51 protein-coding genes (1 of these 51 running past the window's edge) are annotated in these 57,671 nt (G+C 51.2%); 16 read left to right on the forward strand and 35 right to left on the reverse strand.

The genetic code is table 11. From position 1 onward, the window contains the following. Positions 1-364 precede the first annotated feature (364 nt). Positions 365-850: a hypothetical protein gene (locus tag ACO0LI_RS27785; protein WP_423036795.1), complete on the forward strand. Its 486-nt coding sequence runs from the start codon at positions 365-367 to the stop codon at positions 848-850. A 73-nt stretch (positions 851-923) separates the two neighbouring features. Here ACO0LI_RS27785 and ACO0LI_RS27790 read toward each other — a convergent pair whose 3' ends face one another. From ACO0LI_RS27790 to ACO0LI_RS27820, 7 genes are all read right to left on the reverse strand, one after another. Next, a complete protein-coding gene (locus ACO0LI_RS27790) occupies positions 924-1,163 on the reverse strand; it encodes a VF530 family DNA-binding protein (RefSeq protein ID WP_423036797.1) in 240 nt (79 codons plus the stop codon). A gap of 86 nt (positions 1,164-1,249) precedes the next feature. Continuing rightward, positions 1,250-2,008 (reverse strand): DUF2182 domain-containing protein, encoded by a 759-nt coding sequence (locus ACO0LI_RS27795; protein ID WP_423036799.1) that lies wholly within the window; start codon positions 2,006-2,008, stop codon positions 1,250-1,252. A gap of 2 nt (positions 2,009-2,010) precedes the next feature. Beyond that, positions 2,011-3,567, reverse strand: a complete 1,557-nt coding sequence (locus ACO0LI_RS27800) for a tyrosinase family protein (protein ID WP_423036801.1) — start codon at positions 3,565-3,567, stop codon at positions 2,011-2,013. A gap of 275 nt (positions 3,568-3,842) precedes the next feature. Next, positions 3,843-4,889 (reverse strand): XdhC family protein, encoded by a 1,047-nt coding sequence (locus tag ACO0LI_RS27805; protein WP_423036803.1) that lies wholly within the window; start codon positions 4,887-4,889, stop codon positions 3,843-3,845. 33 nt (positions 4,890-4,922) lie between these two features. Next, positions 4,923-7,169, reverse strand: coding sequence for a molybdopterin cofactor-binding domain-containing protein (locus tag ACO0LI_RS27810; protein WP_423036805.1), 2,247 nt, complete (start codon positions 7,167-7,169; stop codon positions 4,923-4,925). Positions 7,170-7,183: 14 nt separating this feature from the next. After that, positions 7,184-7,642 carry a (2Fe-2S)-binding protein gene (locus ACO0LI_RS27815; RefSeq protein ID WP_423036807.1) on the reverse strand — a complete coding sequence of 153 codons (459 nt, stop codon included), beginning with the start codon at positions 7,640-7,642 and terminating at the stop codon, positions 7,184-7,186. Positions 7,643-7,679: 37 nt separating this feature from the next. Then, positions 7,680-8,270, reverse strand: coding sequence for an NAD(P)H-dependent oxidoreductase (locus ACO0LI_RS27820; RefSeq protein WP_423036809.1), 591 nt, complete (start codon positions 8,268-8,270; stop codon positions 7,680-7,682). Between the two features lie 172 nt (positions 8,271-8,442). Between ACO0LI_RS27820 and ACO0LI_RS27825 the strand changes: the two genes are divergently transcribed. Next, the gene (locus ACO0LI_RS27825; RefSeq protein WP_423036811.1) at positions 8,443-9,366 is read left to right on the forward strand and encodes an AraC family transcriptional regulator N-terminal domain-containing protein; all 924 of its coding nucleotides are present in this window, start codon (positions 8,443-8,445) and stop codon (positions 9,364-9,366) included. A gap of 57 nt (positions 9,367-9,423) precedes the next feature. Here ACO0LI_RS27825 and ACO0LI_RS27830 read toward each other — a convergent pair whose 3' ends face one another. Then, positions 9,424-10,980 carry a tetratricopeptide repeat protein gene (locus ACO0LI_RS27830; protein WP_423036813.1) on the reverse strand — a complete coding sequence of 519 codons (1,557 nt, stop codon included), beginning with the start codon at positions 10,978-10,980 and terminating at the stop codon, positions 9,424-9,426. Positions 10,981-11,392: 412 nt separating this feature from the next. Between ACO0LI_RS27830 and ACO0LI_RS27835 the strand changes: the two genes are divergently transcribed. Continuing rightward, on the forward strand, positions 11,393-11,902 hold the full coding sequence (locus ACO0LI_RS27835; RefSeq protein WP_423036815.1) for a Crp/Fnr family transcriptional regulator: 510 nt from the start codon (positions 11,393-11,395) through the stop codon (positions 11,900-11,902). Positions 11,903-12,410: 508 nt separating this feature from the next. On the opposite strand, the gene ACO0LI_RS27840 is transcribed toward ACO0LI_RS27835, so the two are convergent. The 3 genes from ACO0LI_RS27840 to ACO0LI_RS27850 form a co-directional block, all read right to left on the reverse strand. Further along, complete coding sequence (locus tag ACO0LI_RS27840; RefSeq protein ID WP_423036817.1) at positions 12,411-12,785, reverse strand: hypothetical protein; 375 nt, start codon at positions 12,783-12,785, stop codon at positions 12,411-12,413. 140 nt (positions 12,786-12,925) lie between these two features. Continuing rightward, the gene (locus ACO0LI_RS27845) at positions 12,926-13,162 is read right to left on the reverse strand and encodes a hypothetical protein (RefSeq protein WP_423036819.1); all 237 of its coding nucleotides are present in this window, start codon (positions 13,160-13,162) and stop codon (positions 12,926-12,928) included. Positions 13,163-13,237: 75 nt separating this feature from the next. Then, on the reverse strand, positions 13,238-14,323 hold the full coding sequence (locus tag ACO0LI_RS27850; RefSeq protein ID WP_423036821.1) for an alginate lyase family protein: 1,086 nt from the start codon (positions 14,321-14,323) through the stop codon (positions 13,238-13,240). Positions 14,324-14,863: 540 nt separating this feature from the next. Here ACO0LI_RS27850 and ACO0LI_RS27855 point away from each other — a divergent pair. Next, the gene (locus ACO0LI_RS27855) at positions 14,864-16,600 is read left to right on the forward strand and encodes a PHB depolymerase family esterase (protein ID WP_423036823.1); all 1,737 of its coding nucleotides are present in this window, start codon (positions 14,864-14,866) and stop codon (positions 16,598-16,600) included. A gap of 182 nt (positions 16,601-16,782) precedes the next feature. Here ACO0LI_RS27855 and ACO0LI_RS27860 read toward each other — a convergent pair whose 3' ends face one another. From ACO0LI_RS27860 to ACO0LI_RS27870, 3 genes are all read right to left on the reverse strand, one after another. Then, entirely contained in the window at positions 16,783-17,286 is a 504-nt protein-coding gene (locus tag ACO0LI_RS27860; protein ID WP_422952855.1) for a hypothetical protein, read from the reverse strand. A gap of 93 nt (positions 17,287-17,379) precedes the next feature. Further along, positions 17,380-18,681 carry a hypothetical protein gene (locus ACO0LI_RS27865; protein WP_423036825.1) on the reverse strand — a complete coding sequence of 434 codons (1,302 nt, stop codon included), beginning with the start codon at positions 18,679-18,681 and terminating at the stop codon, positions 17,380-17,382. Between the two features lie 127 nt (positions 18,682-18,808). Further along, positions 18,809-19,822 (reverse strand): MBL fold metallo-hydrolase, encoded by a 1,014-nt coding sequence (locus ACO0LI_RS27870; RefSeq protein ID WP_423036827.1) that lies wholly within the window; start codon positions 19,820-19,822, stop codon positions 18,809-18,811. A 118-nt stretch (positions 19,823-19,940) separates the two neighbouring features. On the opposite strand from ACO0LI_RS27870, the gene ACO0LI_RS27875 reads away from it, so the two are divergent. The 3 genes from ACO0LI_RS27875 (at position 19,941) to ACO0LI_RS27885 (ending at position 22,436) form a co-directional block, all read left to right on the forward strand. Then, the gene (locus tag ACO0LI_RS27875; RefSeq protein WP_423036829.1) at positions 19,941-20,840 is read left to right on the forward strand and encodes a LysR substrate-binding domain-containing protein; all 900 of its coding nucleotides are present in this window, start codon (positions 19,941-19,943) and stop codon (positions 20,838-20,840) included. A gap of 226 nt (positions 20,841-21,066) precedes the next feature. After that, a complete protein-coding gene (locus tag ACO0LI_RS27880) occupies positions 21,067-21,903 on the forward strand; it encodes a hypothetical protein (protein WP_423036831.1) in 837 nt (278 codons plus the stop codon). A gap of 152 nt (positions 21,904-22,055) precedes the next feature. Further along, positions 22,056-22,436 (forward strand): hypothetical protein, encoded by a 381-nt coding sequence (locus ACO0LI_RS27885; protein WP_423036833.1) that lies wholly within the window; start codon positions 22,056-22,058, stop codon positions 22,434-22,436. A 289-nt stretch (positions 22,437-22,725) separates the two neighbouring features. Here ACO0LI_RS27885 and ACO0LI_RS27890 read toward each other — a convergent pair whose 3' ends face one another. From ACO0LI_RS27890 to ACO0LI_RS27940, 11 genes are all read right to left on the reverse strand, one after another. After that, entirely contained in the window at positions 22,726-24,672 is a 1,947-nt protein-coding gene (locus ACO0LI_RS27890; protein WP_423036835.1) for a PDZ domain-containing protein, read from the reverse strand. A gap of 242 nt (positions 24,673-24,914) precedes the next feature. Next, positions 24,915-25,190, reverse strand: a complete 276-nt coding sequence (locus tag ACO0LI_RS27895) for a hypothetical protein (RefSeq protein ID WP_423036837.1) — start codon at positions 25,188-25,190, stop codon at positions 24,915-24,917. 259 nt (positions 25,191-25,449) lie between these two features. Next, a complete protein-coding gene (locus tag ACO0LI_RS27900; RefSeq protein WP_422952864.1) occupies positions 25,450-25,860 on the reverse strand; it encodes a hypothetical protein in 411 nt (136 codons plus the stop codon). A 26-nt stretch (positions 25,861-25,886) separates the two neighbouring features. Then, positions 25,887-26,741, reverse strand: a complete 855-nt coding sequence (locus ACO0LI_RS27905) for a hypothetical protein (protein WP_422952865.1) — start codon at positions 26,739-26,741, stop codon at positions 25,887-25,889. A gap of 36 nt (positions 26,742-26,777) precedes the next feature. Next, entirely contained in the window at positions 26,778-27,188 is a 411-nt protein-coding gene (locus tag ACO0LI_RS27910; RefSeq protein ID WP_422952866.1) for a hypothetical protein, read from the reverse strand. Positions 27,189-27,245: 57 nt separating this feature from the next. Next, positions 27,246-27,644: a hypothetical protein gene (locus tag ACO0LI_RS27915; protein ID WP_423036839.1), complete on the reverse strand. Its 399-nt coding sequence runs from the start codon at positions 27,642-27,644 to the stop codon at positions 27,246-27,248. Positions 27,645-27,989: 345 nt separating this feature from the next. Next, the gene (locus tag ACO0LI_RS27920; protein ID WP_423036841.1) at positions 27,990-28,697 is read right to left on the reverse strand and encodes a DUF4304 domain-containing protein; all 708 of its coding nucleotides are present in this window, start codon (positions 28,695-28,697) and stop codon (positions 27,990-27,992) included. After that, positions 28,694-29,155: an SMI1/KNR4 family protein gene (locus tag ACO0LI_RS27925; protein ID WP_423036843.1), complete on the reverse strand. Its 462-nt coding sequence runs from the start codon at positions 29,153-29,155 to the stop codon at positions 28,694-28,696. The genes ACO0LI_RS27920 and ACO0LI_RS27925 overlap by 4 nt, the downstream gene beginning before the upstream one ends. 130 nt (positions 29,156-29,285) lie before the next feature. After that, on the reverse strand, positions 29,286-29,786 hold the full coding sequence (locus tag ACO0LI_RS27930) for a hypothetical protein (RefSeq protein WP_422952870.1): 501 nt from the start codon (positions 29,784-29,786) through the stop codon (positions 29,286-29,288). A 32-nt stretch (positions 29,787-29,818) separates the two neighbouring features. After that, a complete protein-coding gene (locus ACO0LI_RS27935; RefSeq protein ID WP_423036845.1) occupies positions 29,819-31,186 on the reverse strand; it encodes a tetratricopeptide repeat protein in 1,368 nt (455 codons plus the stop codon). A gap of 129 nt (positions 31,187-31,315) precedes the next feature. Further along, positions 31,316-33,007: an ABC transporter substrate-binding protein gene (locus ACO0LI_RS27940; RefSeq protein WP_423036847.1), complete on the reverse strand. Its 1,692-nt coding sequence runs from the start codon at positions 33,005-33,007 to the stop codon at positions 31,316-31,318. 108 nt (positions 33,008-33,115) lie between these two features. Between ACO0LI_RS27940 and ACO0LI_RS27945 the strand changes: the two genes are divergently transcribed. Next, positions 33,116-34,306 carry an MFS transporter gene (locus ACO0LI_RS27945; RefSeq protein ID WP_422952873.1) on the forward strand — a complete coding sequence of 397 codons (1,191 nt, stop codon included), beginning with the start codon at positions 33,116-33,118 and terminating at the stop codon, positions 34,304-34,306. A 379-nt stretch (positions 34,307-34,685) separates the two neighbouring features. Here the strand turns inward: ACO0LI_RS27945 and ACO0LI_RS27950 are convergent, their stop codons facing one another. Both ACO0LI_RS27950 and ACO0LI_RS27955 read right to left on the reverse strand, forming a co-directional pair. Continuing rightward, positions 34,686-35,366, reverse strand: a complete 681-nt coding sequence (locus ACO0LI_RS27950; RefSeq protein WP_422952874.1) for a hypothetical protein — start codon at positions 35,364-35,366, stop codon at positions 34,686-34,688. 144 nt (positions 35,367-35,510) lie between these two features. Next, positions 35,511-35,948, reverse strand: coding sequence for an ankyrin repeat domain-containing protein (locus tag ACO0LI_RS27955; protein ID WP_422952875.1), 438 nt, complete (start codon positions 35,946-35,948; stop codon positions 35,511-35,513). A gap of 650 nt (positions 35,949-36,598) precedes the next feature. On the opposite strand from ACO0LI_RS27955, the gene fusA reads away from it, so the two are divergent. After that, the gene (gene fusA / locus ACO0LI_RS27960; protein WP_423036849.1) at positions 36,599-38,692 is read left to right on the forward strand and encodes an elongation factor G; all 2,094 of its coding nucleotides are present in this window, start codon (positions 36,599-36,601) and stop codon (positions 38,690-38,692) included. Between the two features lie 170 nt (positions 38,693-38,862). Here the strand turns inward: fusA and ACO0LI_RS27965 are convergent, their stop codons facing one another. Both ACO0LI_RS27965 and ACO0LI_RS27970 read right to left on the reverse strand, forming a co-directional pair. Further along, positions 38,863-39,549 (reverse strand): hypothetical protein, encoded by a 687-nt coding sequence (locus ACO0LI_RS27965; protein WP_423036851.1) that lies wholly within the window; start codon positions 39,547-39,549, stop codon positions 38,863-38,865. Further along, on the reverse strand, positions 39,546-40,055 hold the full coding sequence (locus tag ACO0LI_RS27970) for a hypothetical protein (RefSeq protein WP_423036853.1): 510 nt from the start codon (positions 40,053-40,055) through the stop codon (positions 39,546-39,548). The genes ACO0LI_RS27965 and ACO0LI_RS27970 overlap by 4 nt, the downstream gene beginning before the upstream one ends. A 254-nt stretch (positions 40,056-40,309) precedes the next feature. Between ACO0LI_RS27970 and ACO0LI_RS27975 the strand changes: the two genes are divergently transcribed. Then, entirely contained in the window at positions 40,310-41,056 is a 747-nt protein-coding gene (locus ACO0LI_RS27975) for a hypothetical protein (RefSeq protein WP_423036855.1), read from the forward strand. Positions 41,057-41,300: 244 nt separating this feature from the next. Here ACO0LI_RS27975 and ACO0LI_RS27980 read toward each other — a convergent pair whose 3' ends face one another. Beyond that, on the reverse strand, positions 41,301-42,812 hold the full coding sequence (locus ACO0LI_RS27980; RefSeq protein WP_423036857.1) for a hypothetical protein: 1,512 nt from the start codon (positions 42,810-42,812) through the stop codon (positions 41,301-41,303). 312 nt (positions 42,813-43,124) lie between these two features. Here ACO0LI_RS27980 and ACO0LI_RS27985 point away from each other — a divergent pair, with 312 nt between their 5' ends. From ACO0LI_RS27985 to ACO0LI_RS28000, 4 genes are all read left to right on the forward strand, one after another. Beyond that, positions 43,125-45,455 carry a putative bifunctional diguanylate cyclase/phosphodiesterase gene (locus ACO0LI_RS27985; protein WP_423036859.1) on the forward strand — a complete coding sequence of 777 codons (2,331 nt, stop codon included), beginning with the start codon at positions 43,125-43,127 and terminating at the stop codon, positions 45,453-45,455. Positions 45,456-45,791: 336 nt separating this feature from the next. Continuing rightward, positions 45,792-46,646, forward strand: coding sequence for an alpha/beta hydrolase family protein (locus ACO0LI_RS27990; protein WP_423036861.1), 855 nt, complete (start codon positions 45,792-45,794; stop codon positions 46,644-46,646). A gap of 77 nt (positions 46,647-46,723) precedes the next feature. Then, complete coding sequence (locus ACO0LI_RS27995) at positions 46,724-47,170, forward strand: hypothetical protein (protein ID WP_423036863.1); 447 nt, start codon at positions 46,724-46,726, stop codon at positions 47,168-47,170. A gap of 74 nt (positions 47,171-47,244) precedes the next feature. After that, positions 47,245-48,000: a hypothetical protein gene (locus tag ACO0LI_RS28000; protein ID WP_423036865.1), complete on the forward strand. Its 756-nt coding sequence runs from the start codon at positions 47,245-47,247 to the stop codon at positions 47,998-48,000. A 386-nt stretch (positions 48,001-48,386) separates the two neighbouring features. Here ACO0LI_RS28000 and ACO0LI_RS28005 read toward each other — a convergent pair whose 3' ends face one another. From ACO0LI_RS28005 to ACO0LI_RS28020, 4 genes are all read right to left on the reverse strand, one after another. Continuing rightward, positions 48,387-50,165, reverse strand: a complete 1,779-nt coding sequence (locus tag ACO0LI_RS28005) for a HEAT repeat domain-containing protein (protein ID WP_423036867.1) — start codon at positions 50,163-50,165, stop codon at positions 48,387-48,389. Between the two features lie 162 nt (positions 50,166-50,327). Then, positions 50,328-50,681, reverse strand: a complete 354-nt coding sequence (locus tag ACO0LI_RS28010; protein ID WP_423036869.1) for a hypothetical protein — start codon at positions 50,679-50,681, stop codon at positions 50,328-50,330. Positions 50,682-50,838: 157 nt separating this feature from the next. After that, positions 50,839-51,540 carry an alpha/beta fold hydrolase gene (locus ACO0LI_RS28015; RefSeq protein ID WP_423036871.1) on the reverse strand — a complete coding sequence of 234 codons (702 nt, stop codon included), beginning with the start codon at positions 51,538-51,540 and terminating at the stop codon, positions 50,839-50,841. A gap of 59 nt (positions 51,541-51,599) precedes the next feature. Beyond that, entirely contained in the window at positions 51,600-52,232 is a 633-nt protein-coding gene (locus tag ACO0LI_RS28020; RefSeq protein ID WP_423036873.1) for a hypothetical protein, read from the reverse strand. A 275-nt stretch (positions 52,233-52,507) separates the two neighbouring features. On the opposite strand from ACO0LI_RS28020, the gene ACO0LI_RS28025 reads away from it, so the two are divergent. Together ACO0LI_RS28025 and ACO0LI_RS28030 are read left to right on the forward strand one after the other, a co-directional pair. Continuing rightward, positions 52,508-54,124: a M64 family metallopeptidase gene (locus tag ACO0LI_RS28025; RefSeq protein WP_422952887.1), complete on the forward strand. Its 1,617-nt coding sequence runs from the start codon at positions 52,508-52,510 to the stop codon at positions 54,122-54,124. 421 nt (positions 54,125-54,545) lie between these two features. Further along, positions 54,546-56,495: an AAA family ATPase gene (locus ACO0LI_RS28030; protein ID WP_422952888.1), complete on the forward strand. Its 1,950-nt coding sequence runs from the start codon at positions 54,546-54,548 to the stop codon at positions 56,493-56,495. Positions 56,496-56,714: 219 nt separating this feature from the next. On the opposite strand, the gene ACO0LI_RS28035 is transcribed toward ACO0LI_RS28030, so the two are convergent. Continuing rightward, on the reverse strand, positions 56,715-57,671 hold the 3' portion of the coding sequence (locus ACO0LI_RS28035; RefSeq protein WP_422952889.1) for a PAS domain-containing sensor histidine kinase. Its footprint extends 519 nt past the window's final position; only the last 957 of its 1,476 coding nucleotides appear in the window; the start codon falls outside the window, past its right edge; it ends in the stop codon at positions 56,715-56,717.

Raw genomic sequence — 57,671 nt, forward strand, 5'->3', positions numbered from 1 at the left:
CGCAGGTTTCAAACCTAAGGTACGATCCGGCATCCAGTCACTCGATCTTGATATGCCTACCAAGAACTTGTTGGTAGCTATATTAACGAATAACTACCGAAGGCGTCATAATACAAGGTACGATTAGTGCAACGTAATCGTACGCATGGTCAGCAGTAATTCTCTATGCGGCTTGATTGTCATTCCTGATTTATGATGCCGGATAAAGCTTTAATCATACTCACGTTGAAATAGATAAGTAGTGACCGTGTGGCTTGCTCGTAAGCTTTCGTTGTATACGGCATGACATGCGTACGATTACGTTGCACTAATCGTACCTACGCGCTAAATTCTCTGTATCAGCTAAAACCAATTGAAGGAAAAAATGAAAAGGTCCGCTTTACTCGAAAAGAAATTGGCGGAATTGCATGCGAAATTGAATGCGAAATTCCATAGTGAAGAAAATGAGACTGCTATCGCGTACCTCCTTGGCACTAATATAGATAGTAATTCTTGGAGCCTGAACAACAATATCAGAGGATTGGAGTCAAAGATATTATCCTCAAAAAATATTCTTCTTGAAATTACTATTTATAACGACGCTAATGCAAATAAAGGTGCAATAGAAAGAATTATTCAAGTCTTGAATCTACCAGATTCTGAGCAAATCTCGGTTTCTGTTTATCTTCCAAACGGTGATTACCCTGACTGGTTTTTCATGAATATGAAGCAGTTTACTGGTTTCATTTTCAGATTTTTGAATTGGAGAAAAGCATTTAGTCTTGTGCTCAAGACTAACACTAGTGCTTATGTTTTTCTTCTTCCTGAAGAACGCTTAATGCTTTTCCAGCAGGTAACTGAAGGAACTTGAACTCCAATAAAAACCAGTACTGGAACTGATATTTACAATATCTGGAAAAATAAGGCATCACGACACCAGATCCTCACCCCGGCATCCCCAAATACAATTCCTCCACCCTTGCCCTTGCCCAAGGCGTCTTGCGCAAAAACTTCAAACTGGATTTGATGCTGGGGTCGCTCTTGAAGCAGTTGATGTCTATCATCTGTCCCATTTGCTCCCAGCCATAATAAGCGACGAGTTGTTCGAGGATTTTTTCGAGGGTGATGCCGTTGAGGCTGCGGGGGGCTGGTGTGTTCATGCTGGTGCTCTCGTTGGTGCTCATGTTGGTGCTCATGTCGGTGATCCTGTTCAGATACACGTTGGTTCTTCGGTGATACGGATGATATCACCGGGGCTGAGTGGGTGGTATCAGGCGGGGCGGTACCAGCGCAGGCTGTAGGGCAATTGCCAGGCAGGCAGGCGGCCAGGGGCCTGGCGGTCTATCAGGAGCCAGGCTGAGGTGATCAGCATGAAGGGGAAGTGGGCGGGGCCGGCGGCGGTGGCGGCCAGCATCCAGGCCCAGCAGGTGCCGCCGCACCAGAAGGCGGCTTGCAGGCCGTAGCGCAAGCTGTCGCGGTCGGCCTGCCAGCCAAAGGCGGCGAGGCGGGGGCGGCTGTGGCAGCGGTTCAGGCAGTATTGTTTGGCGGGGCTGATTTGCCATAGCAGGGCAAGTGACAGCAACATGGCAAAGCACCAGCGCATGTCGCCGATGACGAGGCGCAGCAGCAGTGAGGCCAGCATGATGAACGCACCTGCCAGGCTCCATATCAGTAAATAGGCGATGGCAAACAGCAGCAAGGCGCGCAAGCGGCGGCGTGCCAGGCTGCGTTGCCACAGATAAGTCATTTCTTGCGCGAGCAGGGGGGACATCATGGCCAGCAGCATCAGCAGCCAGTTGGCCATCATGGTGGGCCTTGAATTGGTGTGCCAGACAAAGACCAGGCGATCGCCAATATTCGCGAGATAAGCCAGGTCTATGTTGGCGAGGCTGCCGCAGTACTCTGGCACACGCACGCCAAATTGCAGCGCAGCCAAACCCAGCCAGCCCGCCAGGCTGATCAGCAGCAGCGGGCGGGGGCAGCTCAGCAGGGCCGCGCGCAAGATGGCAAACAGCTTGGCAAACAGCATGACTACAGGCTTTCGCGAAACACGCTGACGCGTTCTACCGTGATGTCGTGCTCAGGCTTGACGGTATTGCGTGCCACGAATTGCACTTGCAGGGCATCGCTAAGCTGGCTTTGATCAAGCTGCAGGTTATCGACCAGGCTGGTGATTTCAAACACCTGGGTGATGCCTGCACCACCGTGCGGGCTGTCGGTCTTGCTGGCGTCCGACACACCAAATAATGACAGCACACCGACCTTGTTCTCTGGATGATCGAGCGGGCTTTCACCATTGGGTACATTCACATACACATAGAAGATGGCAGCATCATTTTTGCCGCGTATGTTTTCCAGGTTTAAAAAGACGCGGTCTGGTTCTTTGGGTTTGGCGCTGAACAGTTTAACGCTCTCAAAGCTGTTATTTACCTTGTCTGTGCTGGCTTTATCGAGCGTCACGCTGGTGTGCGAAACGCCGCCTGCCAGTTTGATGCGATTGGGATTGGCCCCCAATAATTCTGTCGCCACCTGGCCTCCTGCAGATTTGATATCCAGAAAATTCACCATAGGCGCATCGCTCAAGAGACGCAAGCCTGTCAGCCTGATTTTTTTGCGCGTGCTGCCACCCAGCGGGTCACTGATGTCCTGGTAGGTGTAGTTTAGCGGCGCTGCCCTGGTGTCGAGCATCTGTGATGCAGTGAAGGTTATACCTTCGCCCACCGGGTCAGGCACGATGAATTTCCGGTCAGCCGGGCCTTTGAGCCAGCTATCCTGATCAGGATCAAGATTTTGCGGATCGCGCTTGCGCCAGACTTCCCACAGGCGGTCTATATTCGCATGGTGCAGCCAGAAGATGGGGTCGAGCGCGGCGGTGGCGGGGATGGACATCAACCCATAGGTCGTGCTGTCTTCTTCATGCGCAGGGTCAGCCAGGCCGCCAACCAGGCCATGCACGGTATTGTGCGGGTCAGATTCGAGATGGCCGTTAACACCCTTGCCATGATTGAATTTGGTGTCTGGCCCGCCAAAGCCGGTATTGCCACCGGTGTTACCACCGATGAAGGCATGGTCTTTCAGGGCATTTAGCGAGACGTCGCCAGGCAGCACGATGAAGTTGCCCTCGCCATCGCCATAGCGGGCTTCGACATACAGATGATTGGGTGAGCCGTCAGGCATGGTTTTTTGCAGAAAGGCCGGTGGCACAGAGCGTGAATCAGGGTCAAAATAATTCCAGTAAGGCAGCGCCCAGTCTGCCGGGCCACCAAGCTCAACCACGGCACTGCGCACGATGGCTTCAAACGATGCGAGGTAGCCACGGTGCCACGGCAAAAAATACCAGCTCTGATGCTGGCACTGGTCCCAGAACCTGGCTTTGTCACTGTCCGAGGGCAAGGCCTCGCCGCTGCTGTAATAGCCATGAGCCGACCAGAGTACTTCATTAAAGCCATGCATGGCCGCCAGAAACCGCCAGCTGGTGCGCGATGCCAGCGGCCTTTCCTGCAGCTTGCCCACTGCTTTTGCATACCAGACCAGCGTATCGTTCCAGTCAGAACCCAGTTTTGATACGTCCTTGCGTTCAAATGTCATACATCCTCCTTGAGATGATCAGGTATGCAAAAATATTGCCACAAAATCTTGCAATATTATTCACTTTTTGTCAATTGTTATCGTCCAATTGTTAATTTGTGACATGAGATTGCCGCAGGGTATGGATGGGCTGGAGAGAAGTCGCAGTGGAGGGGGATCAGGTGGTAGTCAGGACGAATGCAGGCCAGGCAACATCACGCCGCAGCAAGAGTTAGAGCAAGAGTCAGAGCAAGAGTTAGAGCAAGAGTTAGAGCAAGAGATGAGCAGCTACAAACTCAGATGGCGCAGATGGCGCCGTTCATCTCTTGCTGCAGCTGGCTTTCATAGATCGCCTTGCCAAGCACAACAGGCGTGCTGGCTGGCTGTGGTATGCCATTCTTGATCGCGACAATTTCTGCCATGATGGACAGCGCGATTTCTGCCGGGGTCTTGCTGCCTATGTACAGGCCCGCTGGTCCGTGCAGGGTTTGCAGGGTGATTTGCGGGATATCAAAATGGATGTGCAGGCGTTCGCGTCTTTGCTGGCTGTTGCGGCGTGAGCCGATAGCGCCAACGTAGAAAGCATTTGATTGCAGGGCATCGATGAGGGCCAGGTCATCGAGCTTGGGGTCATGGGTGAGGGCGATGACGGCGGTGCGCTTGTCGGGTTGCAGGCGCAGTATCAGGTCGTCCGGCATTTCATGGCTGACGACTACACCCGGCAATTGCCAGCTGGCGCGGTATTCTTCACGCGGGTCGCAGACGATGACGGCAAATCCCAGGCTTAGAGCGAACTGGCACAGGTAACGCGACAGGTCACTGGCACCGATGACGATGATACGAGCCTGTGGGCCGAGGTAAGTGATGAGCCTGTGATCATCCAGCCTTGGCAAGCCATCGTACTGACCAGCTTGTAGGTTAGCATGGCCGGTCTGCAAATCCAGTGTGCGCTCAACGCTGCGGCGCTGCTCGCAAGCGAGCAATAAATCATCAAGGCGGCTATGGGCAGAAACTGGCTCCAGCACCAGCTCTACCGTACCACCGCAGGGCAAGCCAAATCGATGCGCCTGGTCTGCCGAGATGCCATAGCGCAGCACCAGCGGCAGGTTGCCTGCGCAAACGGCCTGCACGCCTTCTTCCCTGATGCGATGGATAAGATCATCTTCTATGCAACCACCCGATACCGAGCCCACGGTTTCACCGCGCCCATTGATCGCCATCAGCGACCCCGGCGGGCGTGGTGAAGAACCCCAGGTGCGTGCCACCGTGACGAGGATAACTGGCAAGCCTTGCGCATGCCAGTTCAGCGCCGTGCGCAAGACCAGGGTATCGAGATTTTCCATGCTTTGACCTTAACTGGGTTGAGCTTAGCTTGTCTATACTTGTTTATAAGGCAGCTCACGCCAGCGCTTGCCACCCGCTCTGGCAACGGCATTGGCAAATGCCGGGGCCAAGGCGGGCAGGCCTGGCTCACCCATGCCGGTAGGTGCATCGGCACTAGGCACGATGTGCACGGCAACCAGCGGCATGTCGGTAATGCGTGGCACGACAAAGTCACCGAAATTGCTTTGCTCGACCACACCATCCTTGAGCGTAATCGCTGCACCTGGCAGACACATCGACAAGCCCATCAGTGCTGCACCCTGTACCTGTGCTTCCACCGTTTTGGGGTTGACCGCCAGATTGCAATGCACGCCAGCCGTGACCTTGTGCAATTTGGGCTGACCATTTTTGATGGACGCTTCAACGACGTAAGCAACAATGGACGAGAAGGATTCATGCACGGCCACCCCATAGGCGCGGCCTGCCGATAATTTCTTTTTGCCATAACCTGATTTTTCAACCGCCAGTTCCAGCGCAGCTTTATGACGTGGATGTTTGTCACCCATCAGTTTCAATCTATAGGCCACCGGGTCTTGTTTGGTGGTCTGTGCAATTTCATCGAGCAGGGTTTCCATCACGAAGGCGGTATGGGTAGAGCCTACACTGCGCCACCACAGGACCGGCACATTGATCTTGGGGTGATGAACAGACAGGCGCATAGGCATCTCATACGGCTCTTTCATACCTTCCACCGCAGTCGCATCGACACCATTCTTGACCATCATGTCTTCAAATGGCGAGCCGCTGAGGATGGACTGGCCGACGATGACATGGTCCCAACCGAGGATATTGCCCTGCGCATCAAAACCGATATCTGCCCTGTGTACATGCATGGGGCGGTAGTAACCACCCTTGACGTCATCTTCACGGCTCCACAGTGTACGCACTGGCGCATCCAGGCCAGCGGCGACTGCTGCCTTGGTGACATGGCAGGCTTCCACCACATAATCGCTGGTAGGAATGGCACGACGGCCAAAGCCGCCACCGGCCATTTGGGTATGCACGGCGATGTTTTCCGGCTTCAGCCCCAGCGCGGCGGATGCCGCAAAACCATCCAGGCCAGGCATTTGCGTGCCCATCCACAATTCTGCCTTGTCGCCTTTGATGGCGACGGTGCAGTTCAAAGGCTCCATCGGGGTATGGGCGAGGTAAGGGAAGCTGAATTCTGCACTCAGTTTATGTGGCGCTGTGGCGATCTTTGATACATCGTCGTTGTACTTCAATGCGCCTTGCTGCTTGGCCAATTCTTTATAGCTGGTCAGTTGTTTCACGCTATCGACTTTTTCTACGCTGCCCAGATCCCATTCCAGCTTCAGCACATCGCGCCCCTGCTTGGCTGGCCAGTAGCCAGTCGCAATAATGGCCACGCCTTCGCCACCACGATCCACCGGCACACGTACCACCGCCTTGACACCCTTGATGGCTTTGGCCGCCGTATCATCGACAGACTTGAGTTTGGCACCAAATACCGGCGGACGCGCGACAACCGCCGTCAACATGCCGGGCAGGTGCATATCAATGCCAAAGTCCTGGGTGCCTGTGGATTTGGCCTTGGCATCAAGGCGACCTGTGGGTTTGCCGATCAGGTTAAAGCTCTTGGGGTCTTTCAACACGACTTTTTCTGGCACTGGCAAACTCATGGCGGCTTCAGCCAGTTCGCCATACGTCAGTTTTTTGCCGCCTGGCCCGACGACCACGCCTTTTTCTGTACGCAGGCCAGAGGGATCGACACCCCATTGTGTCGCCGCAGCCTGCACCAGCATGGCACGGGTGCGCGCACCTAGCTCACGGTACTGGGTATAAGAATGGGCGATGGTATTCGAGCCACCCGTCAAATGCATGCCAAATGCGGGATCGACATAGGCAGGGTGGTTATTGCCGTTGGCATACTTGACCTTGCTCCAGTCGGCATCGAGCTCTTCTGCCAGTATTAGCGGCAGGGCGGTTTGCACACCCTGGCCAAATTCCAGGCGGTTAATCGTCACTGTGACCGTGCCATCCTTGGCAATCTGGACAAAGGCGCCGGGCTGCTCGGTTGGTTTCAAACCGGCGGGTGCCTTGGCGGCAGCGTCCTGGCTTATCGCCAGCATGGGGTAGCAACCCAGGGCAAAGCCGCTGGCAGTTGCCATCTTCAAAAAGCTGCGGCGGCTGAGGCCAGTTGCGCCAGTTGCGGGGCTGGTGGATTGCAACAGGGATTGCAAATGGCGTGGCAGTTCATTCAAACGGGCTTCAAAATGCATGTTGATTCTCCTGATCAGGCCAAGGTGGATGCGGCGTCATGAATGGCAGCGCGGATGCGTACATAGGTACCACAGCGGCAGATATTGCCTGACATGGCACTGTCGATGTCGGCATCGCTGGGCTTCTTCTTGGTTTTGAGCAGGGCAGTGGCACTCATGATCTGGCCGCTTTGACAGTAACCGCATTGGGCAACGTCGTGCTTGATCCAGGCGGCCTGCACGGCCTTGCCAACCTTGTCTTCACCAATGGCTTCGATGGTGGTGATTTTTTGCCCGGCGACAGAAGAGATAGGCGTGATGCAGGAACGTATCGCCTGGCCGTTCAAATGCACGGTGCAGGCACCGCACAGGGCGGCACCGCAGCCAAACTTGGTACCGGTCAGGCCCAGGGTATCGCGCAAGGCCCATAGCACAGGCGTGTCGGGTGCGACATCGACGCTGGTGTTCTTGCCATTAATAGTTGAATTGATCATGAAAACCTCCGGTGTGTGTAAGAGCGTTGGTATTTATTCAGATGACATTCGCCAGATGAGCGCGCAGCCTTGCCATGTCATTGTCAATATCAGGCTGCTTCACCACGTCATGGCAAGAGAAAGCGGGCAAGACATCAACCCCGCAGAATTTGTAATTGGCTGTATTGGCAATAAAGACATCATCTACCGTCTTGCCTTCAAATAAAGATTGTGAGGTGTCGCCAAAGGCTGCTGCAGGTGCATTCCAGGTCAGCGACAACATATACTTCTTGCCTTGCATCTTGCCGCCGCTGCCGTATTGCTTGCTGGGGTCTTCACGCGTGCGGCCATCGCCATTCAGGAAGCCTTGCTGGATCAGGCCTGCCGTGAAAACTTCATCGACATACTTTTTGTATATCCAAGGCGTGCCAAACCAGTACACGGGTGACTGCAAAATGATGAGGTCTGCCCACAAGTGATTCTGCACTTCGGCATTGATGTCATAGCCTTGCTCGATATGGGTTTGCCTGACCTGGTAGTCGCGGTTTTGCAGCTCTGTCTTGATGATGTCGGCCATGCTGAGGTTAAGCTTGCCGCTGGAAATGCCCTCATAAAACTGGTGTGCGTTGATGATCAGTGCATGCTTCATTGACAAGTCCTGGCAGAATTCTTTATTGACGGCCATTGTCTGCCTGATACCTCAAAAAGCGTTTGCCTGATCTGATGCATTTCTTGCCTATTTCGATGAATGCTCAGCAGAAATTGAAAACACTACCCTGGAAATGGTAGGCTACGATAATCAAAAAACGCACAGCCAAATCATGCAGACCCAGCAACAGACAGCAGCAAATCATTCGCCAAGCCCTTCTAATCACTCACTCGCTGAGCTGGTCGGCAATATCCTGCAGGCGGATGGTGATTGCACCACCCAGGTGCCGGGGCTGATCATGGTCAGGCGCAGCAAGGTCACCGACCCCATGCCCTGTTTTTATGGTCTGGGGCTGGGTGTGACCGTGCAAGGCAGCAAGCGCGTGAATCTGGGAGAAGAAGTATTTGATTATGTGCCAGGACAATCCCTGGTCACCTCGGTCGATCTGCCGGTAGTGTCTTATGTGACCGCTGCCAGCAGCGCGCAGCCATTTCTGGGCATGTACCTGATGCTCGATGCCCTGGCCATCACCCAGTGCGCCGCTGGTATGACATTCGCCGCGCCCCTCAAAGCCACGACATCGCTGGCGATGTCCGTTGTGACCATGGAGGAAGGTTTGCTCGATGCCATCACCCGCCTGGTGCGCCTGCTCGATGAACCGCAGCTCGTGCCCATGCTGGCGCCGCTGATACAGCAAGAGATCATCGTCCGTCTGCTCAATGGCGAGCATGGCCCGGTCTTGCGCCATTTGGTCACGGCTGGTTCACCCGGCCAGCAAATTGCCCGCGTCATCGCCTGGCTTAAGCAACATTACACCGAGGATGTTGCCATTGACGAGCTGGCCAGCAAGGCCCACATGAGCGCCTCCACCTTCAGGCTGCACTTCCGTACCGTGGCAGGCATGAGCCCCTTGCAATACCTGAAACACTTGCGCCTGCAAAACGCCCGCCAGATCATGCTCGTCGAAGACATAGACGCCAGCAGCGCCGCCATACGGGTAGGCTATGAAAGCGCTTCCCAGTTCAGCCGTGAATACACACGGCTGTTTGGTGAGCCGCCATTGCGGGATATCAGGCGTATGCGGATGGCGATGTGAGTCTGTAAGAGCTAATTGGCATAGACAGAACAGGCTGGAATGTAATCCTTGGATGGCTTACATATTCTTCTTTTGGAGACGCAGTTCGGGCTGCTTTGCGTCTTCCTTCTGATCTGCATGTCGCAACACTTCTGCAAGCAGATTTCGTTGTCTTACTATTTCTACGTGGTCTTTGCCCAGGATTTTTTCTGCCATGGCAAGCCAGTTTTTTACTAACAATTCAGCGTCAGAGTACTTGGCTTGATTAATATAAATTATGGTGATCCTGAGTATGTTTTCAGTTATTTGCGGATGGTCCGGGCTGTACGTTGTTTCAAAAACCTTGAGTGAACGTATATATAAAGCTTCAGCCTCGCGGTACTTTTTCTGGCTCTGCAAGAAAAAAGCATAGTTGTAAATGCCCTGAGCCGTAGTTGGATGATCCGGGCCTAGTGTCTTTTCTTCGATTGTCATTGAATGCTGATACAGGGGTTCTGCCCCAGCATATTTTTTCTGCATCTTGTAGAGTTCGGCACGCCCTCTCAAAGTTTTCGCCATTTCAAGGCTTTCTGCACGCACTGCCATATCGATGGCAAGCGCTTCGGTAAACAGGGGCTCGGCTTCTGCATATCTTCCTTGCAAGACATGCAGTTTTGCAAGTGCGCCCACAACATCTGATTTGGCGGCCCGACGATCACCAGCGGCATGCTTGACAATTTCCAGTGCACGATTCAAGGAAGACTCCGCTTCATTGTAGGACTCCTGTTTTTCCTGGAGCTTTGCAATGCTGGTCAGGATTTGTGCCACACCAAGATGCTCGCGCCCCAACGTTTGTTCCATGATTGCCAGCGCACGCATCAGTACGGAAGATGCTTCCGCATACTTTGCCTGTAGCAGATAAATGTCGCCCAGATACATAAGGCTGACTGAGACATCACGATTTTCCGGCACAGACATTTGCTCCCTTACGGTCAATGCTCGCTCAAGCAGAGGCGTTGCATGTGCGTATTTTCCTTGTGACTCATAAGATTTTGCAATGTATGTCAAGACTATTGCCAGATCACGCGGATTTGTCGCGAGGTCTTGCTCAAACATAGGTATTGCGCGCTGATAAGCAAAGTCAGCCTCTGCGGTTCTATGCTGGTACAGGTAGTTAGAAGCGAGCCTTTGCAAGGCATTTGCGACATAAAATTGATTCACCGGGGACTGTGTTTCCATGATTGCCAGTGCGCGTTTGAATACGGTCTCTGCTTCCGCATACTTTTTCTGTTTTTGGCAAATCATGCCCATAGAGCCCAGAATGTGTGCCACATTCTTGCTATCTGGCCCATACACTTTTTCATTGATGGCCAGTGCATGTTTGTAATGAAGTTCGGCCTCGGCAAATTGCTGTTGTTTTTCGTAGATGTTAGCAATGAGAACCAGATTGGTTGCCACATTGGGATGTTCTGGATCCAGATCCATGGCAAGTTTCAATGACTGTTGAGCTACTGTGAGAGCCGCTGTATACATGCCCTTTTTTTGAAGAGAACTGGCATCGGCGTATAGCGATTTCCATTCGTCATGCTGCGCGTGTGCAGGAGAAGTGCTTATGGCTGCAAGAGATAATAAAACGATATTCAGGTACTTTTTCATTTTTTTGGGGGATAGAAGCCAGGAAAAGGAACATTCCCTTTCCTTCGCATGGCTGTGACATAGCCATCACTCCGAAAATGGTAATATTGCAATTAAAATTATACCCCACCAGTGCATGCTGAAATCCACGTCTCTTGCTAAATGTCATTGTTTGTCACGTCGCCTGCGAAGAAACGATGCAGAACGTAGCACACACCAATATCCAGTATCAAAGGTATTTATCCATGCAGAGCGCATTCCATCACCAATAAAGAGACATGATGGCAACATCGCGCTGACGCTGTTGCAATTGCCATGATTGCGATAAACTATGACAATACTGGTGAGCCAAACTGGCTAGTTATTAAAAGGTTTCTTGAAAAGCTTTCTTGCGGAATAGTGAGTTAAGCAAAAAATCGGACAGGTGCAAAAAATGAACCCAGATCAAGCTTTGCCAGGTTTCCGCCTCGTTGGCGCAGGCACGACCTTCCAGTCGCGTGATATCTGCGACATGGTCTCTGAATCGCAACTGTTTGCCGACCTGGACTGGAAAGACATCGAGGCCCTGGCGGCCTATCTGCAATGTTATGAAGTCTCTGCAGGCACGACCATTTTCAGGGAAGGTGAAGCCGGTTCCTACATGGGCCTGCTGGTCAAGGGCGAAGTCGGGATACTCAAGACTGATCTTGACGGCACGCCGCACCGCATCGTCTCGGTAGGCCACGGCAAGACCATAGGCGAGATGTCCATCATTGATGGCGAAAAACGCTCCGCCACCTGCCTCGCCTCACAAACCAGTGTCTTGCTCCTGCTGACCAAAGACAATTACCAGCGCATCATCCGCGAAAAGCCAGCGCTGGCAGTACAAATCCTGGCCCGGTTGGCCAAACTGATGAGCCAGCGCCTGCGTAGCGTCAGTGGGCAACTGGTGGAGTTTTTGTGAATGTTGCCTGAACGGCGCGTGCATTAGTTTTTGTGGTGCTTTGAAACGGCGCTCTGCCGGCTTTGCACACAGGCGCCCGCATTTTTAACCACCAGCCTTAACCAACAGCCCCAACATCGTCATGCCGGACTTGATCCGGCATCCAGTGTTTTTAAACCGTGTCACCCAGTTCAAGCGAAGTCGCAAAAGCAGCTTGATACCGGCAGCAAAACACCCTGACTAATGCACAAGCAACGTCACTGGATGCCGGATCAAGTCCGGCATGACGGGTTTGCCTATTTGCATTTAAATCCAGAAATACGTGCTCACAAGCCGCTTTTTGATCTGTTGCTTAGTGCACCGTAACTTCCATCGTCAGCAATTGGCCTCAACACCGTCATGCCGGACTTGATCCGGCATCCAGCGACTTGGCTCTTATATACCTTGGGGTTATACGATGATCCATGCATTGCAATGTACCCTACATCACTATGCCCTGTAGCCTTGCCTGGTTTTACGTGCACTCTGATCAGATTTGCCCACTTTTCTTTGTCGGTATCAAGATAGAGCAGGCGACAAAAATCCACGGCAGCACTGTAAATACCTGCGCGAAAATTACTACATTATCTGCATTCTTACCTAGCAAGAGTTCGCCGATTTCGCAGAATATCACCCAGGGCAAAAAATTTAATGCACCCAGAGCTGGCGCGATGGCCAGCAAAAATGCGCCTAAGGTAGCAGACTTTGTTTTAAAAGCGCGGACTGCAATAGGGACTATCATCAGCACTATGGGCGCCAGGAAAATCAAAGCTCCGTTTACTCCGGCGATTGATGAGAATTGGAATGCCAGCCACCACGAGAAGCAAGCGGCCATGAGAAAAATGATCGTACCAAGAACTTGCATAAAATGTTAATCAGTGAGTAGCTTGCGCTGCAATGTACCTTATGTGCGTAGCACATACGGCAATGTTCATTTGCCACAGAATGCAACACCAGCACAGGGCATATCATAAAGTGCCCAACAAAAAGCATTGTATCTACCCATCACTCCTTACTGATTTTCTTCAACCTCTGCCTCAAAATCGCCCAGACACAATCCTCACCATCAACATTGCCGACTATCGCCCAGCCTGTGCCTATCTTTTCTACGGTGGTGGCGCATTCGAGTTCTGCACCGAGTTTTTTGGCCCAGTTCTCGGCCGCGCTTTTGCCTTTGAAGAGTTCTTTGCCTTCAAAAATCACGGTGGTGTCAAACACGGGGGCGGCGAATACGGTGTTCATGTGCTGGGTTCCTTTAAGGCTGGTGTGTAGATGATATTGTAAATGGCACGAATGATGGTGACTATGCGTTCTTCCTCAACGACCATACAACAGCACCAGTTCCAAGCTGTTTGAACCTGGCTTGCCCTGCTGGATGACTTTTGCGGCGTCTTCATTCATGTACTGAGCTTGCAGGATCAGGAAATAGGCGGTGTTGTTAATGCCATTGAGCTTGCCCTGGTTACTGGCATAGTAGGGGAATCGTTCAGGGTAACGCGTCCATTCCGCAGCGCGCTGGTACGCCAGTGACAGTTTCTTGCCAGCTTCGGTTTGGTATAAATTTTTACCGAGTTGCATAAAAATTTCTGCCGTGATGGTGGCGGGGTGCAGGGTGTAATGGGTGTAGCTGATGCCGTTGATGCCTTTGTCGGGGCCGCCGCAAAAATTATTGGTGTTGCTGCGGCAAATTTCCAGCGGCATGCTGCCATCTTCTGCAACCTGGTTTAATAACAGGGTTTGCCAGCGCTGTTGCGCGCGTTCCAGTTGCTTGCTGTTGCCGGTATAGGCGGCAATACTGGCATCCATCAGCACGCCCCAATTGCCGTGATTATTGGCCTTGTCGGCATGTGACAGTGGCAGCACTACATTTTGCAGTATGCTGATGAAGTCACCGTCATCCCAAGGGCTTGCATTGCGCACCCAACTGGCGGCGATGACCAGTTGCGGGATATTGAAATTGAGCTCAGCCGCACCCTGGTCTTTTGATACATGTGTCAGCGTTTTGCCCCATGCATCAGCGATCTGCTGGGTATGGCGCGCATATACGATGTTGTGACTGAGCTGGTAGCAGAGGGCTGCGCGATAAGCTACCCCGGCATCTGTGTTCAGGTATTTGCCGCTGGGGTCATGGCTGACGCCGTCAGCCGTGTAATGACGTGCCGGGCTGTAATCTGCCACTGCATGGGCGGGTTGCGTCAATTCCTTATCACAGCGCTTGCGCAAGGCTGCCCAGCGCGCTGGTTCTTGTCGCAAGGCGGCGAAGCGTTCTGCACTGATCATCAAGGGCTGTGGCGGTGTGACACTGCTCTGGGCATGGCAGGGGAGGGCGAACAAGGCCAGAACAAGACTGGGCAGGATACAGCCTGGATTATTTTTCATGGCGACGTTAAGCGAGCTGGACATGAGGGCATGATACCGTGTCCGGGCAAGGCGAGGTGATAAAGGCTAGTGTTGTCCTGAGACAGTAGCGATTGTTGTATCAAATTGCGGGCGGGCTAATGCTCACATTGATACAAAAAAGCATGCGTTTTTTCTCCAGCTAAATGTGCAGATTTGCACAGCCTGTTTGTCTTGTATTCGCAAAATAATGATTTACCATGATTGTTACCTGTACAGGTCTGCATCTGGTTTGGCCCGCGCTTGCCCAGATGGAATTCCAAAAAAATCAGGAGACAAGAACTTCAACTGTTTTTTTTTAGCTCATTTTTTGAGCTGGTGTGTGCACGCGTGCGCGTGTACGTATTGCGTTCATCACCAAAACAAAACCAGGAATGTGGACGTATGTCCACCCTGGTTGCCGGGTCTATGGGGAAACACTTTGCTGAGCTAATCTTAGTCGTATCTTCGTGGCATCTTCGCCGCATAAATGCAAAGCGATTGGTGTGCAAAAAACAGGGCCCACAAACTGCTTCAAATTATATAAATAAAATAACGGAGACAACAATGAACCATATCAAGACCATGTTGCGGGCAGTCATGCTGATCGCCTGCACATTGCTGGCCAGCCTGACAGCCCATGCAGTCACAGCCGGGCCAGGCAGCTGGAGTAGCCAGCAAACCTGGGCGGCTGACAGCGTCAATGGCGGCAACCTCACAGGTTATTTTTACTGGCCTGCCGCACAACCCGTGCTGGCAGGCAAACGTGCACTGGTGCTGGTGCTGCACGGCTGCACCCAGACCGCCTCTGGTGACGTGATCGATAAAACCAGCGACAAGGGCTTTAACTGGAAGGCGGTGGCCGAGCAATATGGTGCCGTCATCCTGGCCCCAAATGCGACCGGCAATGTCTATAGCAATCATTGCTGGGACTATGCCAATACCACGCACACCCGCAGCGCAGCAGGACATGATGCGATTTTGTTGGACCTGGTCAACCGCTTTGTCAGCAATCCGCAATATGCGATTGACCCTAATCAGGTGTATGTCACCGGCTTGTCATCCGGCGGTGGCGAAGCTATGGTGCTGGCTTGCCTGGCACCTGATGTATTTGCCGGTGTAGGCATCAATGCTGGCCCGCCACCCGGCACCACTACCTTGCAGATCGGTGCTGTACCCTCAGGCTATATTGCTGCCACCGCAGCCAGCAAATGCCAGGCTATGGCGGGTAGCAATGCTGCAAAATTTGCGACCCAGATTGCTGGTGCAGTCTGGGGTACCAGTGACTATACGGTCGCACAAGCCTATGGCCCCATGGATGTGGCCGCCATGCGTCAGGTGTATGGTGGTAATTTCACCCAAGGCAGCAGCGTCAGCATCGCAACTGGCGGCACCAATATCCCGTATACCGATGCCAATGGCAAACTGCGCACGCATGAGATTACCGTCAGCGGCATGGGCCATGCATGGCCTGCGGGTAGTGGCGGCCAGAATAGCCATTATGTTGATAGCACCAAGATCAACTATCCGGTGTTTTTGATGGACTTCTGGTTCAGGAATAATCTGCGGGCATCGATAGTGCCTGCACCGGTAATGAGCAGTTGTTCCAGCTCAGGCATCACTGCCACCAGCGCCACCATCAATGGTGCTGCCACTGCCAGCAGTAGCATCAGCAGCTACGCCGTCAGTCTTAGTGGCCCCAGCGCTGTCAACGATACCGCAGCAGGCAGCGGCAGCAGCTTTAGCAAAAGCTATAACCTCGCTAGCGGTTATTACACGGGTACGGTCAGTGCTACCGACAATCTGGGCCAGGTATCGGCCAGTTGTGCTATCCCGCAATTTTTGGTGGGTACTGCGCCAGTGATATCGGCACCAGGCGGCTTGAGCGCAGGCACACCAACGGCAACCAGCGTAACGCTGAGCTGGAATACAGTCAGCGGCGCAACTGGCTATAACCTGTATAGCAATGGCACAAAAATCACCGCGTCACCACTCAGCGCCACCAGTTATACCGTTACCGGCCTGACCGCCAGTACCAGCTACAGCTTTGCTGCTTCTGCCGTGGGCAGCAGTGGTGAGAGTGCCTTGTCTGCTGCTATCAGCGTCACTACTGCATCAAGCTGGACGTGCAGCGCGGTGACTGCGAGTAACTATGCCCACGTACAGGCCGGGCGCGCGCATGATAGTGGCGGCTATGCACTGGCTAATGGTTCCAACCAGAACATGGGGCTGGATAACCTGTTCTACACCAAGACGCTGGCGCAGACGGCAGCTGGCTATTACATCATTGGTAATTGCCCCTGAGTTGATTTTATGTTGATAGACGTAGAAAGGTGAGAGCAAGCAGGAACAGACATGCCGGATGTGCGTGTATGTTTCTGCGCCTTTACTGTGTCATTGATGTGTCGCGCCCTTGTTTGATGCAAGAAAATGCGGGCGATGAGCTACTGTCTTTGCTGCTCAGATATCACATCTGGCATTTGCGTTCAGGATGACCAGAATTTCCACCACGGGCGTTTGACTTCAGTAAGTGGTGCAATGTTTCTGGATTCTATGATTTGCACTCCACCACAAAGAGGGCAAAAGCTGGTAAAACCTTCCATCTCTGCATCTGCTGGTATGTTGGGGAAAATGACTTTGATCAAGTCTGACGGCGCATCAAACAGATGTGTAAAACCGCACTTGTCACAAGGCTGGACATTCCAGGCAGATTTCTCTTGCAGGTATTTTGCAGTCAGCATGACCGGGTGTTCTACGCCAGCCAGCGCAAATTGTATGTGTTGATTTTGTCGCGCCGACTGTAATTGTGTTGGCGCATTCAAGACCGTGCCACTCAGCATTTCATTTTCGAGACCGCTTATCCTGACCCAGACCAGTTCCGGGCGGCGCTCTGTCAAGCGTGGCCCACCATCGTGCACGATGACTTGCAGGTCGTCAGGATAGTCAGGATGCAGTTTGCTTTTCAGTGCAGGGTGATTGCGCCAATGCATAATAAAGTCTTTGTTTGAAAAAATATCAAGGGGAACAAGATACAGTATTTGTTCAGAAATGCGTTATGAACCGTCAATGCAATTGCACGGGGCTCAAAAACAATTCGTCGTCACCGTATTACCCAAGCGCGTTGATGAACAATTCACCCGGCGCGATGGCGTTGGCGGGGGCGGCGGAGGCGGTGGTGCCTGCTGAACGTAAACGCTATTGTCAACCTGTTGTACCACCTGCTGCTGTTGCTGCTGCGGACGTGGATTAAACATTTGCTGCATTTGCAGACCTTGCAAGAAATCGACATTTCTTTGCAACTGCTTGGTTTGTTCGAGTTGGGCATGTGCCTGGGCTTCTTGCATGTCCAGAGCGCGGCGGGCGTCTGCCTGCCTTTGTTTTTCTGCTTCACGTTGTTGCTGGCTTTGAGCCTCTGCATAGCGTTTTTGTGCTTCAGCCTCTTGTTTTTGTTTGGCCTCGGCAAATTCCTGCGCCTGGAATTTGGCAGTCAATGCATCCAGTTTTTGTTTGAAATCTATATCCAGTTTGGCGCGCAGTCTTGCCATGTCGCCATACGAAGATTTGCCCGCGTAGAGATCAGCAAAACCAGTGCGCAATTCCAACCGGTAGCTGCTGATCAGGCTATCGACTTCTGGTGGCAAGAACTTGCGGCGTGGTTCCATCTGGATATCTATGCATCTTTCCCATTCGCCCACAATGTACGATAGTGCTGGTTTGTCCTTGGCACCAGGCTTGCTGGTATTGGCCAGCATTTCCATGCTGGCGGCTTTTTTACTGTCCAGCGCAAATTTGCTTGCCAGTGATAATGTCCTGGGATCATCCGCCAGTTTGCTCATGCAGGTTAGTGACTCTTGCCTGGTTTTTTCTGACTGTGCATTGAATTCAGTCTGCCGTTGTGCCGCGATTTCTTGCTGCTTCTTTTCAATGACAGTTTCTTTTTGCCGTGCCACCGATGCTCTCAGGTCAGGGTAAAAGTTGTACAGATTATCAATGCGCTCCTGGGCTTCACTGTCACCCTGAGCGGCGGCCTTTTCGTACCATAGCACGGCTTGCAGTACGTCTTTCGCCAGGCCACCTTTGCCATTCACATATAACCAGGCCAGATTGGCTTGCGCCTTGGCATAACCCTGCATAGCCGATTTGCGGTACCAGGGTTCAGCATTGTCAAAGCTTTGCGACACATAGCGCCCGCTTTCGTACAAATGGCCAAGCTGATACTGCGCCGCTGCATCGCCTTCATCTCCCAGTTTCTTGTACATGTCAAAGGCCGTTTTGTAATCCTGGCGAAAATAGGCGGCATCTGCTTCTGCCAGGGTTTGCGATATCCCAGGCAGGCAAGTCATGAACAGGGCAGCGGACAGGCACAGGTAGATAGTCTTTTTCATGATGATGGCGGTAGCGAGAGGTTTTGATGATGGTAGCAGATTCGAGCCTGCTCGCCCATCATTTGCCTGCTGCTGGCTATGCGCTCCCGCTGCCGCGTTCTATGCCTTCTTCAGCCATGCCCCTCTTTTAATAAGTCCCCTGAATCTGATATGGCGCGGTCAGCCATTCATAGCCTGTTGCCGTGCTGCCTATATGGCCCAGACCAGGGAAGGATATGTGCGCACTGCCAACCAGATAGCCCTTGCTGGCAGCCAGTTGCAACAAGTACAGGCGTGATCTGACCGCAGCCGCAGCATCAAAATCATAGGCGATGGTGATCGTCGGGTCTTTGAACTGGGCGGCACCGGCATGTATGAGGTCGCCCCACAACAACAAGTTTTTGCCCTGGCTGCTGATCAGGTAGGCGGTGTGGCCCGGTGTATGGCCGTACGAAGGGATGCTGCTGACACCTGCGAATAGTTCTTGCGCACCGCTAAAAGTTTTCAGGCGGCCAGCATCGGCATACGGGTTCACGGTGGCGCGTGACTGGGTAAATGTCAGTTGTTTTGCTGCCGGCGCTGCATTAGCCTGGGCCGTGCTCAACCAATAGTTTGCATCGTTTTTATCGACATACACATCAGCATTCGGGAACAGGCGTTTCCCGCCAGCCGATAGGCCGCCAGAGTGGTCGCCATGGATATGCGTGAGCAAGACCGCATCGACCTGCTCAGGCTGGTACCCGGCAGCGCGCAGATTACGTATCAGTCTGTTGCTGCTGCCACTGCCATCGCCGGCAGCGCCAAACAACTCGCCCGCGCCGGTATCGACCAGCAAGAGTTTGCTGCCGGTGTTGATCAGATAGGTATTGATCGACAGTTCAGCAGGCAGCTCTTCATGATGATGGGCGTAGGCGGCGCACACTTCTTCAGGTTTGCTCATGATTTCATCGACATGGCGGGTTGCCGTGCCGTCTGACAATACCGTGACTTCAAAGCTGCCCAGCATCATGCGGTAAAAACCGGGGGCCTGGAACTTGGCCATGGGTGTTGCTGCGCGGGTTTTTTCTGGCACCTGGGCCTGCGCATTGGCATTGCCTGAGATCGCTATTGCCAGGCTCAGCGTGCTGGCAAGTATGAGAGCGGTTTTGATGCTGGTTTTCATGATGAAGCCTTTTTCGTGTAGTGATGAACAGGGCTTCAGTATAGAGAACTATTATGGCGAGATAATGTAGTAATATATTATTAAACTATGTAGTTGCACTAATGAATTGGATTGACTGATGCGCGCGAGTGAATTTGCAGAATTCAAGGCCTTCGTGGCCATAGCAGAGAGGCAGAGCTTTGCCAGGGCGGCAGCTTTTCTGGAAGTCACACCATCTGCCCTGAGCCAGGTGATGCGGCAACTGGAGACCCGCGTTGGTGTGCGGCTTTTGCACCGTACAACGCGCAGTGTTTCGCTGACGCAGGCGGGCCAGCAATTGCTCGATCATTTACGGCCCGTACTGGAAGGCTTGGAGAAGGCGACAGAAGCCATCAATGACTTTCGCGATACACCAGCGGGCACAGTGTGCCTGACCGCACCACGGGTCGCGACAGAATTGCTGCTCGCGCCAAGGCTGGCAGAATTCCACAAAACCTATCCGCATATCGTGCTGGATATTTCGGTAGAAGATAAAACCGTCGATCTGGCCAAGGGCCGCTATGACGCAGGCATACGACAAGGGGAATTGCTGGCGCAAGACATGATCGCCATCAGCATAGGCCCCGAGCGCCGCTTTGTCTGTGTTGCTGCAAAAAGTTATATCACCAAAAACGGCATGCCACATATCCCGCGCGATTTGCAAAAGCATGAATGCATACGCATCAAACGCCCGAGTACCGAGGTGCATATCCCCTGGGCTTTCATGGACAAAGGGCAGTCACTGGAGATTGCGGTTACAGGCCATCTCATCGTCAATGACGCCAACCTCGCCCTGGCAGCCGCCCTGAACGGTGCAGGCATTGCCGCCCTGGCAGAAGACCATGTACACCCCTACCTGCAAAGTGGCCGCTTGCAAGAAGTGCTACCTGATTTCGCGACTATGCGCGCGGGCTTTTATCTGTATTATTCCAGCAGACGCCACATGACGGCGGCCTTGCAGGGCTTGATTGCATTCTTGCGGGTGGAAGGTTCCAAGTAGCGGGATGGCGCCATCAGAAAAATGTCTGATCAAAGTCGTGATATAGCCGTAACGGGAGGTGGATTGCAATGCGCCACATGCAAATTCCGCATACGGCAAAGTGGGATGAGCGCGGCATGCAGAAATCACATCCGGCGGATACATAAAATAAATTGATGCTGCGTCTTTTGTTTTAGAATATGCTGCAAATCAATTTACGTTGCCTCCCTGGCAGCAAGATAACATCATGCGCAACTTCATCAAGGCCATTCTGCTGATGGCATTATTAAGCATCCCTGCATTTGCATCAGCTGGTTTTCTTGAAGACAAGCTGATACCCAAAGAAGAATCTGCTTTTGCAAAAGATTATCTCCAGCATGTGCATGACAATGATTTTGCCTATGTGAAGAGTAAGCTGGATCCAGAATTGCTGCCAACGGTGACTGACGATAATTTACTGCGCATCAGTGCTTATTTTCCTGGTGGTGAGATATTATCGACTGAACTGATCGGTTCACAAGTCAATATCATCAATGGCGTCTGGACCGGCAATTTCACTGTCGAATACCATACGAAGTATGGCTGGGCCGTAGGGTTTGTGGCCTTGAAACGCATCGACACTCAGTTAATCGTGACCGCCTTTAGCGTTCACAAGGCCAATGGCTCGCAAGAAGAACTGAACCGCTTCACATTGTCTGGCAAATCGGTATTGCACTACCTGGTATTGATTGCTACCGTCTGTGTCCCCCTGTTCATACTCGTCACACTGATCACCTGCATCAAGACGCCTATCCCCAAGCGCAAGTGGCTGTGGATCGTCTTCATTATCCTGAGCATAGGCGCAATTCAAATGAACTGGACATCTGGCGAATATCGTTTGAATCTGCTGCAATTCCAGCTGTTTGGGGCAGCCTTGATGACGATTAGCAAATATGCGCCGTGCGTGCTGACTGCAGGTTTCCCGCTGGGGGCGATACTGTTCTGGTTCTGGCGGCCCAAATATGTGGCGGCGGCAAAGGTTTTGAAGCAGGCCGAAGTAAGTGAGAAGCTAAGTGAGAAGCTAAGTGAGCAGGTGATTACTTAATATTTGCGCCACTCATTTTAGAACTTAATAAAATACCGTAAGATAATGGGCCTTGCATGCTTTAGTCCATATCGAAAATCAATTCTATGTTCACGCGCTTTTTTTCAAATTTTTTCATCCTCATCCTTTTGGCATATAGTAGCTATGAGACTGTGTCAGGTTTTTTCGAAAACCGTAGCTTCAGCAAGCATGGAAAAGTCGCCGAGACTGAACAAATCCGGAAATATGAGCAAAGCGTTCACACACGAAAATCGCGTGGACATAGTCCTGATGTGACCGTGACAAACGAAGCCATGATCAATTTCACGACAGCAGACAATCAAAAAATCAGCGTCAATAAAAAACTGCCAAAAGACATTCTGGAAAAATACCAAAAGCATGATCAGGTCGATATTGAATATCTGAGTACTGCACCTGAAACAACGCGTTGGATAGGAGAGAAGCGGGATGTGCGCGGCTCCTTTTATTTCTGGCTGATCATGGCAGTGATTACCTATTTTTCTATGTTGATGGGGAGTAAGAAAAGAGACTGATTTTTTTGATGCAATTTCAGTATCTTGGGTGCGTTGTAAAACATCCTTCGCAGGAAGATAAATAAATTTATCGATTTGGACAAAATACATCACGCATGTATCAGTTATTTTTCTGAAATTTTGCGTTTCAATGAAACGGTTAATGCGGTGCGCCATAATATATGCGTGCTGACGGTAACCGCATCGAAGCGTGAGAACCGTCAGCGCGTTGTATGGCTTAACTTATCCTCCAAAGTCTGCCGGAGAACATGAACGTCATATTTGAAAAATAAAAATTCCGGCAGAGTGTTTATCCACGGGCATCCCTGTTCTTGCTTTCAGCCAGTGGTTTGAGCGCTTCTGTGATGAGGTCTGTTGTTCCAGCCACTCTTTCCAACGCTGGAAATTTCTCGCCGTCGTGATAATCGAGATTGATTATGCGGCTGTTACCAGCATCTTGCACTGTTACAGTGATGGTCTCCGCCGTGCCTTGCGCCTGACGTATCGCTTCTTGCATGGCATTCTTGGAATAATTCTTGCCGTTGACCAAAGTGATTTTCATGTTGGGTACCAGACCGGCGCGTGCAGCCGGGCCATCAGCTAGCACGTCGCTGACCATGCCGTTGCCATCAATCGCCGCCGCAATGGAATACAGGAAGCCATTGCTGCCACGTAAAGCCGCAAAGGTATTGGGCGTGCTGCGATAGACCAGCCGGTAACCGCCCTGAGTCAGGCCGCCATGCGGTGCGTTGGGACTGAGGGACAGCAGACGCTCGTCAAAGAATTGTTGCCAGTCTGCCGCCACGACTGAGTTCAAAGCGGCGACCAGTTCGGGTATGGTATAGGGTACGACCTTGGCGTCAGTGTCACCACCATTGCCAAAGAACAGACGGTTAAAGTCGTCCAGTGATTTTTTACCCCCGCTTTTGTTGCGGATGCTCATATCCACATCCAGCCAGATCAGGCCACCTTCTCCGTAAAAATCAAAGCCATCGCGGCGCAGACTGTTATAGCTTCCACTGCTATTCCACAAAATCATTGCCATGGTTGCTGTGTCTTGCAGGTTGCGCCAGGTCTTGCCCGGACGTTGGTCAAAACGTGCAACGGTTTCTGCCAGCGCATCCAGGTATAGTTCTGGTGTCCATATGCCAGCGCGTACAGTGAGCTGGTTACCCAGATAATCGGTCAGGCCTTCATGTACCCACAAACCACCGCCATCTTGCGGAACCTGGAAATTGGGAGTAGCAGCCCCGGCGGGGCGGCGATATTTGCCGTTCCAGCTATGGACAAAATCGTGTGGTATGAAGCCACCGAAAGCCAGGCGCATGGTGGGGTCGGTCATGAAGCGGGCTGGCCTGCGGCTGTCCAGCGATTCATGATGGTCTCCCGCCAGGCCAGTTATCTGGTCAGACAAGCTGAGCAAAAGACGGTAAGACCGATAATGCCGGTTGCCAAACATCAGGCCGCCCTGCGTAATCATCTTTCCTAACTGTTCAATTTGCTGCGGGCTAATGTCCATATTGGCAGGAGTATCTGCCACCATATCCAGATAATGCGGCTGCCTCGCTCCCGGCGCTAGCGGAATTTCCTTGAAGTTTTTTCCGGCAATGACGGGTGCGTCTACCAGCATTTCCAGCGATACTGGTTTGAATACTAAAGCACTGTCAGCAGCAACGGCTGGCGTGCCACTGACAGTTTCCAGTGAACTTGCATAACGCCAGCCTGCAGGCAAAAACAGACTGGGCATGACGGTAATGTCTGCAACCTGGGTATCTGGCGTGGGGTAGGCATAAAGCAGCAAATTATTCCAGCTTAGCACTGCCAGGTCATTGCTGGCGCTGCCTTTTGCAGTTTCGCCATTGGGCGTAGTAATGAAATCGGTCTTGATCTCCAGCGTGTTGACACCTTCGGGTACCGTGATATGGTAACTATACAAATCAAGCGCATCGCGCCGCCAGGGGATCGTTTGCCTGGCCTTGCCCACATCGCTATTGTTTCCGCTGATGCGCAGGTTCACTTGCTGGTCTATGGCGGCGAAGGCATGTTCGTTGGGTATCCATTTTGGGTAAGCCAGTGTCATCTTGCCGGGGCGCACGGTGATGGTTTCTGTCGCATGTACTATCTTCTTGTCTACATCGCGCATATCAACATTCAGGCTGATGGATGTTTGCGCCTTGGCATCAGCAGCCAGCGCCGCAGAACATGGCACGATACCTAAGGATAAAAAGATAACAAGTGGTCGGATTGCCAGTTTCATCATGCGCCCAAATATTGAAATAAACCAGCAGGATAACTTGGCGAGACGCCTGGGGATATCGAATAAATATAATGATGCCCATTACGATTGTTAATGGATCGCCTGTTTTTCGACTTTATAAGATATTGCTGAAAGCGATTATTTAGGACAGGTGGAAGTTAGCCTTAGTAGACAGGTCACTGTAAATTAGCTCAGGCAACGGTATGCACGGCGCACTCTACGGCTTTTTGGGAGACTGCCAATCAAGGCCGCAACCACAGCTTGCGAAAATCCATCCAGTCGCAGCGGGCGAGGGTCACGCCGCCGAGTTGCGGGCCATAGTCTATGCCGTGGCGGGTGTGGCGCATGGGTAGTATCCAGGCTTGTTCTACCATGCGGGCGAAGCAGGTTTCGATGAGGCTCGCGCGTTGTGTTGCATCGGCTTCTGCGGCGATTTCTGCACTGGCCTGCGCCAGCCAGGTGCGGGCTGCTTTGTCCATCATCTGATTGACCAGTGATTCTCCGGCCAGCCAGCTCAAGCTCTTCTTCTGCTTTATTGCTGCTGTCCAGCATGCTGCCATGGTAAGGATGCATGATGCGGGCAGCGGCTACGACCTGCTCACCTTCGCAGATATCAATATGGATGACAGGTGCCGGTTCATAAGCAATGCTGCTGGAAACTAGTTTTACGGGAGTCGTATTAATACAGTGGAATATCTCGGCCATGTAGTTTTTTATCCGTGTTCAAATAACAGTAATGTGAAGGTATCTGCCTCTTTCATTCTGATGTGAGGTACGTTATTTTTTATCTCCATCAGTACGACGGCCAGGATGGGAAAACATCTTGTTCACACCAGGCCATCCGTAAGGCGCATGCAGATGAATAATGCAAACCGCACCGTAAACAAGCATGAAGCCAAATAGTATGCCGTTCGTTATTGCCAGCAAGGCCCCATAAATACAGCCAGCCAGTGCCAGAACGTATGCGAAGCGGTAGGTTCGCTCGTTTTTCAGCCATAGCAGGAACAGCAGTATCAATGACACTGAGATGGATGCTGTTGCAAGCGCTGGATGTAGATGAAGTTTATTGAGTCGATGTTCATCCAGGTTGAACCAGTGCACATCCATCATCTGCCCCAGGCTCAATACCAGGGTTGCGACCGTGTGGACTGACAAAAATATAAATGCCTTTCTGCGGGCGTTTTCCATGTAGATTTTTTCTGTATGGCGAATGTTCAAAGCGGAGATTTGCTCAAGTATTCTATGCGTTTTACAGTTGAAAATAGAAAAGACAGCCTGCCACCCCGGGATATGGAGATGTTCATTGTACTTCTGCGTGCATCCCATTCTGTTTTTATTTCCAGGTCGTAGATACGGTAATTGCTGGCATCATCAACATCATAATCCATATCTACGCTTGCCACATTTGAGAAAATGAAGAGGGCCGGCTCTTTTCCTGGATATTCAGGCAGACCTAACAAGTTTATATTGATGTCATCTACCTCTAACGTCAGTGTCTTGTCAGACGGATTTACGCTTGCATGAAACCTGGCATCATGCAGCCCGCCAAGCGCGAGAAAAAACGCTGCGGGATTTGATATGTCAGTGTGCATGACGAATATCTTTTGTAATTGCCTGTGAATCTGCTCATCACGGCTGAGTACAAACATGAAACCTGCACCAGCCCCCAATACATGCAAAGGCTGGAAACTCTCGACTTGCGACCAGAAAACCCGCGCTTGCTCACTTTGCTCATCAAGTACCGAAAACTCAAAGTGATTCACCGATACCGCATGCTGCTCACGAGGTGGCTCAGCCTCATACACATACCACTCATCAAAACCCGGCGTTGGCAAATCGGCTATGTCTTGCACGTGCGGACTGACAGCCAGCGTATTGTGCACTACCCAGCCTCTTGCCATTTCTTCCTGATCAGGCTGGTAAGGGCCGCCATCACAAGCAGCAATTGTTACTTGCCGACCGAGGACAAGTTCAGGGCAACTCTGGATCAGTGTTGCCAGTGAGGGATCGGCGATACCTGTCCATACGAAGATGTGACAGCCGTGACGGTAATGTGTTTGTGTCTGCATCTGGGTATTCGGGTTATTGCATGGTGTATGCCAGGTTCATTTTCCATCTTCATCAGCGCGATGGATGGGTTTGGCAAATATGCCCAGGCCGTTTGGAAAAGCTAAAGGTGCACTGTAAGCGATGACTCTGCCTGTGCCATACAGCAATAAAAATTCCGCGCCTGTGGCATAGACAAAAGTGATATATACACCATAGATGCAGGTTGCCAGGGCAACGGCAAACATGAGTTTCCAGGTTTTCTCATGCTGGAACCACAGCAAGAGTAGAAGGCTGCTGGAAAAGAACAGGTGTATTGCTGCTACGTTTGGGTGGGCCAGCAAACGTGCCAGGCCAGTGTTCTCGTCGAAGTGCCAGTCCAGGCTCAGCAACTGGGTTCCTTCAATGATGAGGATGAAGGTGATATGCAGCAGCAAGAAAAACACGGCATCTTTGTAAAATTTTTTCATGAAGAAGGTTTATCCTGATTTTTATAAGATACGGCATCGTTGTTCCTGATTGGTAAATCAAACGCCGCTTTTAAAATAAGGTTCAAGACGCACAAATGGCTCGAGATAAAGCCTGAACCCTGCCTCTTTTCTTGAGCTGCCGCGTGAATATTCACCTATCGCCAGTTGCCCCAAAAATTCCAGATACTTGCCGCGCTTGTCATCGACCGCGCTGATGTTCTTGCAGTCTTTGAGTTCAAAATGCAATAAGGGGGTATCCTGGCCTGTGACAAAGACGCTGACGGCCACGTCGCCATCCAGAGTTGAATCAATAAGCTGTATCGTCGCCACCGGTGTCGTGAAGGTGTAAGTGATGGTACGAAATTCATCTTCTTCAACTGCTGAAGCGAGTTCGAGAATATCAAGATAAGCCAGGCGCTGTTTGCCTGCAGCGATGATGTCGGCGTTGTTTGTCATGGAGAGTGTAGCCTGTACAAATCAGAAAAGATGTACATAGCTTAACATGGCATTAAAAATTTGCGCATTCAATACAAGATCACAATCATCAGGATTTCATTGTATGTCGATGCGTTTTACTTATGCGGGTGTGCTTGCTACGGGTTTGGTATATATTTGTGCAGCAGGCAATTACAGTGTTTAAGGAGACCCGTGAATTTGCAAGGCCTGGGTCGTTGATATAAGTGCCAGTGATCACGCTGGTAGGGTGCGCCGTGCGCACCGCGTTTGATATGACGAGAAGATAAATTTTCCCGAAAAGACGGTGCGCACGGCGCACCCTACTGGTTGCAGAGTAGTTTCGACTTAATCACATTCTCGCAAGGCAGCCTCTACACATTTCAAGCGATGATTATCAAGCTCGTAATAAGACAATGTTTCTTTGCCGGGTTTCCTCTTTTTAAAGCTGGCTGCATTTTCCGCAATCGCCAGTTGTAACTTACTTTTTGCGTATTCGAGCTTGATCCTTGCTTCATCAGGCTTGCCTGCCAATAACAGCAAGTAACCAGTATTGCAAGCAGCTATCTCTCCTCTATTGCGTTTGCTGTAGTAAGAGGCAATGTCACTCAAGGATGTAAATTGAGCAAACCAGGCCTTTGCACTTTGCAGATGTTGAGCCACGAGTTCTACGCTGGCTTGTAATGTTGCCAGGTCTTCTGCTTCATACGTTTCTGAATGAAACCTGTCGGTATAATTTCCCAATCGATCACCTACGATGAAACCAAAGCTCTTTTCAGCTGGGTCAGTTTGCCAATAAGTATCCATGCCGGGGACACTCAGGCCAATTTCGACCCAGAAATTGCCACTTCCGTATCCAGATTGTTGCAAGTAAAAACCTTCTTCCCAAGACTCACGCTTACGCAAGAAGTATGCACCCGTCGTTTGCTGAAAACCCAGATTGGTGATCAAGGGTTTCAGATGTTTGGGGGCGGCTTTTGAAAATGTACCGTAGTCTCGCTTAACAGCCATATATCGTGCTTTCAAAATTTGGTGATCCTGATCAATAGCGATCATTTCGTTTTTTCATAGTACTTAATTTGATCAGAAACAAATTCACAAAAATTGCCATACCTTCTGCTTTTTTGTTTAGGCGTCATGGCGGGTGACCAGAGTACCACAGGATATGTACCAATTTTTTCACTGATGTCTAAGCACCAGAATGAATCAGTCATGAAATTATCAGTGATAAAGATTAAATGCTCGGGAGCGGGCGGACCTTGCATCAGCCAATGTTCATTCATACGTATAGAGCAATTTTTTTCCAGGATGTGTGTATCCGATGCATAGTCTTCTCCCAGGCTGAGAAAGAAACTGCCATAGCTTGCAGACAAACGTGCGAATGTAATCAATTCAGGTGGGATGCGAAAATCCAGACATGACTCTATATGAGTAATGCTGTTACTGGTAGGGACTGGATGACGTTCCCATTGCGGCATAAGGGCTTTGTCAAATTGTTGGATAAGTTCGTTCATGTGATAACGTATATTGTAGGCTATCGGTTTTTTTTAGAACTCAAGACCGCAACCACAGCTTGCGAAAATCCATCCAGCCGCAGCGGGCCAGGGGCACGCCGTGCGCACCATGCAAATTAGTTGAATCAAATTAATTGGCTGCCAGTTCCACGCTATACAACTGCTTGTGCCCGCGCTCTTCATACAGTCTTCTATAGTAGTCAGCGACCCTGAAGCTTTCGTAAGTATTCATCAGGATGGTATTGCCATTGTCATCCAGGCGATAAAGGTGATGTGCTCGCAGTGCTGATTGTGTTTCAGGATGAAACTTCTTGATCCGGGTGATATTGTCAGTCCATAAGTAAAGCTCATAAGCACGTAGTTGCAGATAATCCAGCACCGCATCGATTTCCAACAAGTCCAGATAGATATTGCACTGGTCTATGCTGAGATGATACTCCAGCGTGATTTTATGGCCCCATGGCAGCTCAAAAAACCAAAGCTCTACCGGGCCCGGGCTATCCCAGTCACTGGGATGGTCTGAATGCTTTTCACCGAATTTGTCGATGAAGTTAATATAAGGGATGCAGACTGTGATGATGATAGTGCCGTTGCTGATATCGGCACGGGTGATGGGACGGATGTTTTGCATGTAAGTCGATTTAATCCGTCAATTTAAGCCACTCACTTTGCCGCATATTGATCAATTGCCCTGAGCAGGTTGCCGGGGGTGCTCATCTGGATTGACAATTTTTGTGCTGCATCGGCTGATTCCGCAGACATTGTCATCAGGATCTTGTCGCGACTTGTTTTAGCACCTTCGGTATTCGAGCTGGCCGCCAACGTATAAAGCGCGCAGGCTATGATCTTGTTTTGTGATACGGCGGCTCCTTTGTCGTACATTGCCGCCAATGCTGACTGGGCATCACCATTGCCCTGATCAGCCGCTTTACGAAACCAGCTTAAGGCCAATGGAAAATCTCTGGGCGCGCCCGTTCCATTTACGTGAAAAATGCCTACATAAAATTGTGAGGCAGCATGTCCCTGGTCCGCGGCTTTGTGAAACCAGCTATAAGCTTGCGCGTTATCCTGTGTCACGCCTTCGCCGTCGAGATACATGGCTGCCACGTTGAATTGTGCAGTGGCAACGCCTTGAGCGGCAGCTTTGCTGTACCATGCCAGCGCTTGTGCATAATCCTGCTTTACCCCACGCCCTTGGTTGTACAGGTATCCAAGACTGAGTTGTGCGGAGCGGTCTCCCTGTTCTGCTGCTTTGCCATACCAGGTAAAGGCTTTTGCATGGTCTTGCGGCACTATCAGGCCCTTGTCATACATGAACGCCACATTGTATTGTGCAATGGCCCGGCCTTGCTCTGCCGCTTTGAGATACCATTCAAAAGCTTGTTGAGCATCTTTGTTGATACCTTCGCCATTGTTTAGCATAAACGCCAGATTGAGCTGCCCATCTGCATCCCCCTGGTCTGCCGCTTTGCGAAACCATGCCGCCGCTTGCGCTTCGTTTTTGGTGATACCTGTTCCAGTAAAGTAGATGTGGCCCATTTGCACTTGGGCCTCAGCATCGCCAAGCTCAGCGGCCTTGCGGAACCAGATGAGTGCCTCTGTAGAATTTTTAGGAACACCTTGCCCAAGTTCGTACATGACACCAAGCCTGAATTGCGCTGTGGGTAAATTCTGCGCGGCTGCTTTGCTGAACAAAATGAAAGCCTGCTTATAATCTTTTGTTACCCCCCACCCCTTATAGTAAAAAGCACCCAGGTTGTGCTGTGCGCCGGAGTATCCCTGGTCGGCAGCTTTGCGATACCATTCTGCGGCCTTGGCATAGTTTTGTGGCACCCCCTGGCCTTTTGCATACAAGACACCCAGATAAAATTGCGCTACGTTATTGCCTTTTTCTGCCAGTGGCTGCCATTCCTTGAGTGCAGTTGCAAAATCCTTTTTCTCTGCCGCTTTAAATCCGGCGTCAAAATCTGCATAAGCAAGAGACGCATGGAGTGCACCTGACAACATGAGGAGGGGGATGATTTTGCGCATGGACGTTTGAGAAATTGCTGGACAAAGATTTATTGTAAATGATGTAAGTGATCTGCGACAGGTGTTGTACTTCAAGTTCTGTAAGTGTGGTTTTAGCTGCTTCTGCGAAGCCGGTTTTGCTGACATACTTCAAGGGCGCAACCACAGCTTGCGAAAATCCATCCAGCCGCAGCGTGCCAGGGTCACGCCGCCGAGTTGCGGGCCATAGTCGATGCCATGGCGGGTGTGGCGCATGGGCAGTATCCAGGCTTGTTCTACCATGCGGGCGAAGCAGGTTTCGATAAGGGCTGCACGTTTGCTAGCATCCGCTTCTGCGGCAATTTTTGCACTGGCTTTTGCCAGCGAGGTGCGCGCTGTTTTATCCATCATTTGATTGACCAGTGATTCTCCGGCCAGCCAGCTATACAGGCCAAATTCCATGTCATTGTCGAGCACATCACCAGCGATCACCACGTCCGCCCAGTCCCGCCAGCCGTAGGGGCCAAACTCAGGGAAGGGCAGGATGTGGATAGTGACGGCGGCTCCCGCCTCGCGCAGCCTGGCTGCGACGCAATGGGTCAGGGCGATATGGCTGTCGAGCTCATAGGTCACTATGTCCAGATGTTCTGGCAAGGCGGGTGCTTTTATCGCCGGTTGTTGAGGTAAATGATTCCATTGGGGTAGCATGCCAAATGCCATGGGGCGGGTTTCTTTCGCGGCCAGTTCAGCCGCAGCGGGGCGCAGCCAGGCACCAATGGCAAGGCGGGCAGCAGGGTTCGCAAATTCTGCACGGGCCGGGTTCAGCATGACCAGGTCACAGCCTTGTTCAAGGGCGCGTATTCGCGACCAGCTATCGTCAGGTGCAGGTACCTGATCAGGTGATGCATGTGCCAGGTGCAGGTCAACTTCCGGCAAGGGGCTGCCTAGTGGTACTACCCATAAATCGATTTCATCCAGCAGGGCACGTTCACGGAAATAGCCATCAAACGCTGCCAGCGTGGCCCGGTGTTCATTATTGCGTATCAGCCGGAATGGCCCGGCACCTATGGGCAGCGTGGAAAAATCTGCGCGCTGGGCATCATCCACAGGCACGATCACGGCAGCATGATGTGCCAGCAGATGCAACAGCAAATGGTCAGGCTTGCTGAGTTGCAGCTTCATACTGCGCTCGTTACCACTGATGTTGGCCAGGTGGGCAAACATGGCGCGATAGGGGCCATCTGTATCGCGGGCACGTTGCAGTGAATACACCACGTCCTCGGCGCGCACCGGGCGGCCATCGTGGAATTGCAGGCCGGGCCGCAAGATAAATTCCCAGTTACGGCCATCGGCACTGGCATCCCATCTGTGCGCCAGTGCCGGGATGATCTGTTCGCTGGCACGATCATATTCGGTCAGACCAGCACAAATCTGCATGATGATGTGCTGCTCGGTGCGACGGTTGATGTGGATGGCATCCAGCGCATGCAGGGGGCGGTAAAACGGCATGCGCAAAGTGCCTGCACGGCCACTGCCAAGGTAACCGGGCAGCGATTGCTTCAGGCGTTCACGTCCGGCATTCGGCAAGCCATCAAAGGCGGCTTCGAGTTTGCCATCAGCCAACAAGTGATGCAGCCTTTGCAGGCGCAGGTTTTCATGGTCTTGTAGCAGGCTCAGGCGCGAGCGGTGGCCGCGGCCATTGCCAGGTTGCCAGTCTATCCAGCCTTGTTCCTGCATGCGTTTGAGTAGCAGGCGGGCATTGCGTTCGCTACAGCACAGGGCGGCAGCAATCTGGGCCAGGCCGGGGGCATGGGCGCTGGGGTGCCATTCGGCCAGACGCTGGAAGTGATCAAGCAGGCGCATCTTTGTCCGGTAATAAAGGGGGAAAGAAATATCAGATTCTATCCGTTTTTGTGTTTCCGCCTTTGATATACGCTAGTGGGCATTGTTCAACCTTGCTTGATATTCTTCATGTCCACTCCCTCGCTTTGGCAACTCGCCAGCTTTCGCCGCCTGTATGCATCGACCATCAGCTTTTCGCTGGGCACGCAAATCTATCAGCTCGCCATGCCGCTGATACTCTACCAGTTGACGCAATCAGCCGGGGTCATGACGGGCATGCGCGCGGTTGAATTGTTGCCCAATTTGCTGCTGGCGATGTTCATCGGCGTCTGGGTAGACCGCATAGACCGTGGCCGCTGGGCACGCTTTGCCATTGTCGGCATCGTTGTGCTGACTGGCATGCAGGCGGTGCTGCTGGAGAATGGTGCGCGGGCCTTATCTTTTTTCTTTATCACCGCCTTCCTGCTGATGACTCTGCATTATCTGTATGCCATTTGCCGCATGGGGATGTTGAAGGAAATGCTGCCAGAACAATTGCTGCTGCCTGCTACCGGACAACTGACGGTGTTAAACCAGGTGTTCAGCATCCTTGGCCCGGCGCTGGCCGGTGCCGTGATTTCCATACGTATGGACCTGGGCTTGTGGCTGCCCATGCTGGCGATGCTGCTGGCTGCCTGGCTGCTCAGGGATTTACAACTACCAGTGCGCAAACCGGATGCAGATGGTTACTGGAATGAATGGCGCGAAGGCTGGCGCGTGCTGATCGCCAACAAGCCGCTGTGGCACCTGGCCTGGCTAGTGGTCGTCATCAATGGCAGCGCGGGAGTGGTGGATGTGCTGTTCCTGTTCCGTGCGCGTGACCAGTTGCAACTGGGCGCAGCCGAGGTCGGCCTCATGTATGGCGTGGCAGGCATAGGCGGCGTCATCGGCGGCCTGGTCGCCAGTCGCCTGCGCCAGCGCTTTGGCCTGGGCCGCCTGCTGGCACTGGAACTGGGCGTCGAAGCCTGTTCCATGCTCTTGCTGGCCTGGGGCAGCAGCATACGCTTGTTGTTGCTAGCACTGGCCATCAACAGCTTTTGCACCGTCATCGGCAATGTCTGCATCTGGGGCTACCGCCAGGAGAGTACAGACAGCCGTTACATAGGCCGTATATCTGGCCTCACCGGTTCGCTGTTCAAACTGCTGATGCCGGTGAGCCTGGTATTGTCCGGGGCATTGGTGGGTGACTTGCCACTGGCGTGGATATTGAGTGCCTGTGCGGGCACGCATTTTTTGCTGGTGGTGGGGACGCGGGTGTCGGCGGTGTATGGGGTGGAGTAGTGGGCTTTGATATTCGTTTTGTAGAGTGCTGATAGATTCCGTTTTACATGTGCCAACAGCAGCGGCTTCAGCCGTGAATAATTGCGCCTGCTTCATGACGGCGGTACGCGGCTAATGTCTGGACGTAGGTACGATTAGTGCAACGTAATCGTACGAATGGTTGGCTGCAACTCTCTATACTGCTTGATAATCTCGGGCATTTTATGTGACTCCATCATGCATGCATTTCACTCACGTTGAAATGAATAAGTGGCGGACACGGAACTTGCTTGTGACCTATAGTTATTTGCGGCACAGCATGCGTACGATTACGTTGCACTAATCGTACCTACACGGTCTACACGCTGGACAGGATAATAGGGTCGTAGCAGTCCAGCACTCATTTTAAAAACGGCCCAAACTTTCCCCCAGCTTGAAATGTAAAACCAGAAATTCTGAGTTTTTTTACCAAATCACGAAATGGTTTCAAAGCAAGATCACAGTCCATATCATACTTCCATTGCGGAACACGGAATAAATAGGTGGGATCAATTTTATTTAGATGAAATACTGCACGAAATGGTCTTTTTCTTTCAGGTGAAAGTTCATCTTCACCAAGTCGCGAACGTTCCTCATCAACCACATCACAAATATGATGAACCCACATAATGTAATATTGTTGCGGTACACCTGCGATCTCAACAGGTACAAATGTACACTCGTTCTTTAGGTATGGAAGTAATTTATCTCTTGCGAACTCTGATACTACATATTCAAATCCCAACAGAACCCCACCATTTGGAGTAAATGAGTTTACTTCGATTACATCAAGAAAATTAGGCTTAATACAATGATCGTCAAGTGACCTACACTGGAATTTCAAGGTATTTATTGCAGATGGAACGATTTTGCGGGCATCCAATGCTTTAATGCGTCTATCTACAGAAATGGGATAACCAAGTTTGTGTTCGTTGTGAGCGAAAACTAAATTTATTTCCATGTAATTTGAATCGCCTATCACCCTGGCGGCAGCCGGGTCAAAACCAGCTTGTAACGCTTCTTGGGCGCTACAAATTTTCATGAAAATATCCTTTTCGAACTGCAAAAATAATCTATAAATGCATGACTAATCTCGGTAAACCTCTCCCCAAATTACTTCAAAAAATATGCAATCAATAGAAGATGAATATAAATAACGATGAATCTTCTGGATAGTTAGATGGGTTTAAAATTGCATTTTTCCGGCCAAGGGCCACTCAAGTTTATATCCGTATCGGTTGAACGCACGCCGGAGTTTGATTAAAGTCTTTCTTGGCATTCCGGAATTGAGTTTGATCAGTGTCTTGCAGAATGACAAATCTGGGATCACTCCAATTCCCAGAAGTAAATAAACCATGTCCACATGCCCCATGCCGCATGCTTCGGCTAATGCATAGTCGGATACCATGCCACCGCAAGAGCTGAGTAACTCAACAATTTCGATATCGTTTTCCACGACAAACCAGTGCATGACTGTTTCGCCTGAATAGTTCTTGCAGTTTAATAAGTTCGGCTCACTGTTAATCATTGGCCGTACCAGATGTGGGGTGTAGTACACCGCTTCCATCAGGCGGTCATAACCATAGTCTTTTCCTGGGTGTCCGGCCATGTAGTTTGAGATCATTATTGGATTTATGCTGGTACTTGCCGGATGCATCATCTCTGGCGTTAAAACAGGTGAGATCGCTGAATCTTAGGTTCACAATCTGTAGCGTATCGTGGCGATTGATAGTTTATATCAGATCGATTAAATTTTATTATCGGCAAGGTGAATTAAGACAGAAATGCGAAGGTTTTACCTATGAGAGTGGCATTTCTATACTTGCTTTTTCTGTGGCATGACCAGTATAGACCCATTTGACAACTGATAAAAACAGGATTATTCTATAAAAATGAAAACACTGAGCATACTCTTTTTTACCTCCGCCCTCCCGGCATGTCACACGACATCCCGGGGCCGCTGATGTGTGCCCGTTGAAACTCTGATCAGATAGAATCAGAAATTAAAACAAAGGCCCACAAGGGCCTTTTTTGTTTTCCAGTACTTTGTTTTTGTGTTTTGTTTTTGCCCTTGATATCCAAAAACTCAGCACCACTTTAGTCAACACTTTGTAGTGTACTTTGAACCAATCACTCTCTCATTGAGGAGCCATATAACATGAAGTCAGCAGATGTAGAACGCGCGCGGGTCCACTGAAATAAGGGTGGTCGCATGGCCCCGCGGCGCTGTCACCAAGACAACCCCACGACCGCTCGCTATGTAGAAAGACCATCATGACGAACACTGTCCCCCGTGCCGCTTCCAACAAGGCATCTGCTCACTCTGCGCTCAATAATGTGCGTAACAACTGGCGCAACTTTGGCATCATCGCGCACATAGACGCTGGCAAGACCACGCTGTCTGAACGCATCCTGTTTAAAACCGGCGAAATCCACCGCACTGGTGAAGTCCATGAAGGCAATGCCACCATGGACACCATGGCACTGGAAAAAGAACGCGGCATCACCATTGGGGCAGCGGCGACCCGCTGCGTCTGGAACGGCCATGAATTCACGCTGATTGATACACCAGGCCACATCGACTTTGCGATAGAAGTTGAGCGCTCGCTGCGCGTGCTTGACGGTGCCATCACCGTTTTGTCAGGCGTGGCTGGCGTGCAGCCGCAGACCGAGACTGTCTGGCATCAGGCTGAGAAACATGGCGTGCCCATGATCATCTTCGTCAATAAAATGGATCAGACCGGCGCTGACTTTGCCCGCGTCACAGAACAGGTGCGCAAGCAACTGGGTGCGCGCCCTGTGCCTCTGGCGATACCTGTCGGCGCGGCGGATGAGTTTGGTGGCGTCATTGATGTCTTGCAACAGCGTCTGCTGCAATGGGATACCAAGGGCAATATGACGGTGCTAGCCTTGCCCGCAGAACTGCAGGCGCAAGCCCAGGCGGCGTATGCCTATGCGGCCTCGGTCGCGGCAGAAGCGAGTGATGCATTGACGGATGCCTATCTGGCGAACGACACGCTGACCAATGCAGAAATTCTGCAAGGTTTGCGTACCCTGACGCTGGCCAGAAAAGCCACGCCCATGCTGGCAGGTTCTGCGTATAAAAACGCAGGCATAGAACCGCTGCTCGATGCCGTTATTGATTGGCTACCTGCGCCTGACGACCGTGCTGCTCCCGTTGCTACATTGAACGGTGACAGTGTGACCGTGGCAACTTGTGATGCTGATCCTCTGGCCGCGCTGGTGTTCAAGGTCACGCATGATGAACATGGCTCGTTGGCGTTTGTGCGTATTTATGGCGGCAGTCTGCATGAAGGTGAAACCATCTGGAACGCCAGTCTTGATTCGTCTGTGCGGATAGGCCGTCTGTATGTCGTGCATGCGGATGAACGTACCAGCACCACGCAGTCTGGCGCGGGCAGTATCATCGCCATCGCCAACCTGAAAGACGCGCTGACGGGGCACACTTTGTCCAGCAAGGCGCAACCGTGGACGCTGGAAACCATCCATGCGGGTGAGCCTGTGGTGGCGCTGGCAGTTGAACCAGGCAGTGGCACTGACCGTGCAAAGATGTTGGCAGCACTCGACAAGTTCCGTCGTGAAGATCCGTCTTTGCGTCTGGAAAACAATGTCGAGACTGGCGAGACCATTTTGTGGGGCATGGGTGAATTGCATCTGGATGTGGTGCTCGAACGTGCCCGCCGTGAAGCTGCGGTGGATATACGTGTCGGCGCGCCGCATGTGGCTTACAAAGAAACCATGGGCCAGGCGATGGTCGAAGCAGAAGGCAAGCTCGACAAGCAAAACGGCGGCAAAGGCATGTATGCCCGCGTTGTCGTGCGGCTTGAGTTGCTGGATGCGGAGGACGGTGAGTTTGCCTTTGCGAATGTGGTCAAGGGTGGCGTGATACCGACGGCGTTTTTCCCGGCTGTTGAAAAAGGCGTACAGCAGGCCATGCAGCAAGGCCCGCTGGGGCAAAAAGTGACAGGCGTCAAAGTTACTTTGCTTGATGGTGATTTCCATGCTGTTGATAGTAATGAAATGGCCTTCATCATCGCCGCCAAGGAAGCCGTGCTGGCAGGCTTGCGCAAGGCTAACCCGGTCTTGCTCGAACCCGTCATGAAAGTGACCGTCGATGCCCCCGCCATCAATACCGGCGATGTCATCGGTGACTTGCAAAGACGCAGCGGCCGCGTGTTGGGCATCACAGAAAACACAGGCCGTGTTGAAGTGGTGGCAGATGTGCCTTTGACCAAGCTGTTCGGCCACACGAACGACTTGCGTTCCTTGTCACAGGGCAGGGCGTTTGCCAGCTCGGTCTATGCGCGTCATGCGGCTTGTGATGTGGAAGAGGCTTCGTTTGTGTAGGCTGTGTTGAATGTGGATGATGGGTGGGCTGTAGTCTGGTTTGCCTGTTGTCTGCAAGTTAGTATGAGAGAAGCAGGAGCGAAGCAGGAGAGAAGCCAGGGCTGGTGCTCTGGCTTTTTTCTTGGCATTAACAGTTTCAATATGTATTTCCAGCTATTAATATTCACGTATTACAGTCCTGCTAATTTACGCAATCGCTCTATCAAAATTGGCAGGCGTGCCTGATTCGCTGCATCGGGATGCAGATGCCATTGCAGGTGTTCTGTAAATGAGATATCCGCCAGGAGGTCATCTATTTCTTCCCTGATAAAATCACGTGCAGCGCTATCAGTAGTTTGCATTTCATGACTTAACTCTGGCCGTCCATCAACGATGTTGACGATGTCTTCAATGTCATGATGTGCATAGTCACCATTGCCGCGACTGTAAAACGATTCCAGCTTGGTCGCGATGAACAGAGGTGCTGTCACTAGTTTGATTTCTTTTCCACTCGAAAGTTTTACTTTCTGTGCATGCTGTACTACTTGCGGGTACCAGCGATTAGTGAAATTGTGGCCGATATCTTGAGCGGACATGACATCGATAATTAATGCGTCTTTAGACCAGCGACAGATTACGTCGCTTTGTTCCTTAAAGCCTCGCTGTCTCAATTTTTCTTCAAGATGATAATAACTCGGAAGTGAGGCCACTTCAGCGACCAGATCGACATCTTGTGTTGCCCTGACTGCGGGGCGTGCGGTATCAGTAATGAGTAATCCTGTGGCGCAACCACCAACTAGCACAAGTTCCTCGCATAGCTCACCAAGTGCCTGAGCGACTAGTTCAACTGAGGCAATGTTGGGATCTTTCGCATTCATTGCATATGCTCCACCAGTAATGTCTCTGCAATTTCCCTCTCTCTTGCAGCTCCGCTGCGCAAGGCATCTACCAGAGTCAATAGATCATATAGCTTTTTATCCAGACGGCAAGCCATGGGGACGGAGTGATAAAGCGGTTGCAGTGAAAAACCACGTACTTCTCCTTCCGGATCGGGCCACACGCTGGGAAGCTCATCGCTTTCCATGAAATATTTTTTCAATGCTGGAGCAAAGATAGTTGTTGGCATGCCACGTGTCAGACCGCCAATCATAGGTGGGAAGGTGTATTTGACTCCATGAACAAGAAATTCAAGTAAAGCTGATTTCACGACATTTATCATGCCGTCACTGCGATTCAATAGCCTGGACATTTCTGCCCGTCCTACGGCTGCATGCACTTCGGATGCAGACATGACTAATTCCCCTGCAAGCTCTGCATAGGTGTATTGCCAGTCAGAATTAACAGCAATCTTTAAAGTAACAAACAGATCTTGCGGCTTTAACATGATTTGCTTACTTGTTAGTTGCTTCATCTTATTCTTTATTTGTGAATTGCGAATAAGTCTTATATTACAGAATATTAGGCGTAAATTCAAGAATTCGCTATTCGCGAATATTATTTTAGCTTAAAGTATAGTTTTCCTATACAATCCAAATGTGGTAGTCCCTGCTTGAGAGCGTGCAACACAGAATTCAAATTGGTTAATTTGCTCTCGACTTATCTAGCCACAATTTCATTGTTAAAATAAAAGTGAGGTTCATGATGGTTGATGTCCCACGCAAAAAGAGCCCGCGTGCACCTTCCATGTCTTTAAATGAAGCATTGGATCGGGCAATAAAAGTCTATGAAAAGGAGCGACTTCATCCTGCGCCTACTGAAGTAGTAGCGGCAGATATAGGTTATAGAAACGCGAACAGTGGTGCCGCTACGTCTGCTATTGCATCGTTACGTTCTTTCGGCCTTCTCGCACGTTCAAAGGACGGAGTATTGGTGGTCTCTAAGGACGTCGAGTCATTTCGGTTTGCGCCGGATGAAGGATTGCGCAGAGTGCTATTGAGGCAGTTCCTTAAAACCCCACCTCTATATGCCGAGTTGCTTGAAAAATTTGAGTCTGGATTACCTTCCGATGCAAATTTGAAATATGAACTGATACAGCGGGGTTTTATACCAGCATCTGCAGACTCTGCACTGATAGCATTTAAGCAGTCAGTCGCCTTTGCTGGCTATTATGACGATGAAAATACGCCAGACATTGAACCTGAAGTAGAAATTCCTATCGATTTAAAACAGGAAGAGACATCCAGGGTGGTTGGAGCGCAACCTCTTGTTGCTCAGCCAACTTCAAATTTTGTTGCAGGTTTGGAGGAGCAAGATATTGATCGCATACCAGTCCGCTTGCCTGGGGGAAGGCGTGCGTGGTTGCTGATACCTATACCATTTTATGAAGCAGATAAGCAGCGTTTAAAAGCACAGATAGATCTGTTACTGACTGAGGATGGTGAGTAAGAACCAGCATCCATAGCACATCAAAAATATGGTTGTGGGTGATGTATGGACCATGCGCAGCCGGGTGAAGCGGCGGTGATTGCCTTGCTTGCAGCACATCACCGGCGTAAATACGCTTGGATGAAGGACTAGACTAGATGCATATGAGCTTGACATAATTTTCCTTTGCTTTCTCGCTGGATTAAGTTGCGCATTCGCATATTGGCTAAAGATGTTTTGCGTGCCAGCCCTAACATGACAGGCTTCAAACACCATATCTGCCAAACAGTGCCTTCGCTTGTGCAATCTTGTGCTTGCCCATGCAGCGCAGGGCGAACTCTCCCAGGGTCTCACCATCAGGTTCTGGCCGCGCAGCACCCATTTCCAGCAAGGTTGCGAGGTTATTCAGGTGGCCGCCAAGGGCGGCTTTGAACAGCGGGTATTCGGGGTCGCCGTGGTCAATCGCCGCTGGCACAAAGCGGGCACCGAGGCTGCCGAGCTTGCGCAGTAGATGGCTGCTGCCGTTATAGCCTGCGAGATAAACGGCAATCACATCAAGAGCGGCCTTGTCATGGGCAACAGCATCTATGATCATTGTATAAAAATCGAAGTCTGCATTGTCGCCGCTATTGAACATGAAGGGTGTTTCATATAGGCGCACTTCGCGCTGCAGGAAGCTGTCGAAACGGTCGGTTTCGACCACGGCCAGCCAGTCTATCTTTTGCTGGTTGTCCAGCCATTGCAGCACTTCCAGCGCCTCACTATAAATCGCCTTGCGCACAGCAATGGCATGGTCGGCTGGGGTGAAATGGGTTTGCAGGGTGGTGAGGTCGGCATGGCTGGCGGCTTCGGCGATGATGTCTTCATGCGTGAGTTCATCATAAAACCCTGCCGGGGCGATGGATGTGGCGCCATGCTGGCGAAAGTGCCTGGCACCTGCCATGTTCAGTTGTTCCTGAAATGCATACCATAGCGGGCTGCCCTGCGCTCCGATGGGGTCAAGGTCTGCCGCGCATTGCGTCGCCACATACTCTGCCGCAGCGATGCCGCCAGCGTGCTGGCAATACAGCACGGCGTGCAACACGTCATTGCCATCGTTGTCGGCAAGATAGGGGTTGAAGCCCAGTTCAAAAAATGCCTGTAATACGGCGCTGCTGCCCATATTGGCGGCCAGTGCAAACAGGCGCACTTCTCCGGCTACCAGAAGGTTCTCAGGGAAAAAGCCTTGCGCTATCATGGCCAGCGCCAGTGCCTCAGATTCAGTATCGATGAACAGGGTGCGCAGATGTTCATCGTCGAGCTTGACCCTGCTCTTGTCTATCTGGGTTAGCAGCGCCACGGCTTTGCTGAAAGCCGATTTGCTGATAGCGCGGGTAAATTCGAGGTTCACGTCAGCGATGAGCAGCTTGTCATATTCCTTGTCGAATTCCTTGAGTTTTTTAACGCGCTTACCTGCGGCATATCTTTCGGTTTCATGGTATTCGTCGGCCCGCACGCGCAGCTTGAGCAGGTACGCGCCTGCGGCAAAAAAGGCGCTGATGATGTCTTCGTATTCATCGCGCGTGCCGCCATAAAATTCGAGATTGATGACATTGCGGTACTGCTTGCAAACATCGATGGAAAACTCAAATGCGCAAACCGGCGGCACTGCCAATACCCGCGCCAGCGATTGCTTGAGCAAATAGCCATCTTCTTGCAGATGTGGGTGTATGGCAGCAAAAAATTGGCTTGCTGCAGACTCTTCTTTAAACAGGATATCGGCGCTCAGATATTTCATGGTGAATCAGAATAGGGTGGCATGAGAATTTTTCCAGGCTCACTGTAAGCTGAGCTTGACGTATGTGCAATACACCAAAGCGGCAAGACGCATGGGTTTGCGGGTGACAATATGTCAAGCGGGCTTGTCGGGTGTTGCAGGCAGATGTGCTTTTATGGTGCATGTCCATGCCTGGGCAGGGCCTGGTCTTTTCAGGGAAACAACAGACTATGCAGAATATGCACCAAAATACCCGCATTACAAGGTGCTTGTATGGTATAAAAATTGCTGGCCATAAATAATCACTTTGCATATCCGGAAGTATTTCACGCCATGCATGAATCCATTTCCCTAACCCCTGCCAGCTTCTTGCCAGAATATGTAGAACTCTGCACAAGCCCGGAGTTGTACGCCTTGCTGGCGCAAGCGGCTGTGCCGGATGCAGTTGAGCAGGCGGCGGCTTTTGGGCGCTGGTGGTATCACCCTGACAGTGATGGTCTGGTGTTTTCGGTAATGGCAGCGGGCATGCTGGGTGTGGCTGCCGGCTGGCATGCAGGGATGGAGCAGGGCTTTGCCAAAGTGCTGGCAGACGACATGCAGCAAATCAATGCCATGTTGCGCAATCCGGCTACGAGACGCAGCCCGATGGAGTATGAATTCCGCATTTTCAATGAAGGCACTGGCCTGCGCTGGTTGCGCCTGAGGTCGGTGCCGCAAGCGCCCGCATCTACGCTTTGCGAAGGCATACTGACCGATATCACCGCCGCCAGGCATGCCGCCATGCGCGAGCGCCTGGGCTTTGAATCAACCCGGCTGTTCGTTGGCGCAGATTCTATCGGTGAGGCTGTCACCAGGGTCATACAACTGGTTTGTGAAAACCTGGGCTGGGACTGGGGCGCTTATTGGACAGTCGCAACCGATGCCTCAGGTGAGCGCCAACTGAGGCTGCAAGATTACTGGCATGCCCAGCAAGAAACCCTGCAATTGTTCACACAAGAAAGCCAGGCCATGCAGGTGCGCCCCGGTACCGGCCTGGTAGGCCAGGTGTGGCAACAGGGAGAGCCGCGCTGGGTAGAGAGCATGAGCAGCGATGAAGATTTTTTGCGCAATAAGAGTGCGATGCAGTGCCAGCTGCGCTCTGGCTATATCTTCCCTGTGGCTTATATCACCGATGAAGGTGAGCGCCACTGCCCCGGCGTGCTGGAATTCTACAGCCGCCTGACGCGCCAGAGTGAAGCGCAACTGCCGAGCCTGTCCGCCACCATAGGCGCGCTGATTGCGCAAACCGCCCAAAGGCTGGAACAGCAAGAAACCATACGCCTGCTGGCGCAAATCGATGGCCTGACCGAGCTCGCCAACCGTAGCCATTTTTACCAGATACTCGACAGCGCCTGCAAAAAAAGCGCTGCCAGTGGCACTGAGTTTGGCCTGATCTTTATTGACCTTGACCGCTTCAAACCGGTCAATGATGCCTTTGGTCATGAGGCTGGCAATGTTGTCTTGCGCGGCTTCTCGCAAAGGGTGCAGGCCCTGCCCATACCCGGCAAGCTGGTAGGGCGGCTAGGCGGTGATGAGTTTGCGATACTCTACCAGCCCGATGGTTCTGCCACGCCTTTCAATGAACAGCTTGATAGCCTGGTCAGGCAAGTGCTGCATGCAGCGCAATTGCCCTTCATGTTCAACGGCCATGAGATTACCGTCTCGGCCAGCATAGGCATCAGTATCTATCCCGACAATGGTTTGACCGGCCCTGAGCTCTTGCGCGGTGCTGATACCGCCATGTACCGCATCAAGAAAAATGGCCGCAATGACGTCAGCTATTTTTCCAGCAGCACCTCCTACACCCTGGCCGTGCAACAGTCAGACCTGGCGCAACGCCTGACCATGCAAACCGAGTTGCACCAGGCCATTGCCGAGCAAGCCCTGTTCCTCGAATATCAGCCTATCTTTGCTGCTAACGGCCAGATCCATGCCCTGGAAGCCCTGATACGCTGGCGCCGTGCCAATGGCGACATCGTGCGTCCTGACATCTTCATCCCCATTGCAGAAGAAAGCCGCCTCATCATCCAGATAGGCAGTTGGGTCGTGCATCGTGCGTGCCACGACCTGGCACGCCTGCACCGCTGTGGTTTTGAAAATGTGAAGGTACATGTCAACATGGCCGCGTCTGAATTTACCTCCAGCGCGCTGCCCGATGAACTGCGCGCCGTCGTCGAAAGGTCAGGCATCAAGCCACACCACCTCTGCCTGGAGCTCACAGAGAGCATGCTCATGCACCAGCCCGACCATGTCATCCCCATCATGAGCACGCTGCGGCGGCTGGGCTTTGGCATCAGTCTCGACGATTTTGGCATGGGATATTCTTCACTTGCCCACTTGAAGAACCTGCCTATTTCCTCGATGAAGATAGACCGCTCCTTCATCAAAGGCCTGCCCCAACAAAGCGAAGACCGCGCCATCGTCCGCACCATCATAGAACTGGGCCGCAACCTGCGTTTGAATGTGATTGCAGAAGGGGTCGAGACGGATACGCAGCTTGCCTTTTTGCGGCAGTTTGGCGATACGCTGATACAGGGTTTTGTGCTCTCCAGACCGCAGCCTGTGGAGGAGTTGATACGGGTGTATGGCAAGGGGCTGGAATTGCCGTTGGTGGGTGATGCTTAGCGGGATTTGTTAAGTCACTGCTGACAGACAACCATCTGATCCTGTTTGCGTTAATGGCGATGATGAGTCTGTGTAAACCGCGTCACCTGCTTATTTGTATACCTTCTCTACCGTCATTCCTGCGCAGGCAGGAATCCATCGTATTCAAAGCCATGCGTTTGAGCATGGTGAGCATGGCGCAAGCTGTAAGCCGAATTTGCACCAGATAAAACTCACGGGTCGTGATTATCATCCGTGCGGTCACGATGGCTCTAACCGCATTACGTGAGCCGCCTGTATTCATAATTGCCTGAATGCTTTACTATCCTGATTTCTTCCCACCTGTGCCGGTATAAAATGAAAATCAAGACGCTAGGTTTGTTCAAACCCTTGTTGTTATTATCCCTGACTGCTGGTTACTTTAGCGTGCACGCGCAAGACTTGCAAACAGCAAGAGCTGCCTATGCAAGCCAACTCACAAAGAAAGTCAAGTCGCCACAAGATTTTGTGCCAGAAAAATTGCCGGCTGGTGTCAAAGAAATTGACTACGTCTCTGGGAACTTGCATTTGAAATCCTGGATGTCGGCCACGACTGACAACTCGAAGAAAATGCCTGCGGTCGTGTTTTTGCATGGCGGTTTTTCATTTTCAGCCGACGACTGGGTCTCAGCCCAGGGTTTTGTCAACGCGGGTTACCTACTTTTGATGCCACGCCTGCGTGGTGAGAATGGTGGCGAGGGTTATTTTGAAATGTTTGGCGGCGAAGTCGATGATGCCATCGCTGCGGGCAAATATCTGGCGACTTTGCCGCAAGTTGATGCGCAAAGAATTTATCTGGCAGGCCACAGTGTAGGTGGTAGCCTGGCCATGCTGACTGCACAAATGCCATCGCCGTACAAGGCGGTTGCTGCTTATAGTGGTTTTGCCCGTTTGCCTTTGTGGCTGGCACATTACAAGAATATTGCTCCCTTTAATGTCGATCTGCCCGATGAACAAAAAATTCGTGACCCTCTTCGTTATGTGACATCGGTCAAAGTACCCTTGTTTGTGTTTACCGAATCTGCAGCCTCACCATCAATTCCAGTGAATACAGAATTTTGTAATATGGTCGCCAAATATTCAGTCTGCAAACATGAAGTAATCACAGGCAGCCATGAATCCATGATTGCACCATCGGTTGCGCGGACTATCGCTTTGTTCAATAAACCCTGATGATCAAGTTGCAGCTATTTGGCTTAGTCGGTGGAATTAAACGATGAGTTAATCAAAAATATAGACCGGTTTGAAAAATGAAGAAAATCCTGCAAATCCCGACTGAAGAAGACTGGGGCGAATATAAAAATGACCTTGACCAAAAATATGCGCATAAAATGTTTTTTGGAAAAAACTTGGCAGAAGCAAGACTTCTTTTTGAAGGGGCGGTTATAGAACGAACAGGAGAACTCAGGTTCATGCCAGTAATTCCGTTTCAATATTATATCGGTGCCTACTGTCAATATGTAACATCGCCTGCGGTGTTGAACAACCGTAATGCGTCAGATGCCGCCAGTTGTTTTTTACGACTGGTCGAGAGCAAACTGAGAGTTGACCCTGATTCGATTTCTCCACTAATGAAAGAGTTAATGCCCGCAATCGAATACCTCGCAAAAAATCAAGTTTTGTTTGATGCTGATGTTGATATCTATGGTGATTTCAATGAGATTTTTTCAGAAATAGAACGCCTGGAGCAGAGATAAAAAACATGTAGAGTAAGGCTCTGAAAAATAAGCTTTTGGCTGGAATCAGAACAATTTTATGAGGGAAGTGAGCAATGCAAGTCAGGCATGAGCGCCGTGAAGTCAATGGCGTGCACATCAGTGAGCGCTATGAGAATGATGTTCTTACAGGCATACAGCATCTGGAGAAACTGCCATCAGGAAAATGTATAAGCAAAGAATTTGACCGGTATGGCAAGCAGTGGAGCGAGAGTCACTGGTATGGCATCATGGATATCATGATAGATATTGAGTTTACCTGCTCACAGCCTATCGTAAGCTATAGGGTAAAAAAGAAAATGGCATCTAAGAAGAAGTATGAATTAGCCAGAGTTGCTTATCCTGACATGCCTGCTGCCGACCAGAATACTGTTGATTTTGATGTGGCGTTTCGCAGAGCGCTAAAAGAAGATGGCAAGCACACCGAAACTGAATCGAAAATTCAATTGCCCGATGTGGCAGCAGGTTTGGCGCATGACGAATGGTGCGGCAATCTGATTGCTGAGACGAGTGGGGAAGATGCCTTTGCATGGTTTGATAATCCCAAAGCGACACTGGGTTTGATGAACAGGGCAAAGAGCAGGCGTATGCTGACCACTCTGAAAAATGCACAATGTGGCAGTGTATTTGCATGCGATATAGACCGCACCGATAACCCATATGAAAATACCGGACATCTGGTGATCGAATTACCGCAGGATAGTGACATGCGCAAGAAAGTGTTCAAACTGGCAGGACGTATTGTGCAAGCACAGGGTTATGAAGCGAGCCCGGACAATGGTCAGAAATACCTTTATCTGAAACTGGATTAGCTGGTGTGAATATGCTTGGCCGTGCTAATGGCTGTCACGAGCCTGGGCAAACAGTGGCCCAGCTTGTTTGGACATCTTCTCTATCGTCATTCCTGCGCAGGCAGGAATCCATCGTATTCAAAGCCATGCGTTTGAACTTGGTGCAAGCCACATTAAGCTCAGATAAAGCTCTGCTAAGCGCATCTCAGCGAATGACGATATCGCCGTAAAGTAGGGCGCATTGCAATGCGCCGCATGAGCATGCTGCATGCCGTGGCAAGATATCTGTGCCGTGTGCATCGCTCACATACGGCGCATTATAATGCGCCCTACGACCGGGGCTTTGCTAACATCAGGAGCAGTTTCAGTTGCACATCTTGCTATCATCATGCCGATGCACGACGGTTTTACTTTTTAGTTTCCCTGCTCAAATACTGATGCGCCACCTCAGCCACATCCGCATGCACAGACTTTGCCACATGTCTGATGCAGTTGCTGACATCAACATCGTCCACACCATTGATGGAGATGCAGGCATCGATGACGGCGCGGGCTTTTTCTGCATCGTCGACATGATAGTCTTCGCTGAAAATAAACGCCTTGATTGTCTCCATGGCAGGTGCGGCTGCCTTGCCTAGTTTGCCCAGGGCGATGACGGCCGGTCCGGCGCTGATACGGCCTTGTCTGGCGACTATCTTGCGTAGTGCCTCGATCACCGCAGATGTACTCTCGCCTATGGCACCAAAACAATCTGCCAGCAATTGATTGGGGCAAGGATAACCATTGAAATCTTCATCCTCTTCGTTGTCACTTGCCAGTCTCAGCAATTTACTGATCTGGCTGCGCGCCTTGTCACCAAGTTCTGTCAAAGCCCCCAGCGTGGCTGACTGCACGCTCCAGTCGTTGCCTTCAGTATCAAAGATCATGTCACCGAGGCGATTGATCAATGCTTCATCTTCTATGCCGAGCAAACCCAGCGACATGGCTGCATTACCACGGATGAACCAGGCTTCACTGTCAAGGCAGGGGACCAGTATCGCTATCGCTTCTGCTTGCCGGTCTTTGCATAATGCCAGTGCAATGACGGCAGTACTGTATGCCTCGTCATCGCGATTGCCGCCATACGATAGTGCCCGGCGCACAATCATGTCTTGTGCCTGCAAAGGCAGTGCCATCTCCAGGGATTCAAAACTTCGGAATATGCCGCATTGCAGATTGTCGTTGCCATGCTCAAATCTGCTCATCACTGTGTCAAAACCTTTGGGGTTTTTTGTCAATGCGGCAGCCAGTGCAATGCCGGGTTGGTAGGGCCATTCATGTACGCCGTACTCTTCCATCGTGTCGAGAAGCTGTGCTATGTGCCGGTCGTCTAGTGTGGGAAACGCATCCATCATGGTTCCGGCAAAGGAGGTCAAAAAGCCATCACCAGTATCGAGCAGGGCCAGTACTTCTTCCTGCGCCAGATGACCATAGCCTGGCAGGGCATACATGAGGCTGCCCAGGTCTGTAACGACCTGCGTATATTCTTCTTGTGCTTTCTTTCTGGAAGCGCCCTTAAACAGGCCGAGGAAAGTTTCATCGCTCGACGCAGCTTTGAAAGCGGCCAGGCTGCGCGTGTAATTCAGTCGATAGCCGGTCAGCATGCGGGCGACGCAATCTGCTGTGGCAAAGCCTGGCATGTTCATGACGGTCTTGAACAGTGTTGTATCCATGCGCAAGACCAGGGGAGATGCATGCAGTGCGTGCAGGCCTTGCAAGGCTTGTTGATTGATCTGGTAATCGTCACCTTGAAAGAGATTAAGCAGGCGCGCACCAATTTCTGTGAGGCGCGGGGCCTGCCACCTGATCAGGTATTCGCCAGGGCTAGTGCGCAGAGTAGTATTGAATATGCTGGTGACCCTGAGTGTGCCTACCTGTTTTTTACCTTCAAGAATATTGATTTCACGGCCTTCCCAAAGACAGGCCGGGTACATATCGGGCGTGGATAAACACACAGCCACCCGGCCACTTTCACCCGGCTGCACCTGGTCACTATCCAGATATTCATGGATGCCGGTGCTGCAGTGATTGTCATGCAACTGGTGGGCAGGTCTGTACCCGTTAAGCACGGCAGACTGCCTGCCGTCGTTGTCGGTACGGGAGAGGCTGAGTATGCCTTCAAAATCAGCGGGGCGGGGTAGTGTCATTGCTTGCTTTTTTTATCTGATGCTATGGGTGAAATTCGGGCTAAGCTGTTTGATACTGCCGCAGGCATCATCGATTTGGATGAATAGCATATGGCGGGTACTACAAAGACGCAAGTGCAGAAGAAAATTCCCTGCTACGGCGGGAGCAAGGGAGTGAAATCATCATATCTCATCCCATACTGTATTCCGGACCGTAGATTTACCTGGTTCGTTCCAACGCCTGAACTCCACTCCCGCTTTCTGCGACTGTTCAAGCAGATACTGGATTTTTACATAGGAGTTGAAGCTGAATACATTACCGTCAATCAGGGTAAATTCATAGGCATCGCCATCAGGTATAAAGTTCGTCCATTTGATGAAGGCGATTTCTGCCCAGGTGATTTCTCTTGAGTTAAATCCCTGGCGATAGGTAAATCCGTTTTGCCTGACTTGCGGGCGTTTTCGTATCAGGTGATAAAAGCCTTTACTCCCGAGGGTAGCGACGAACAAAAATGGCAAACCAGTTAACGTCATCATATTTGTGAGGAAGATTTTAATATTCAGTGGCAGCTTTAGTATCAACAAAGGCAAAAAAACGATGCTCAGTATCCACACCATGAGTAGGCAACTTAGCCATATGGGGCAGCTCAGTAGCAAGACCAAAAAAAGCATGATGTCTGAAAACCTGATGCGGTCAGTCATGGTGATGCCTGCTTTGCTGGATGCTGGTGATGCCTGTCTCTGACGAATGGCAGGATTCAAGTGCTTTGATGATGAACTGATTGACCTCTTCGCTATGCGTACGCGTCATCACATGCCCGGCACCGACGATGCTGCTGTCGGCCTTGCTGCGTCTGGCGGCAAAGACATTGTCTCTGCTGCCGTGCAGTTGCATGATAGTGCAGGCTGCGGGAGCAGGCTTCCAGCCCAGCAAGGCAGACAGGGCCCAGTCACGAAAATGCTGCTGCGCTGGCGACAGGCGTTGGCGTTTGTTTCTGGCCGATGGCAGGCTGGCAATGCTGGCATCTTGCCACCGCATTGTCCATTTCCAGATGGTGTCAGCACTGATCAGTTTACCCAACTGCCTTGCCATGCGCAAGCTGGTCGGCAGGCCATGGGCATCGCGGCTGGACGCAAATAGCAGGCAGGCTTGCGCTTGCAGATGGTGGGAGGCTTCAAGTGCGACAATGCCACCAAAAGAGGTGCCACCGACCAGGCAGGGGCCACCCGGATCAACTGCTCTTGCCATACGCTTTGCATACGCCGACATGCTCTCTGAGCGGGCTGGCGGCAGCCACTGCGCGACCTTTAAGGTGGAGAAGGCTTTTAGCTGTTCTGCAAATATGCGTGCATCGCCGTTGATGCCAGGGAAGAAGATAATCGGGAGTTGATCCATGCTATCGCGGTATTGGTTTTCGCAAAAAGATGAGTTTGTCACAGTATGGCGAATGAGGTTTAGTCCACGTCTGCTTCGTCTGAGGCGTGTCTATCTGCAGTACGCCTGTCATCACGGAAGGCTTGACAGAACTTGTCCAGTTCAAATGGTATGCCCAGCTTATTCGTCTCTTCGATGACTGGTTGACTGTCTTCAGTGCTGGATATTTGCAGATGCTGCCCATCATGGAAGTGGAATTGAAATGCCGATCCCCCAGGCGGCGTCCAGACCTCGCGGATGAACTTGATACTAGTCCACAAGACCGTCACTTTTTTAAAGCGGCGATGGAAAGTAAAACCGGTATCGTCAATTTGCGGACGTGCGCGCAGCAGGTGATTTACCGCAGAGCCGCTGAGCTGCAATACGATAATAAATGGATACCCAATCACCATGAACAAGATGAATAATAAACCGCTTATCAATTTTATCTGGAGCAGGCTCAGCAGCCAGAACAGGCCAAACAGCACGAGGCAGATCAGTGCACATGGCACCGTGACAGGGCTGGTCAACAGCAGCATCAGAAACAAATAGAGATCAGAGCGTGTGATGCGGTGCATGCAGGTCATGGACTGGGATAGACCAGCTATTGTGACATAAGAGAAGCAGGGCAGGCCGCCAGTATCCATATCGACCCCGGCGACCTTCATTTGCATGCCGCGATCTCATTCACATTTGCTTACATTAATATTTGTTTAATATATTTATTTTACTATACTGAACTCCAGCTGCCAGCATCAAGCGCAGCGACTGCCCCGATAGCATCTTTCGTCAACGGTTCTCTCACATCGGGGGAGGTTCCTCCTTAGTCATCAGCTTTAGCAGTATCAACATCAGCGTCAATATCAGCATCAATATCAGCCTAAACACCGGCATTAGCACCATCAGCATCGGTAGTTCACACATTCACCTTATTTTATTCGGAGACAGTATGAATTCACTCAAACTTATTTTGATGTCCGTTGCAATTTCAGCCTTACAACTCAGTGCAGCCCATGCGGCGAATATTTCGCTGCGGGTCGCCTACAGCGATGGCAGGCAGGGCACCAGTTTCACGCCTGTACGTGCCGAGCTTGGCGAGTTTGCGCTGACACCCAGCATGCCTGACAGTGGGCAGGGCGAACCCTGGCGTGTCATTGCCAGAAATGCTCAGGGTACTATCATCCATGAAGTGCTGGTGCGCAATGCGCAGCAGCGCCATGTCGAGGCGTTTGATCCCAAGACCGGGGCCATTGATGTGTCGCAGCAAGTCAGGCAGGCTGATGGTGTGTTTGAGGTGTCCCTGCCTTTTGATGACAAGGTCGCCAGCATAGAAATCCAGCCGCAAGCCGCGGGCGATGCGCGCATGGCGCTGCCACCGCCGCAGCCGGTGGTATTTAACCGCGCTACCCTTGACAAGATAGTACGCAACGGCCAGGCCACACGCATGCAGCCACCACCATCTGCCACCCCGGCAGCAACCGTCACGACTATCATCAATAATGGTCCGTCCAATGCACGCATGGACCTGGTCTTTGTTGGCGATGGCTATACTGCTGCCGAGATGAGTAAATGGCGTACAGACGCACAAAAAGTCATCGATGGCTTCATGGCCGATCCTCTGTTTGCAGCGAATCGTGCCAGCATCAATGTGCACCGCGTTGATGTCGTCAGCAACCAGTCCGGCGCAGATGAGCCGGACAAGGGCGTGTATCGCGACACCGCCATGGATGGCAGCTTCTACTGCTATAACATCGACCGCCTGCTGTGTGTGAACTCAACCAAGGTATATGACATCGTCGGTTCGGTACTTGCGCCTGACCAGCGTGACGTCATTGTCGTGGTGTCCAACTCCACTCGCTATGGTGGTTCTGGCGGTGAGATCGCGACGCTCTCCATGCATGCCCAGTCTGTGGAAATTGCCCTGCATGAGATAGGCCACACCGCCTTTGCCCTGGCTGATGAATATGATTACGGTACTTGCAGCCTCAGTGCTGAACCCAGCTCAGGCGATGTATCCCTGAATGGCACACGCAATGTCAAATGGGGTGGCCTGATCTCGTCATCCACTGCGGTTCCAACCGGCCTGGGGCAATATGCAAATGGTACAGTCGGCACCTTCCAGGGCGCGCAATATTGCAAGACCGGGAAATACAGGCCAACAGAAAACTCCCGCATGCGCACGCTGGGCTATCCATGGCATGCAGTCAATGAAGGCCTGGCCAGGACGGTGTTTGCCTCATACACACCAACACCAGGTGGTGCTGTCACCCAGACCGGCAGCCTCGCCAGCGGCGCAACGGCTAATGCACCCAGCGCATCACCCGGCTATATCCAGTCTGGCAATGGCACCTATAGCATACAGTTGAGCGGGCCAGCAGGCACAGACTTTGACCTCTACCTGTACAAATACTCAGGCAGCGCCTGGACCAAGGTAGCCAGCAGCGAAGGCAGCACATCGACTGAATCCATCAGCTATGCAGGCACGGCGGGTTACTACTATGTGCAGGTCAAATCGTATGCGGGGAGCGGGAACTACACGGTGACTTATAACTTCCCGCCGAAGTAAGGTTTGCATAGGCGTTTTTGAGTAGTTGCGGGACAAAACGCTCATTCTGGATTTTCTATGCAGGGCCATACAAACCGTGTGGCCTTTTTATATTGATATCTTTCAATTGTCATTCCTGCGCAGGCAGGAATCCATCGTATTTGGGCCGGGTACGTTGATGTGCCATATTGGGTTTGTGACGTCCATCCAGATTTAAGAAATTCCTTCGTCAACCAACGAACGCCGCTGGGCTCCAGCCTGCGCTGGAGCGACATTAATGGAGGTAATGGATGCGTTATAGCCTACCCCGTATATTGACATTTTAAATTCCGGTCTTATTCATATGGACAAATTTGTTATGTTGTAGATATGAGTGCCTTCTTAACAAATCCAACAATTTGCCATGTAAGATATAACTGAAAATCACGGACGATCTCAAATCATGCGCATATCTCAAATACATTTTCTTCCCAATGAACTTTCAGAAAGAGGCATTGATTGCGGTATTACTGCCGAAATAAAAATGCCAAGGCTTGGACAGGTTGTTGTGTTGGCAGGACCTAATGGCTCAGGGAAAACTCGCCTGTTAAATGCGTTAACTTCTTTGGATAGCAGGTTAGGCAGTCGCTCGCTGGCTCAGCTCAAGGTGGCAGAGTCGGAAAATAATGCAGCAATCAATCATTTTCATACGTTGTTAGATGGGGCGTCAGAGAGTGAGTATGGCGGATATTTGAATTCAGTAAATGCTTTTGGCTTTGAGTTGAAGGGCATCAAAAATGAATTACGCCTTAGAGAAATGATTTGCTATGACTCAGACAGCAATGGCCCAGTCGGATTTATAAATTTTGTTCCATTACAAACGACTCTTCTTGATGCAGAATATATATCTTCCGGCCAAATGAGAGATTTCGCCGAAAGTGCGAAGAGTCCAGGATTGGGTAATTTGCATGAATCAGCTTCGTCATACTTAAAAGACAAACTGCAAATTGACTTCAATTCAAGGCATCCGGATGCCTTAGCGCAGTTAGATTTTAAGAAGATTGAATCTATACAAACATCAGCTAAAGAACTCAAAGATACAATTAAGCTTTTATTAGGAACGGCTAGCGATCCTCGTTATACCGTCGGTGGAAAGGTTTCGCTATTCGGCAGGGACGATTACTATCGGACCTTATCTTCCGGGCAAAAATTACTTTTGCAGTTGGCTGTCGCCCTACATGCGCAGAATACAAGATTAAAAGAAGCCATTTTGATTCTTGATGAGCCTGAAAATCATCTTCATCCTACAGCTATCATTGAGCTTGTTACCAGATTAAAAGAATTGTGTACTGATGGACAAATCTGGATTGCAACGCATTGCGTTCCGCTTATTGCTCATTTAGTCCACGATGATCCAAATTGCCTGTGGTACGTGAATGACGGACAGGTATCTTGGAGCGGACGTCAACCTGAGCGTGTTCTTAATGGTCTCATGGGTGGTCAGAGCGGGGCAGATCGATTACAGCAATTCACTCTCTTGCCAGCACAATTTGCTACAGCCCGTTTTTTGTCTGAATGTCTGTTGCCACCGGGGACAGTCGGGGCAGATACTGCCGATCCCCAAACTAACCAGATTGCAAGAATTATTCACAAATTACGCTCAAAGAACGGAACAGATAATTCCATCAGAGTGCTTGATTTCGGAGCTGGACAGGGGCGATTGCTATCAACAATTTTGTCTATGCCTGGAGACAATGTTCGAGGCTGGCTTGACTACCATGCTTTTGACTCCTACGACGATGATAAAGAACGTTGCATGAATGAACTGACTTCTTTTTACTCAGGCGAAGACGTTCAAAATCGATATTTCAATGAACTGTCTAAAATTAGCGCGAAACTTGACGCTGGGTCTTTTGATCTAGTTGTGATGTGCAATGTTCTTCACGAGATTGATCCCGATGATTGGATTCGTGAATTAGGAAAAGATTCTCATGTCGCGAAATTACTCAAGGATGACGGCTATTTACTGATTGTTGAAGATTATTTAATCCCAGTCGGTGAAACCGCCCATCGATACGGCTTTCTTCTTCTGGATGAAGCAGAATTAAAGAAATTGTTTGGCGTAAAAGAAAAAGATTGTTCGGAAAATCGCTTCCTTACACTTGATGCATACGAGAGTAAACCGGAGAAGTCAGGCAGGCTGAAAGCGCATCTGATAAGCGCTGCGCTTGTTCGTCAAATTACTTCAGAGAGCCGATTGGAAACTATTAAAGGAGTTAAATATACGGCACAAGAGAAAATAGAGTCGATTAAAAAGAAAAGCCCTGCAAGTTTTAATGATGGACAGCGTTACGCACTTTTTACCCAGCTCTATGCAAACGCTTCCATCTGGTTGAGTCGTCAGGGTGATTGATCAGTTTTTAGGGCCTGTAAAAAATAGTGAATGCGCTTGTCGGGTATTTGAGATTTTTTGCTCCTTTATGACTCTGTTAGTTGCGACCAACAATCAGCGATGAGTTACGCCCTCTTGCATTTCTCTGTGACTCCGTTTCTCTGTGGTGAGTTTTTTGGTCTTGAATTGCTAATTCCGTTTGCTATTCGCGGCTAAAGCCACTCCTACGTGAGACACCAACTACCCCGCCACCCGCGGCCAGCTAAACCTGAACACCGCCCCGCGCGGCTGGTTGGCCGCCAGGCTAATGCTGCCGCCGAGTGATTCTATGGTTTTCTTGATGACGGCTAGACCCATGCCGCTGCCTTCTACCTCATCGCGGGGGCGCAGGGTCTGGAACATGGCGAAGACGCGTTCGCGGTGTTCGGTGGCAATGCCGGGGCCATCGTCGGCGACTTCGAAGAGGTAGGCCTGGTTATCAGGGGCTGGCAGGGCGCGTACGGTGATGTGGCCGCTGGCCTTGTCATGATGTTTGATGGCATTGTTGATGAGGTTGCGCAAGACCAGTTCGAGAGCCACCTTGTGGGTATGGTCTTTGGGGAAGGTGCCTTGCAATTCGAGAGAAAACGAGGGGTTGTTGCAGCATAGTTCAAAGACGTCACGTGCCATCTCGGCAAAGTCTATGCATTCTGTGCCGCCGCCAAGATTGTCGGCGCGGAAGTAGAGCAGCAGGTCGTCGAGCAGTTTTTCCATGCGGGTGATGCGTACGCGCATGAGGTGCAGGTGTTCCTGGGTTTCTTCATTGATCTGGCCTGCCAGGTCTTCGGTGATCCAGGTAGCGAGCTGGTTAACGCCGCGCAGCGGGGCTTTCAGGTCATGCGAGGCGACGTAGGCAAAGTCCTTGAGTTCCTGGTTGCGGCGCGAGAGTTCGTCGGTGAAGCGCTGGCGTTCTGACATATCGACAATGGCTGACAATACCTTCATGCCGTCTGCTGTCTCGATGGGGCTGAGGCTGACTTCTACCGGGAACTCGGTACCATCCCTGTGCAAGGCATATAGTTCGCGGCCCTTGCCCATGACAGGTTGGTCTGGATGGGCAAAATAAGCTGCACGCCGTTCCGGATGTTGCCCGCGAAAGCGTTCAGGTACCAGCATGTCAAGCATATTGCCTATCAGTTCAGCGCGCGTGTAGCCAAA

Source organism: Undibacterium sp. Tian12W (assembly GCF_049339405.1).
GTDB lineage: Bacteria > Pseudomonadota > Gammaproteobacteria > Burkholderiales > Burkholderiaceae_D > Undibacterium.

Coding starts and splice junctions, on each gene's coding strand:
- ACO0LI_RS27785 (WP_423036795.1), top strand. CDS start 365: ATGAAAAGGTCCGCTTTACTCGAAAAGAAATTGGCGGAATTGCATGCG.
- ACO0LI_RS27790 (WP_423036797.1), bottom strand. CDS start 1,163: ATGAGCACCAACGAGAGCACCAGCATGAACACACCAGCCCCCCGCAGC.
- ACO0LI_RS27795 (WP_423036799.1), bottom strand. CDS start 2,008: ATGCTGTTTGCCAAGCTGTTTGCCATCTTGCGCGCGGCCCTGCTGAGC.
- ACO0LI_RS27800 (WP_423036801.1), bottom strand. CDS start 3,567: ATGACATTTGAACGCAAGGACGTATCAAAACTGGGTTCTGACTGGAAC.
- ACO0LI_RS27805 (WP_423036803.1), bottom strand. CDS start 4,889: ATGGAAAATCTCGATACCCTGGTCTTGCGCACGGCGCTGAACTGGCAT.
- ACO0LI_RS27810 (WP_423036805.1), bottom strand. CDS start 7,169: ATGCATTTTGAAGCCCGTTTGAATGAACTGCCACGCCATTTGCAATCC.
- ACO0LI_RS27815 (WP_423036807.1), bottom strand. CDS start 7,642: ATGATCAATTCAACTATTAATGGCAAGAACACCAGCGTCGATGTCGCA.
- ACO0LI_RS27820 (WP_423036809.1), bottom strand. CDS start 8,270: ATGAAGCATGCACTGATCATCAACGCACACCAGTTTTATGAGGGCATT.
- ACO0LI_RS27825 (WP_423036811.1), top strand. CDS start 8,443: ATGCAGACCCAGCAACAGACAGCAGCAAATCATTCGCCAAGCCCTTCT.
- ACO0LI_RS27830 (WP_423036813.1), bottom strand. CDS start 10,980: ATGAAAAAGTACCTGAATATCGTTTTATTATCTCTTGCAGCCATAAGC.
- ACO0LI_RS27835 (WP_423036815.1), top strand. CDS start 11,393: ATGAACCCAGATCAAGCTTTGCCAGGTTTCCGCCTCGTTGGCGCAGGC.
- ACO0LI_RS27840 (WP_423036817.1), bottom strand. CDS start 12,785: ATGCAAGTTCTTGGTACGATCATTTTTCTCATGGCCGCTTGCTTCTCG.
- ACO0LI_RS27845 (WP_423036819.1), bottom strand. CDS start 13,162: ATGAACACCGTATTCGCCGCCCCCGTGTTTGACACCACCGTGATTTTT.
- ACO0LI_RS27850 (WP_423036821.1), bottom strand. CDS start 14,323: ATGTCCAGCTCGCTTAACGTCGCCATGAAAAATAATCCAGGCTGTATC.
- ACO0LI_RS27855 (WP_423036823.1), top strand. CDS start 14,864: ATGAACCATATCAAGACCATGTTGCGGGCAGTCATGCTGATCGCCTGC.
- ACO0LI_RS27860 (WP_422952855.1), bottom strand. CDS start 17,286: ATGCATTGGCGCAATCACCCTGCACTGAAAAGCAAACTGCATCCTGAC.
- ACO0LI_RS27865 (WP_423036825.1), bottom strand. CDS start 18,681: ATGAAAAAGACTATCTACCTGTGCCTGTCCGCTGCCCTGTTCATGACT.
- ACO0LI_RS27870 (WP_423036827.1), bottom strand. CDS start 19,822: ATGAAAACCAGCATCAAAACCGCTCTCATACTTGCCAGCACGCTGAGC.
- ACO0LI_RS27875 (WP_423036829.1), top strand. CDS start 19,941: ATGCGCGCGAGTGAATTTGCAGAATTCAAGGCCTTCGTGGCCATAGCA.
- ACO0LI_RS27880 (WP_423036831.1), top strand. CDS start 21,067: ATGCGCAACTTCATCAAGGCCATTCTGCTGATGGCATTATTAAGCATC.
- ACO0LI_RS27890 (WP_423036835.1), bottom strand. CDS start 24,672: ATGAAACTGGCAATCCGACCACTTGTTATCTTTTTATCCTTAGGTATC.
- ACO0LI_RS27900 (WP_422952864.1), bottom strand. CDS start 25,860: ATGGAAAACGCCCGCAGAAAGGCATTTATATTTTTGTCAGTCCACACG.
- ACO0LI_RS27905 (WP_422952865.1), bottom strand. CDS start 26,741: ATGCAGACACAAACACATTACCGTCACGGCTGTCACATCTTCGTATGG.
- ACO0LI_RS27910 (WP_422952866.1), bottom strand. CDS start 27,188: ATGAAAAAATTTTACAAAGATGCCGTGTTTTTCTTGCTGCTGCATATC.
- ACO0LI_RS27915 (WP_423036839.1), bottom strand. CDS start 27,644: ATGACAAACAACGCCGACATCATCGCTGCAGGCAAACAGCGCCTGGCT.
- ACO0LI_RS27920 (WP_423036841.1), bottom strand. CDS start 28,697: ATGATCGCTATTGATCAGGATCACCAAATTTTGAAAGCACGATATATG.
- ACO0LI_RS27925 (WP_423036843.1), bottom strand. CDS start 29,155: ATGAACGAACTTATCCAACAATTTGACAAAGCCCTTATGCCGCAATGG.
- ACO0LI_RS27930 (WP_422952870.1), bottom strand. CDS start 29,786: ATGCAAAACATCCGTCCCATCACCCGTGCCGATATCAGCAACGGCACT.
- ACO0LI_RS27935 (WP_423036845.1), bottom strand. CDS start 31,186: ATGCGCAAAATCATCCCCCTCCTCATGTTGTCAGGTGCACTCCATGCG.
- ACO0LI_RS27940 (WP_423036847.1), bottom strand. CDS start 33,007: ATGCGCCTGCTTGATCACTTCCAGCGTCTGGCCGAATGGCACCCCAGC.
- ACO0LI_RS27945 (WP_422952873.1), top strand. CDS start 33,116: ATGTCCACTCCCTCGCTTTGGCAACTCGCCAGCTTTCGCCGCCTGTAT.
- ACO0LI_RS27950 (WP_422952874.1), bottom strand. CDS start 35,366: ATGAAAATTTGTAGCGCCCAAGAAGCGTTACAAGCTGGTTTTGACCCG.
- ACO0LI_RS27955 (WP_422952875.1), bottom strand. CDS start 35,948: ATGATCTCAAACTACATGGCCGGACACCCAGGAAAAGACTATGGTTAT.
- fusA (WP_423036849.1), top strand. CDS start 36,599: ATGACGAACACTGTCCCCCGTGCCGCTTCCAACAAGGCATCTGCTCAC.
- ACO0LI_RS27965 (WP_423036851.1), bottom strand. CDS start 39,549: ATGAATGCGAAAGATCCCAACATTGCCTCAGTTGAACTAGTCGCTCAG.
- ACO0LI_RS27970 (WP_423036853.1), bottom strand. CDS start 40,055: ATGTTAAAGCCGCAAGATCTGTTTGTTACTTTAAAGATTGCTGTTAAT.
- ACO0LI_RS27975 (WP_423036855.1), top strand. CDS start 40,310: ATGATGGTTGATGTCCCACGCAAAAAGAGCCCGCGTGCACCTTCCATG.
- ACO0LI_RS27980 (WP_423036857.1), bottom strand. CDS start 42,812: ATGAAATATCTGAGCGCCGATATCCTGTTTAAAGAAGAGTCTGCAGCA.
- ACO0LI_RS27985 (WP_423036859.1), top strand. CDS start 43,125: ATGCATGAATCCATTTCCCTAACCCCTGCCAGCTTCTTGCCAGAATAT.
- ACO0LI_RS27990 (WP_423036861.1), top strand. CDS start 45,792: ATGAAAATCAAGACGCTAGGTTTGTTCAAACCCTTGTTGTTATTATCC.
- ACO0LI_RS27995 (WP_423036863.1), top strand. CDS start 46,724: ATGAAGAAAATCCTGCAAATCCCGACTGAAGAAGACTGGGGCGAATAT.
- ACO0LI_RS28000 (WP_423036865.1), top strand. CDS start 47,245: ATGCAAGTCAGGCATGAGCGCCGTGAAGTCAATGGCGTGCACATCAGT.
- ACO0LI_RS28005 (WP_423036867.1), bottom strand. CDS start 50,165: ATGACACTACCCCGCCCCGCTGATTTTGAAGGCATACTCAGCCTCTCC.
- ACO0LI_RS28010 (WP_423036869.1), bottom strand. CDS start 50,681: ATGATGACGTTAACTGGTTTGCCATTTTTGTTCGTCGCTACCCTCGGG.
- ACO0LI_RS28015 (WP_423036871.1), bottom strand. CDS start 51,540: ATGGATCAACTCCCGATTATCTTCTTCCCTGGCATCAACGGCGATGCA.
- ACO0LI_RS28020 (WP_423036873.1), bottom strand. CDS start 52,232: ATGCAAATGAAGGTCGCCGGGGTCGATATGGATACTGGCGGCCTGCCC.
- ACO0LI_RS28025 (WP_422952887.1), top strand. CDS start 52,508: ATGAATTCACTCAAACTTATTTTGATGTCCGTTGCAATTTCAGCCTTA.
- ACO0LI_RS28030 (WP_422952888.1), top strand. CDS start 54,546: ATGCGCATATCTCAAATACATTTTCTTCCCAATGAACTTTCAGAAAGA.